Genomic DNA, 57,032 nt, shown 5'->3' on the forward strand with positions numbered 1-57,032 from the left:
CGGTGGCCGCGGCGGCCGCGACCGGCCGGCGGCTGGGCATGACCCGGGTCGCGGCGGGCGCGCAGGTCCTGGCCGAGGAGACCGCGGGGGTACGCGGGGGAGCAGGCGCACTGACGGCGCGGGAGACCGAGATCGCCGGGCTGGTGGCCGACGGGCTGGCCAACCGGGCGATCGCCGAGCGGCTGGTGCTCTCCGAGCGCACCGTGGAGACGCACGTCCGCAACGTGCTGGCCAAGCTGGGGCTGAGCAACCGGACCCAGGTCGCGTCCTGGCTACGTACCGGATCTCAGCGGCAGTACTGAGGCCTTCGGGCGCCGGGGTGGCGAGGCTGCTGGTATGACACAGCAGCAGCGCCTCGAAGGCGACATCCGGCCCGGCACGTACGTGATCGACTCCGCCCGTTCCGGCGTCAAGCTGACGGCGACCCACACCTTCGGCCTCAAACCCGTGGACGCGACCTTCGCCGTACGGTCCGGCACCGTGATGGTGGGGGCGAGACCCGAGCTGTCCACGGTCTCGGCCGACCTGGACGCGGCCAGCTTCACCACCGACGACCCGCGCCGCGACAAGGACGTACGCGGCCAGCGCTTCCTGGCCGCCGGCGCCCACCCGGCGATCGGCTTCCGGAGCACCGGGCTGAGCCGTACGGCCGACGGCTGGCAGCTCACCGGGGTGCTGAGCATCCGCGGCGGCTCGGCCCCGCTGACCCTGTCCATCGTGGACGTCCAGCCGGTCGCGGACGGCTACCACGTGCGGGCCACGACGACGGTCGACCGGGTGGCCGCGGGCGTGGGCGCGGGCCGGGCCCTGATCGGCCGGCACGTCCGGGTGACCGTGGAGTGCCGCGTTTCAGCCGGCTGAGCGGGGTATGCAGCACGACATGCTGCGAATCGCACAGTTGACCCTGGATGTGCAGGACATCGACGTGATGACGGCCTTCTGGTCGGCGGCTCTGGGTTACCGCGTGGAGAAGGGCGACGACGGCAACTCGAAGCTGATCCCGCCGGACGACGCTCCGCCCGGCGCCCAGCACATGTGGCTGCAGGCGTCGGCCGGCCCGAAGTCGGGCAAGAACCGCGCCCACCCGGACCTGACCGCCACCGACCCCGCAGGCCGAGGTGGAACGCCTGATCGGCCTGGGCGCCCGGCACGCGGACGTGGGGCAGCGGGGCGACGAGCCGTACGTGGTGCTGGCCGACCCGGAAGGCAACGAGTTCTGCGTGCTGACCGCCTGGCGCGATCCCGCCCTGACCGGCCGGTGACAGCAGAAGGGGCGCTGAGGAATCCCTCAGCGCCCCTTGCCTGTGTCTAGTTAGCGCGCGGCCCGGCTGCGGGCCGAGAAAGCCGCCGCGCCGCCGCTGGACGACTGGCTGGTGTGCACGGCCGTCGAGCCCGTGCCGCCGCGCCGGCCGCCACGAGCGCCGCCCTGGGTGCGGGTCGCCTGCGAACGGCCACCGGAGGAACGCGTCCCCTGGGTGTGGCCGCCCTGGCCGCGAGCGCCGGAGCCGGCCGGCTGGTCGCCGCCCGCGCCACGTGCGCCGCCACCGCTGCGACCGCCGCCGCCCGTGCCCCGGCCGCCGCCCGCTGCCCGGGTGCCGCCGGTGGCCGCGCCCCGGCCGCCGCCCGACCGGCCACGCCGGGCCTGGCCGCCGCCCTGCTCCTCGACCGGCTCGGGCACCGGGGACACCGGTGCGCTGTAGGTGCGCTCACCCGGGGCGAGCTGCGCGAGCAGCGCGTCGCCCGGGCGGGCCTTGCTGGTGGTCGGCCGGATGCCGGCCTTGCGGGTGAGGTCGCGGACCTCACTCTGCTGGTCGTCGGTCATCAGCGTGATGACCGTGCCCTGCGCGCCGGCCCGGGCCGTACGCCCGGAGCGGTGCAGGTACGCCTTGTGCTCGACCGGCGGGTCCGCGTGGATCACGATCGCGACGTCGTCGACGTGGATGCCGCGGGCCGCGATGTCCGTGGCCACCAGCGTCTGCGCGCTGCCGTCGGAGAACGCCGCCATGTTGCGGTTGCGCGCGTTCTGCGCCAGGTTGCCGTGCAGCTCCACCGCGGGCACGCCGGCCTGCACGAGCTGGCGGGTCAGCGTCTTGGCGCGGCGCTTGGTGCGGGTGAACACCACCGTGCGGCCGGGGGCGGCGGTCAGGTCGACCAGCACCGGGAACCGGTCGTCGTGGCGGACGTGCAGCACGTGGTGGGTCATCTCGATCGGGGCCTCGGCCGCCGAGTCGACGTGGTGCGTGACCGGCTTGTGCATGAACCGCTTGACCAGCACGTCGACGCCGTTGTCGAGGGTCGCCGAGAACAGCATCCGCTGGCCGTTGGCCGGGGTGCCGTCCATCAGGCGCCGGACCACCGGCAGGAAGCCCAGGTCGGCCATGTGGTCGGCCTCGTCGAGCACGGTGATCTCGACCGCGTCCAGGCTGGCGTAGCCCTGCTGGATGTGGTCGGCCAGCCGGCCCGGGCAGGCGACGAGGATGTCGACGCCGGCCTTGAGGCCCTTGATCTGCGGGTTCGCGCCGACGCCGCCGAAGACGGTGAGGGTGCGCAGGCCCAGGGGCGCCGCCAGCGGGGCGATGGTCGCCTCGATCTGGGTGGCGAGCTCGCGGGTCGGGGCCAGGATCAGCGCGCGGGGCCGGGTCGGGCGCCGCGGCGACTTGCTCTCGGCCAGCCGGGCGAGCACCGGCAGGACGAACGCGTACGTCTTGCCGGAGCCGGTGCGGCCACGGCCGAGCACGTCGCGGCCGGCGAGCGAGTCCGGCAGGGTGGCGGCCTGGATCGGGAACGGGGTGGTGATGCCGAGGTCGGCGAGCGCCGCGACGAGTTTCGTGGGCACGCCGAGGTCGGTGAACGAGGACATGTAGGTGTGAACTCCGTAAGTCTGAAGGGGTCGTCCTGCCCGGCGCAGACCTCACGGGTCGCGGCGCGTGGTGGTCGATCCAAAGGCGGCCCGAGGCAGAACTGGGCGGGCCGCGAGATCAAGTGTACGCGCCGCTGCACCGCAACCCCGCCGCACCCGACTGTGACCCTCCCTGCACCCCGCGACCCGCACCGTTTCTCCTCAGTGCCGGACTCCCCCCGCCGGCCGGTATCCGAGGAGAGACCCCCCATGAGCGGTGCTGTTGTCTTCGACCGCCGTCGCGAGGACGTCGTACGGGCGCACATGCCGCTCGTCGGTCATCTGGTCCGCGAGATGCTGGCCCGGGTGCCCGCCCACGTCAACCGCGACGACCTGCTCTCCGCCGGGTACGCGGCCCTGGTGGCCGCCGCCCGCGGCTTCGACGAGGAACGTGGCGTGCCGTTCGCCCGGTTCGCGGCGGCCCGGGTACGCGGGGCCCTGCTGGACGAGCTGCGCGGGCTGGACTGGGCCAGCCGGTCGGTGCGGCAGCGGGCCCGGCGTACGGACACCGCCCGTCAGGAGCTGACCGCCGAGCTGGGCCGGACCCCGACGGCGGCCGAGGTCGCCGCGCACCTGGGCTGCACGGTGGAGGACATCGAGTCCGCGGACGACGACGTGGCCCGCGCCGTGGTGTTCAGCCTGCAGGGCTTCGCCACCGTGGGGGCCGACGACATGGTGACCGAGCCCAGCGCGGGCCCGGAGGAGCTGCTGATCCGCCGCGAGCGGCTGGGTTACCTGCGGCACGCCATCGACGTGCTGCCGGAGCGGCTGCGCGCGGTGATCACCGGCTACTTCTTCGAGGAGCGCCCGATGGCGCGGATCGCCGAGGAGCTGGGGGTCACCGAGTCGCGGGTGTCGCAACTGCGGGCCGAGGCGCTGGCCCTGCTCAAGGACGGTCTGAACACGCACCTCGATCCGGCCCTGGCGGCCCAGAGCCCGGTCAAGGACGGTTGCGTGGCACGCCGCCGGGAGGCGTACTACGACCAGATCGCGACCCGCGGCGGGCTGCGCGACCGGCTCGCGCTGACCAGCCCGGACGGTCTTCCGGTAGCGGCCTGAGGCCGGCTCCGCGCGGAGCCGGCCTCAGCCGGAGGTCACGCGTTGGCGCAGGTGCCGGCCTTCTTCTGGGCGGCGATCGCCTTGTCGGCGCCCTTGGCGTAGAGGGCCAGGCCCTCCTTGGCGGGCTCGAGCCTCCACGAGTCCTGCTCGTAGACCATCGTGTAGGACTGGGCCGCGACCAGCTGCTTGGCGATCACGACGGCCCGGTCGGCGCCCTCCATGCGGGCGCTGCTGAGCGTGATGGCCAGGCCCTTGCGCGAGCACGCGGTGTTGAGCTTGACGTAGTCGGCCTTGGTGATGGCCTTCTTGCCGGCATCGGTGTACATGTCCCAGGCGCCGGCGAAGTCACCGCCGCTGAAACGGTCGAACACGGTCTGCGCGGCGGCCTTGGCGCCCTCGATCGTCTTGGGCTGCGGCCCGCCGGCAGCCGCGGCGGCGGCGTTACCGGCCGGAGCGGCCTCCTTGTCGTCGGAGCAGGCGGTGGTGAGGGAGACGGCGGCGACGGCGATGAGCGCCAGCGCGCCGAGGCGTCGGAACGGGTGGCTGTGGTTCATGCACCGCTTAATGTCGATGGACCGTCCGGCGTAACGGGCAAGGCCCTGCCGTGACGGATTCCTTACACTTGCCGGCGCGCCCGTAACCCCGGTCACGGTCTCGCCGGGAGGCCGATGCATCGGCTATTCTGAGCGTTTCCATGGAAACGAAAAAAGCCACCTGAAAAGGTGGCTGACCTCGGAATGCTACCACAACAGGGAGTAGCTTTGTCAAGCTCCGCCGGCGGCACGGAAACACTGCGGAACGACGACATCGAGTCCGAAAAGGCCTACCTGGCCGTGCTGTACGACCGTCTCGACCTGCTGCGTGAGCAGGCCGACGAGCGGCTGCGCGCGATTCTGCTCGAGGCCGGCGGCACCCCGCAGGGCCGCTCCCAGCGCGAGGCGACCCGCAGCCATTGGGCCGAGCAGCTCGCCCAGATGAATTCCGTCGAGAACGGGCTCTGCTTCGGCCGGCTGGATTTCGCCGCCGACAATCCCCGCTACATCGGCCGGATCGGACTGTTCGCCGAGGACCGTGATCAGGATCCGTTGCTGATCGACTGGCGGGCGCCCGCGGCTCGCCCGTTCTATCTCGCCACCGCGGTGTCCCCCGAGGGGGTGACCCGCCGCCGGCACCTGCGCACCCGGGGCCGGGAGCTGACCGGGATCGACGACGAGGTGCTCGACATCGAGGCCGGCGCCACGGACGGCCGCGAGGACGTGACCGGTGAGGCCGCGCTGCTGTCCGCGCTGACCGCCAACCGCACCGGCCGGATGCGCGACATCGTCGAGACCATCCAGTCCGAACAGGACGAGGTGATCCGGGCCGGGTTGCCCGGCGTCCTGGTGGTCCAGGGTGGTCCCGGCACCGGCAAGACCGCCGTGGCGCTGCACCGCGCGGCGTATCTGCTCTACACCCACCGCGCCCAGCTGACCAAGCAGGGTGTGCTGATCCTCGGCCCGAACGCCACCTTCCTGCGCTACATCTCGCAGGTGCTGCCCTCGCTGGCCGAGACCGGCGTGCTGCTCGCCACCCTCGGCGACATGTTCCCCGGCGTGACCGCCCGGGCCACCGAGGCGCCGGCCGCCGCCGCGCTCAAGGGCCGGGTCGACATGCTCGACGTGCTCGCCGCGGCGGTCGCCGACCGGCAGACCGTGCCCGACGACTACGTGGAGGTCGACCACGACGGCTTCCCGCTGCGCATCGAGCGGGCCGTCTGCGAGGACGCGCGGGCCGAGGCCCGGCGGTCCGGCCGCCCGCACAACCTGGCCCGGTCGATCTTCGTGACCGCGGTCATCCACACCCTGTCGCTGCAGATCGCCGAGCGGATCGGCGCCGACCCGCTGGGCGGCGACAACCTGCTGGAGGAGGCCGACCTCGCCGAGACCCGGCGCGAGCTGCGCGAGGACGAGGACGTCCAGGCCGCGCTGTTCGAGCTGTGGCCGATCCTGACCCCGCGGCAGGTGCTGCGGGACCTGCTCAGCGATCCGGACCGGCTCGCCACGGCCGCGCCCGAGCTGAGCGACGAGGAGCGGGCGCTGCTGCTGCGCGAGCGCCGGGCCGGCTGGGCGCCGGCCGACGTGCCGCTGCTGGACGAGCTGGCCGAGCTGCTGGGGGTGGACGACACCCTGCGGGCCCGGGCGGTGGCCCGCGAGCGGGAGCAGGCGATCGAGTACGCGGAGGGCGTGCTGGAGATCGTCGAGGGCTCGCGGTCACTGGACTTCGAGGACCAGGAGGAGGAGATCCTGTCGGCCACCGACGTCGTCGACGCCAGCGCCTTCGTCGAGCGGCACGAGGTGATCGACACGCGTACCGCGGCCGAGCGGGCGGCCGCGGACCGCACCTGGGTCTTCGGGCACGTGATCGTCGACGAGGCGCAGGAGCTGTCGCCGATGGCCTGGCGGCTGCTCATGCGCCGCTGCCCGAGCCGGTCGATGACCGTGGTCGGGGACGTCGCGCAGACCGGCGAGCTGGCCGGGACGACGACCTGGGAGCAGGTCTTCGAGCCGTACGTGGCCCAGCGCTGGCGGCTGGCCGAGCTGACCGTCAACTACCGCACCCCGGCCGAGGTGATGGCGGTGGCCGCGGACGTGCTCGCCGCGGTCGACCCGTCGCTGCAGCCGCCGCGGTCGGTGCGGACCGCCGGCGAGGAGCCGTGGGCGGCCCGGGTGCGGCCCGCCGAGCTGGCCACGGAGCTGATCACAGCGGTACGCCGGGAAGCCGCAGCCGCCGCGGAGGGGCGCGTGGGTGTCCTGGTGCCCGCGGGGCTGGAGGACACGCTGGGCCGTGAGCTCACCGCCGCCATCCCCGAGGCGGCCGTGGGGGAGCAGCCCGACCTGCTCAACCACATCGTGCTGATGACCGTCCGGCAGGCCAAGGGGCTGGAGTTCGACAGCGTGATCGTGGTCCAGCCGGACGAGATCATCGCCGAGAGCCCGCGCGGCCTCAGCGACCTCTACGTCGCGGTGACCCGGGCGACCCGCCGGCTCGGTGTGCTGCACACGGCTGAGCTGCCCAAGGTGCTCGACGCGCTGAGCTGAACGGGAACGCGGAACGGGGCCGGTGCGCGTACGCACCGGCCCCGCTCGTCGTCGTGGATCAGGCGGCCGCGCCGTGCGGCAGCGGCGTGAAGCCGTGGGCGTTGGTCAGCGCGAGACGCGAGTGCAGGCTGGTGTTGCCGGCGATGGCGGCGTAGTAGCCGGCCCGGCGGCGGGCGATGATGCTGTCCGGGTTCTCCACCGCCGGCGCCAGCTCCGGGTCGAGGTGGGTGTTGAGGCCGTCCTTGAGCAGCGACAGCGCCTCGGCGCGCAGCTGGCTGATCCGGCTCTCGGTGACCCCCAGGTCGGCGGCGATGTCGGCCATCGGCCGCTCCTTGAGGAAGTACTCCGTGATGACGGTCTGCAGGCGCTCCGGCAGCGACTCGATCGCGTGGTGCAGGTAACCGATCTGCTCACGGCGGATCAGCATGTCCTCCGGGCCCGGGGTGCGCTCGGTGACCAGGTCGTCCGGGCTGCTGGTGGTGAAGCCCTGCAGCGACAGCACGGTGGCGCGCTGCACATCGTTGTCCGTCTGGTGCAGGTCCGTGGTGGTGGTGCCGAGCGCCTGGGCCAGCTCCTCGTTCGTCGGCGTACGGCCCAGCGTGGTGGTCAGGTTCTGCCGCGTGGTGTCGGTCGCCCGCGCCTTGGTCCGCACCGAGCGGGTCGCCCAGTCCAGCGAGCGCAGCTCGTCGAGGATGGCGCCGCGGATGCGGGTGGTGGCGAAGCGGTTGAACGGGATGCCGCGGGTCGGGTCCCAGCCGCGGGCGGCGGTCACCAGGGCGTGCAGGCCGGCGCTGGTGAGATCGTCACGGTGGATGTGGTTCGGGATCCGGCTGAGCATGTCCCGCACCAGGTGGCCGACCAGCGGCATGTTGGTGCGGATCAGGTTCTCCTGCTCGGCGGCGGACAGGGCCGGCACGGCGGTCGCGGTGTCGGCGGCAAGGTCGGCAGCGGTCGTCATGGTGCTGGTCATGTGAATCCCCCGTGTGTTGTCGGTGGCCCGCGGCGGTGGGCACCGGCTGACAAGGAGAAACTTTGGGTGACGCGGGGTACATGTTCCGGTTGCGCTCAGTTGCCGACCGGTTGCTTCGGATCCGGCGCTCAGGCGGCCCGGGCGGGCACCCGTACGGGGGCGAGATCCCAGACGAAGCGGGCCGGGGCGAAGGCTTCGGCGTACCGGACGCGGGCCTGCGCGCCGAAGTGCCGGGCGGTGCCGGTCGGCAGCTCCGGATCCACCGGCACCGGGGCCTCGGCCAGCGCGGCCAGCTTGCGGTCCAGGAACGGCGAGATGTCGACGAACAGCGCGGGGGCGAACTGCAGAGTCGACCCGCCGGCGTAGTGCAGGATCCGGCTGCTGTGCCGGGCGGCCGACAGCGTGGCCACGGCGGCGGCCCGGTGCTCGGCGTTGGCGTCCTCGGGGGCGTGCACGTAGACCACGTCGGCGTCGACGCCGGTCAGCACGTTCTCGATGGCGGCCACCGTCATCGCCGCGGACGAGATCAGCCCGGGCCACGTCTCGCCGGGCCGCTGGTGACGCGCCCGGCGGTCGTTGCTGCCGCGGGTGTGCCCCCGGCGGTCCCCGGAACGGCGCTCGGCCGCCTGCGGGCCCCAGACCAGCAGGCAGTCGAGCTCGCGGGCGGCGGCCTCGGCCTGCCGGCTGCGTACGGTGTCGGGCCCGTCGCAGGTGAGCACGAGCATGGTGACCGAGTCGCCGGCGGCGCGGTGGGCGGCCAGCGTCCCGGCACAACCGAACTCGATGTCACCGGGGTGCGTACCGACCGCCAGCACGCTGCGGGTCATTCCGGCCTCCGGGGTTCTCGTGCACCGTCGCGGGGGTTCGGCGGTGCTGAGTTGTCCATCGGTCACGGGCGGCACGGCTTGAGGGTTGTGGCGTGATTACGGCACGCTGGTCGGCATGGATCTCACCGACTCCGGCACGACCGTCAACCTGATCGCCGGCGTGGCCATGCTGGCCGGCGTGCTGGGCGTGGTGATCCCGGTCCTGCCCGGCCTGCTGCTGTGCTGGCTGGCGGTGCTGCTCTGGGTGATCCTGGGCGACGCGGACGGCGGCCGCTGGGTGGTCTTCGCCCTGGCCACGGTGGTGGCGGTGGGCGGCACGGTGGTGAAGTACCTGTGGCCCGGCAAGCGGCTCAAGAGCACCGGCGTACCCACGTCGTCGCTGCTGATCGCGGGCGTGCTGGGCATCGTCGGCTTCTTCGTGGTACCGGTGGTCGGCCTGGTGCTCGGCTTCGTCGGCGGCCTGTGGGTGGCCGAGCGCCTCCGGCTGGGCCCGGGCCAGGCATGGCCGTCGACCCGTCAGGCGCTGGGCGCGGTCGGCCTGTCCCTGCTGGTGGAGTTCGCGGCGGCGCTGGGCATCGCGGTGATCTGGGTCTTCGGCCTGCTCGCGACCTGAGCCGGCCTAACGGGGCACCGTGGTGCGGCGCCGTAACCGCCGCCGACGACGCTGGGTGAGCAGCAGGAGCAGCGGGGCGCCGGCCAGCAGCACCGCCATCGTGGCGGCGAGCCCGATGGAAACGCCCCTGTTCGTGGCGGCGCGCACCGCGGTGGCGGCGGGTGGCCCGTCCTTCGCCGCCGGGGCTGGGGCGGCGCTCGCGTCGGTGGCCGTACCGTGGGCATCCGGGCTGTCCGGCTCGACCAGCTTGCCCACCGACGCGTCCTTGGGCAGCGAGAAGCCCCAGTCCAGCAGCGCGGCGCCCTGCTGCCAGCCGCGCAGCGGAGCCGCCTCGGCACCGAGCACGGTGGCGACCAGGCGCCGGCCGTTCCGCTCGGCGCCGCCGACATAGCTGTGCCGGGCCAGCTTGGTGAAACCGGTCTTGCCGCCGAGCGCCCCCGGATAGTTGTAGATCAGCTTGTTCTCGTTCTGGATTTGGAAGCCCCCCTTCTTCAGCTTCTTCTGCGCCGGGATCTGGGCCCGCTCGGTGAGCGCATACTTCCGGAAGTCCGGCTTGGCGAAACACTGCCGGGCGATCAGCGCCAGGTCGTACGCGCTGGTGAACTGCCCCGGCCCGTCCAGCCCCGACGGCGTGGCGGCATGCGTCTGGTAGGCACCCAGCCGCTTCGCCTCGTCGTTCATGGCGGCGACGGTGGCGGGCAGGCCACCCCGGCCACCACCGAGCCGGGCCAGCGTGTTCGCCGCGTCGTTGCCGGAATTGAGAAGCAGCCCGAGCCACAACGTGCTGACCGGATACTTCCCGCCCTTGAGCAACCCGACAGCCGAGCTGTACGGCTCGATGGCCAGGTCGCCGTCGGTGATGGTGGCGACCTGCTTGGGGTCGAGCTTGTCCATGACGGTGGCCACGAGCAGCAGCTTCTGGACGCTCGCGGGGGTGCCGTACACGTGGGGGCCGCAACCGCCGAGAACCTCGCCGGTGTCCAGATCCGCGACCAGCCAGCTGGTCGCGGTCAGAGCGGGCGGGCCCGGGGCGCCGCGCGGGATGACCAGGCCGTCGGTGGCCAGGGCGTCGCCGCCGACCGCGCGCAGGACGGGATCATCCTTGGGCGGGGTGGGGCGGGGCGGGCGGCCCTTGGGCGGCTTGACCTTGGGGCGGGGGCAGGGCACGGGCGCTGTTCGGGCCTGGGCTGCCCGGGCCTGGGCTGCCTGGGCCTCTGCCGCTCGGGCCTCCGCCGGGCCCGCTTGCGCCGCGTTGGTCCGGGCGGCGTTGGTCTGGGCCGCGCCGGCGCGGGCCGCGTGGGCCGGGCCGGTCAGGGCCGCGGTGGCGAGGGTCGCGGCGGCGGTCAGGGCGGCCAGGATCCGTCGCCGGGCCGGGGCAGGGGTGTGGATGAGCCTCACGGCCACACGGCTCCCGCGTCGAGTCGGCGCTGGAGCAGTTGCTCCAGCGGCATGGTCTCACCGTCGCCGCCGCCCGCGCCGACGATCAGCCGGGCCGGGCTGGGGGACACGTCGGCGCCGGAGAACCGGGCGCGCAGTGAGGACGGGACGGACAGGACGTAGTACTGGCCGTCCTCGCCGACGGCCACCGAGCGGTTCGCCTTCAGATACCAGCCGCGCAGGCGGGTGCGATAGGTCGCCCGGCCGTCGAAGGCCCGGGCCCGCAGCACGACGGGCGGCAGGCCGCGTTCGGTCGCCCGGCGCACGAAGTCGGCCAGCAGCTGGCCGGCCTGCTCCGCCTCGGCGGCCCGGCCGGCCTCCAGCGCGGCGCCGTGCCCGGCGACTGCCTGCCGGCGCTGCTCTTCCCAGGCGGCACGGTCGTCGGCGTCCATGGCGACGACCCTAACGGCATCCGCGTGGCCCCAGCCACCCGGGTTTTCCACCCGGGCACAGCTAACCGCGCCGCCCGCCACGATTCCACGGAATAGCGCGGACGCATTAGTGAAGGCGACCGGGGCGATAATTGCCCGGGGTCTCCGTTATTCTGTGAAATTCAGGCGAACAGTTGCGCGCGGAGTGCGTCACAGGCGAGACTGGGCGCGTTCTTCGGATTACGTCAGGAGTCGTTATGGCGCGGCAGGTAATCACGACCCTCATCGACGACCTGGACGGAAAGCCGGCCGATCGGACGGTGGAGTTCAGCCTCGACGGCACGAGCTACACCATCGACCTTTCCGAGGCCAATGCCGGCAAGTTGCGCAAGGCGCTGGACCCGTTCATCGAGGCGGGCACGCGTATCGGCCGGGGCGGTTCCGGCCGTACCGCGGGCCGGCCGTCGAGTGGCACGGGCCGCACGGCGGGCAGCCGCGACGAGAACAGGCTGATTCGCGAGTGGGCGGCCGAGAACGGCCACCAGATCTCCGAGCGGGGTCGCATCCCGCAGAGTGTCAGCAATGCCTATCGGGCGGCCCACGGCCGCTGATCCCTTGTGTTGCCGGGGCCGGACGCAGATGCGTCCGGCCCCGACGCATGCCCCGGCCCGACCTGTCCGTCGCGTCCGGTTGGGCCTGGGGGAGTAACCGGGCGGCCGCCGCTGCCGCACAGATGCAATGGGCACTGCGCCTTGGCCGGCCGGCGTCGCGCCAAGAGGCGCGACCCCGGTAGGAGTGGCCATCGGCAGGGGTGGCGGAGGGCGGCCTTATGGCAGCCAGGCTGGGAGTTCGGCGGAGGACCAGCTGGTGGCCTGGTCGGGATCCTTGGCCGGTGGCCTGGCCGGGAACCCGGGCTTGGCATGGTCGGAAGTCCGGCTTGGCCTGGTGGGGAACCCGGCTTGGCCTGGACGGAAAACCGGCTTGGCTTGTCGGAAGCCCGGCTTGGCCTGGCCGGATACGCGGCTTGGCCTGGCTGAGAACGCGGCTTGGCCTAGCCGGAAACCCGACCACGGCCTGAAGGAAGCGCAGCCTGTTCGGCGCCTTCCCGGTGGCCGGTGGCCGTGGTCGGGTGGAAGGTCTGGTCGGCGGCCCAGTGGGGGTCGCTCCGCGCCTGGTTGGGAGTCCAGCCGGCGATTTGGTGAAGCCTGGTCGGTGGCCGACGGGGGCCGCTGCGCGCCTGGTCGGGAGTCCCACTGGCGGTCCGATGGGGAGACTGGTCAGTGGCCGGTGGTGAAATCCGGCCGGTGGCTGGAGGAGAACCGCTGGCCGGCTGCCTGTCGGAAGCCCGACCCTACGGTTTGGTGGGAAGCCCTGGCCGTCGGCTTATCTGGAAAGCCCGGCCAGGCGCCCGGCCCGCGCCCGGCCAGGCGCCCGGCCCGCGCCCGGCCAGGCGCCCGGCCCGCGCCCGGCCCGCGCCCGGCCGGCCGGCCGGCCGATCGGAAGCGGCCGCTCACCTAATGGAAGCCTGGCCGGTTGCTTCGGAATCCCGGCCGGTGGGCTCATCGGAAGCCCGGCCGGAAGCCTGACCCGGTGGTGCGGTCGGATGCCCTGGCCGTCGAGCTTGTGGGGAAGCCGGACCTGCGGCCCGGTGCAAACTCCGTTCCGAAGCCCGGTGCAAACTCCGGCCCGCACCCCGGCGCAAAGCCGATCGGCGGCCCGGCGGATAGCCCACCTGCACCGGCAAAGGCGCCGGTCAATGGCCCCACAGCCGCCGCGATCACCGCCGGCTCCCACCCCCGGAATAGCCCGTCCCCGAGGAAACGGCGTTCACCCGACCCTGGTGGATCGCGGCCCGCCGGCCGGAGGAATGCCCCTTGCGGCCGCCGCCGCAGCGACGCCGCCCGATCCGCCGACCATCCGCCGTGTCTCCGGTAACGGCAGTGTCTGTGGCTTCGGCCGCACCATCGTCCGAAACTGCGTCAGTCGTCCGGCCGCCCGGCAAACCGCTCCGCGGCTATCCGGCGCACTCACCGCGAAACGTCGGCCACCCGACCCCGCACCTTTGTCCCCCGGCAAGGGTGCGGTGCCCGTCCCGCACCGTGAAAGGCGGCTCGGTCATAGCGCGCACCGCCTCACGAGTACTGGACTTTGAGTCATAGGCATCGCCCTCAATGGGCGCCTGACAAGTGATCTCCGGTGGTGGCATTGAGTATGCGAGTGGTGACAGGAAGGCGAATAGCCGTCCCGGGATAGCGGCAACCGGAAAGATTGCGGTGAGTCCGGTTCAGGCGGCGCGGAGTTTCGGCAGCATCGGCGCCACCGCTTCCAGGATGCGTTCGTCACCGGCGTACCAGCTCGACTTCCGGGGCCAGTGCGTCAGCACGTCGGTGAAGCCCAGCTCCGCCGCCCGCCCCACCGCGTCCGTGAACGCTTCGACGCTGCTCAGCGACAGCACCGGCGACGAGTCGAGGTTGAGATACCTGTCCACGTCGCGGCCGGCTGCCGCGTCGGTGAACCTGGCGCTGACCTCGGCCACCGAACGCCACCAGGCCGCCTCGTCGTCCACCGCCTGCGCTCCGGTGGTCACCCAGCCGTCGCCGTACCGGGCCGCCAGGCGCAGGGCGCGGGGGCCGTTCGCCGCCACCACGAGCGGCGGGCGGGGCCGCTGGACCGGGCCGGGGATGCTGCGGGCGTCCACCGCCTTGTAATACGTACCCGTGAAGTCGGCCTTGTCGTTCTCCAGCAGCCGGGTGAGCAGCTCGAGGAACTCGGCGAAGCGGTCGACCCGTTCCCGGGGGCTCAGCTCGGCCGCGCCCAGCACCGCCGCGTCGAAGCCGGTGCCGCCCGCGCCCACGCCGAGCAGCAGCCGGCCCTGGGAGATGTCGTCCAGGGCGGTGATCTCGCGGGTGAAGTGCACCGGGTGGCGGAAGTTCGGCGAGGCCACGAAGGTGCCCAGGCGGATCCGGCGGGTCACCATCGCCGCCGCCGTCAGGGTCGGCACGGCGTCGAACCACGGACCGTCGACGAGGTCGCGCCAGCCCAGGTGATCGTAGGTCCAGGCGTGGTCGAAGCCGTACTCCTCGGCCAGGCGCCAGCGGCGGCCGGCCACGGACCAGCGTTCGTCGGGAAGGATCACGATGCCGATACGCACGCGAGGACGCTACCTCACGCCGAGCGCAGACTGTCCTCGTCGCCCGGTGCCGCAGCCGGGCCGGCCGCCGCGTCGAACGCCGCCATCGCCCGGACCAGCTCCTGGCGGCTCGTCGGGCTCATCCGTTCGAGCACCTCGGCCAGGGCGGACCGGCGGCGTTCGCGCAGGTCCTCCAGCAGGCGCTGAGCTGTCGGGGTGAGCAGCAGCCGGACCTCGCGGCGGTCCCGGGGGTCCGGCACCCGGCGCAGCAGGCCGGTGGCCTCCAGCCGGTCGCAGAGCCGGCTGGCCGAGGACGGCACCACGTCGAGGGCCTCGGCCAGGCGGCTCATGTTCGTGTGCGCCCCGCGCGAGATGATCGTCAGTACGCGCAGCTGCGCCGGGGGCACGGCCGGCGACTGCGCGAGCCGGGCGCTCTCCAGGACGCCCAGCAGCGACTCCACCGTCGACTCCAGCGCCGCTGCGACGTCCGTGACGCGATCCATGCCGGTCCTCTGTTTGCTCAAAGTCGGGGCATTTCGGCCTACCAGGTCATGGCCTCTCTCAGCCTGGACCACGTCGGTCATCGCCGCCAGTCGAGGCAGACGGTGACCGCGTCGTCGTCCGGATCGGCGCCCGCGTGATATTCGCGCAGACCCCGCATAACCGTACCCACTGCCTCGGTGGCGGGCTGCAGGCGCGTCCGGCGCAGCGCGGTCAGCAGGGCGGTCTCCCCGTACGGGGCCCGCCCGCCCGGCGTGGCGGCGTGCACCCCGTCGCTGACCACGAGCAGCCGGTCGGCCGGTTCGAGCCGGAACCGCTGGATCTCGTACCGGGTCTCGCCGAACATGCCCAGCGGCAGCTGCTGCTCCAGGACCACCGGCTGGATGTCCCGCTCCCGGGCGATGACGGCGCGGGGGGAGCCGGCGTCGACCGCGGCCACGTGCCCGCCGATCAGGTCGATCTCCAGCAGCAGGGTGGCGGCATGGGCGGCGCCGCCGTACCGGGCGTGGATGGCGTCGCCGGCCAGTTCGGCCTGTTCGACGATGTCGGCGCCGGAGCGGCGGGCGTTGCGCATCGCGTTGACCGCGACGGTGGTGAGCACCGCGGCGTCGAGGCCGTCACCGGCCCCGTTGAGCACGGTGATGGTGAGCCGGTCGTCGGACAGGGTCCAGTCGAAGTGGTCGCCGAAGACCGTGTACGCGGGCTCCAGCTGCCCGGCGACCAGGAAGCGCTCGTCGCCCAGCGAGCGCCCCGGCAGCAGTTCCCATTGCAGCTCGGCCGCCATGGTGAGGCGTTCCCGGCGGATCACCCGGCGGTAGCGGTCGGTGACCGCGTCGGCGGCCCGCAGGGCGACGGCGAGCTCGTCGGCGACCGCCGAAAGGTCGCTGGTCAGCCCGGTGCCTGAGGGCAGGGAGGTCTCGACGGCGAGCACGCCGAGGCGTTCGCCCCAGACGGTCAGCGGCAGGTAGGCCCGGTTGGCGTCCGCGGCGATGTCGACCAGCGGCCGCTGGCTGCCGAAACAGCGCACGGCCAGGGCGTTGCCGGGCGGCCCGCCGGGCTCGAGCAGCGGCCACAGGCCGGTCAGGGTCAGGTCGCCGAGCAGCACCTCGACCCGGCCGGCCGCGTACTGCCGGCGCAGGTGGTCCGCCACGGCCTCGGGAAGCCGGTCGGGCGGCGCCGCGCGCAGCAGCGCTCCGACGCGCGTCGGACGGTCGGTCAAGGTTGACCTCTTCTCCCTCAGGGCGCGGGGCAGCAACGAACAGCAATATTTGCTGTACGGCAAGGATGATAGGGGCACAGCGGAGCGGCCCGGCAGCGGGCAGTGAGGCCGGGCGGATCAAGGGATACGGCGGTGCGGCGGTACGGCGGGTCGCTCAGTGCGCGCCCGCACCGCCGGCCAGCGCGAAGGACTTCTCGAAGTGGATGAGGCTGCCGTTGCGCGGGGTCGACTGCATCCGGACGTTGTCGCTCAGTGCCTTGATGAGAAACAGCCCCCGGCCGCGCTCGCTGTTCGGACCGGGGTCGTCGACCGCGCTCGCGTCGAAGCCGGCGCCGTTGTCGGCGACGTCGATCGCGCAGCGGTCCTCGGCCACGTCCAGGCGGACCTCGATGCCGTCCGCGCCGGTGGCGTGCTTGACCACGTTGGCGCACGCCTCGGTCAGGGCCAGCTCCAGATCGTCGCCGTCCTGGCGGTCGACCTGGAACGCCGACAGGGCACACCGCAGCAGCCGGCGCACCGCGGGCACGCTGTCGACCTCACGCGGCAGATTGAGCCGTACCGAGATACGCATGCGACTCCTCCCCCCGTTGTCGACCTGGCGCCTGCCCGGTCCGCTGACAGTGGTGTTCCCGCCGGACGGCCCGGCTAATCCCGGTACGGGCGATCCGGCTTCCCAGCGGTTCGGAACCAGCCGTCCGAAGTTCTTGTTATCGCAGGCCGTTCGGGCGGTCTCCCTTCCCGTGGTCGGCGAAACGGCCGCCGCGCGCAATGATCGAGGCTCCACGGGAAGAGGTCAGGACTCTGATGGCGTTTCAACCGGACACCGCGACGGTGGTCGCCGCCCGCGCCGGCGACCCGGCCGCGGTCGACCGCCTGGTCGCCGGGTATCTGCCGCTGGTCTACACGATCGTCGGCCGGGCCCTGGACGGGCACGCGGACGTCGACGACGTCGTGCAGGACACCATGCTGCGCGTCCTGCGCAACCTCGGTGATCTGCGCGAACCCGAGGCGTTCCGGTCCTGGCTGGTAGCCATCACCGTGCGTCAGGTGCGGGAGCGCTACCGGGTGCGCCGGTCGGCGCCGGACACGCTGCTGCCCGACGACGTCCGCGACCCGGGAGCCGATTTCACCGACCTGGCGATCACCCGGCTGGAGCTGGCCGGTCAGCGCCGGGAGACCGCCGAGGCCACCCGCTGGCTCGACGAGGACAACCGGGAGCTGCTCTCGCTGTGGTGGCTGGAGGCCTCCGGCGAGCTGACCCGGGACGAGATCGTCGCCGCGACCGAGGTGACCCGCCAGCACGCGGCGGTACGCATCCAGCGGATGAAGGGCCAGCTGGAGACGGCCCGGGTGGTGGTGCGCGCGCTGGCCGCCAACCCGCCGTGCGCGGATCTGGCGCTGGTCACCGCCGAGTGGGACGGCCGGCCCGGTGCCCTGTGGCGCAAGCGCATCGCCCGTCACACCCGTGACTGCCGGCAGTGCTCACCGGCCTGGTCGGGCCTGGTGGCAGCGGAACGGCTGCTGGTCGGCATGGCCCTGGTGCCGCTGCCGCACACGCTCAGCAGCGGTGCCCTCTCCGCCTTCGGAGGGGCGCAGGCCGGTTCGCACGTCGCGCACGCGGTCTCGGGCAAGGCGCTGGCCGCCAAGATCGCCGTCAAGGGCAGCGTCGGCGTGGGCCGCCGGGTGCTCACCGCGATGCTGGCGACCGGCACGGTGGCCGGTGGAGGGGCGGCCGTGGTCGTGTACTCCAACGCCGACAAGCCGGTCGCCAACGCGGCCGTGATCTCCACCGCCGCGCCCACGCCCCGGCTGTCCCTGCCGGCCGCGCCCACGCCCAGCGCCACCTCGGTGTCGCCGTCGGCCAAGCCCTCGCCGACGAAGAAGAAGACCAAGGCGCCCGTCGTGCCGGTGCCGGCCACCGCGACCTCGGCCAAGAAGGGCGTCGGCACCTGGCAGTTCGACGGCATCAAGGGCGCGCTCGACGATGTCGGCGCCGGCTGGTACTACAACTGGTCCCCCGACAACGACTCCATGCCGGGGCCGGCCGACGTCGAGTTCGTGCCGATGATCTGGGGCAAGGCCAACGTGACGGCCGGGACCCTGGCCAAGGCGAAGCGCGAGGGTGACGTGCTGCTCGGCTTCAACGAGCCGGACATGGGCGGGCAGGCGAACATGAGCGTCGAGGACGCCCTGGCCGCGTGGCCCGAGCTGCAGGCGACCGGCCTGCGGCTGGGCAGCCCGGCCGTCGCCTACGGCGGCGACACCGCCGGCGGCTGGCTGGACCGGTTCATGAAGGGCGCGAGGGAAAAAAATCTGCGCGTCGACTTCATCACGGTGCACTGGTACGGCTCGGACTTCAGCGACGCCGCGGTCGGGCAGTTCCTCGGTTACGTCGACGCGGTGCACGCCCGCTACGACCTGCCGGTCTGGGTCACCGAGTACGGCCTGATGAACTTCACCGGTTCCCCGAAGTACCCCACGGGCGCCCAGGAGGCGGCCTTCATCAAGGGCACCACGACCGGCATGGAGAAGCGTTCCTTCGTCGAGCGGTACGCGTGGTTCGGGCTGCCCGCGGTGGGTGACAGCGTCGACTTCGGTCTCTACAAGGACGCCTCCACCCCGACCGAGGCGGGCAAGGCGTACAAGGCCGCCGGGTAGCGCCGCGGGATAGGGTCGGATCATGATTCGGTTCGGCTACAAGGCATCGGCGGAGCAGTTCGCCCCGCGCGAGTTGCTCCGCTACGGCATCCAGGCCGAGCAGCAGGGCTTCGACTCGGTGTTCGTCAGCGACCACCTGCAGCCGTGGCGGCACGACGGCGGGCACGCCCCCGCCGCGCTGCCCTGGCTCGGCGCGCTGGCCACCAGCACCGAGCGGGTCCTGCTCGGCACCAGCGTGCTCACCCCGACGTTCCGCTACCACCCCGCGGTGGTCGCCCAGGCGTTCGCCACCCTCGGCTGTCTGGCGCCCGGCCGGGTCATCCTCGGGGTGGGCTCGGGGGAGTCCCTCAACGAGGTGCCGCTCGGCCTGCAGTGGCCGGACGGCAAGGAGCGCTTCGCCCGCCTCAAGGAGGCGGTCACCCTGATCCGCCGGCTCTGGAGCGAGGACCGGGTGACCTTCGAGGGCACCTTCTACCGCACCGAGCTGGCCACCATCTACGACAAGCCGGAGCAGCCGGTGCCGATCTACATCGGCGCCTCCGGCCCGGCCGCGACCCGGCTCGCCGGGCGCATCGCCGACGGGTTCATCACCACCAGCGGCAAGGGCATCGAGCTCTACACCGACACGCTGCTGCCGGCCGTCCGCGAGGGCGCCGAGAAGGCGAACCGGTCCCTCGACGACGTCGACCTGATGATCGAGGTCAAGGTCTCCTTCGATCCGGACCTCGAGCAGGCCCGCAACGACACCGCCTACTGGGGTGCGCTGGCGCTCTCGCCGGAGGAGAAGACCGGCGTGGAGGACCCGATCGAGATGCAGCGGCGGGCGGACGCGCTGCCGGTGGACCGTACGGTCACCCGCTGGATCGTCTCGTCGGAGCCGGAGGAGCACGCGGCGAAGGTCGCCGAGTACCTCGACATGGGTTTCAAGCACCTGGTCTTCCACGCGCCGGGCCCGGACCAGGACCGCTTCCTCCGGGTGTACGGCGAGCAGATCCTGCCCCGCCTGCGCGACCGCGTGGCCCAGGGCTAGTACCCCCGGTAGTTCTCGCCCGGCACCGCCCGCAGGTGCGCCGGGCCGTCCCAGCGCTCGTCCCGGCCCTCGCCCTGGATCACGGTGAGGTCCGGGCGGCCGGGCTCGCCGCCGCGCCGCCGCACCGGCCGCCGGCCGTCGCGGGCCCGGCTCTCCCGGACGTCGCGGGGATCCCGGATGTCACGGTCCCGGCCGGGCGGGGGCACCGAGTGCCGGGCCGCGTGCCGCCCGGTCGGCTCGTCCGGGTAGGGGCCCGGCCGGGCCGCCGGCACCTCGAACGCGGCCTCCGGAGGAGCTTCGTAACGAGCCCGCCGCGGCGTCTCGAAGCGAGCTTCCCGCGGTGCCTCGAAGCGAGCCGCCCGGGAGACCTCGTAGCGCTGCGGGGCCGGGCGGCGGCCGATCCGCCACCGGCGGACGTACTCGCTCCACGCGGTCCGCAGGGCGCGCAGCGCCGCGGGCAGGACCCGGCGGGGCCGGTCGTCGCCGTGGATGCGGGGGTAGCCGACCGTGGCGACCTCCACCACCCGCAGGCCCTGGGTCGCCAGCCGCAGCGTGGTCAGGGTGTCGATCTCGGGTCCCTCGCCCCAGGCCGGCCGGCCGCGCTTGGGCCCGCGTGCGTCCGGGGCCGGCAGCTCCAGCGCCGGCAGCAGCTCGCGCCAGTAGGCGTTGTAGGCGCAGCTGAGGTCGGTGAAGCGGGTGCCGAAGAAGAGGTTGACGACCCGGCACAGCAGCGCGTGCCCGAAGCGTTCGGCCGCGCTCGCGTCCCGGTGGTCGCCGCCCGGCCGCAGCCGCGAGCCGTGGGCCGCCTCGGCCCCGGAGAGCAGGGCGTCCACGAAGCGGGGGATCTCCTGCGGGTCGGCCGAGCCGTCCGCGTTGAGCGTGACCACGATGTCGCCGGTGCTCGCGGCGAAGCCGCAGACCAGCGCGTTGCCCTTGCCCGTGCGGGTCTGGCGGACCACGACCACGTCGGGGCGGACCTCACGGGCCACCGCCACGGTGTCGTCGCGGGACCGGCCGTCGACCACGACGACCTCGTCCACCGGCGGCAGGTTCTCCAGGATCAGCGGCAGGTTGTGCTCTTCGTTGAGGGCGGGGATCACGACGGTCACGGTGGGCGACCACGAGGCGTGGTTCGCCGGCTGTCGCGGCGCGGGAGGCATGGCGGTGGCTCCTCGGCGGGTGCGGTTCGGAGGTCATCGGGGGGACCGGGCAACAACTTACCAATCGATTACGGTGCGTCAACTGGTGACGGGAGTGACTCCGGGGCCGGCGGCCGACAGTCATGAATGTGCAGCTCCGGTGCTCCTTTACCGGTTAAGCAGTCGAGAATCGTGACACATCGCCCATTGCTCTGTGTGACGAAAGGGCGGAGTGCGGCACCCCTAAAACCGGCAATACAGGCACGGGTGAATCCGTACGGTGATGGATGGGGGGATAAGGTTCGCCGACGGCCGCCGCTTCCAGGGCCGGTCGGCCACCCGAGCGTGGAGAGGAAATGTCTCAGTGAAACTGGGTCTGCACATCGCCGATTTCACCTGGCCCGAGGGTGCGCCGCGGCTGGGGCCGGTGCTGGCCGACGTGGCCACCGCGGCCGACGAGGCCGGCTTCGACCGGATCAGCGTCATGGACCACCTGTGGCAGATCTTCGGCACGCCGGAGCACGAGATGCTGGAGGCGTACACCGCGCTCGGCTTCCTGGCCGCGCACACCCGCCGCGCCAAGCTGCTCACCCTGGTGACCGGCGTCGTCTATCGCGACCCCGGCCTGCTGGTCAAGGCCGTCACCACCCTCGACGTGCTCTCCGGCGGCCGGGCCATGCTCGGCATCGGCGCCGCCTGGAACGAGGAGGAGTCCCGGGGTCTGGGCCTGTTCTTCCCGCCCACCGCGGAGCGTTTCGAGCGCCTCGAGGAAGCCCTGCAGATCTGCCTGCGGATGTTCCACGGCGACGAGGCACCCTACGACGGCAAGCACTACCAGCTCGGCCGCCTGCTCAACTCCCCGCTCCCGCTGTCGAAGCCGCACCCGCCGATCCTGATCGGTGGAAGCGGTGAGAAGAAGACGCTGCGCTTCGTGGCCAAGTACGCCGACTCGTGCAATCTCTTCGGCGTCCCGGAGATCGAGCACAAGCTCGACGTGCTGCGGCAGCACTGCGTCAACGAGGGCCGCGACTACGACACCATCGAGAAGACGGTGCTGCTCAACCTCGACCCGGGGGAGAAGGGCGAGCGTGTCGGAGAGGTCATCGCCGATCTGACCCGCTACGCCGGTCTCGGTTTCTCGGTCGGGCACGGCATGATCGCCGGCGTCACCGATCTGCGCAAGATCGAGACGCTGCGCACCGAGGTCATGCCGGCGATCGAGGCGCTGTGACGGTGCAGGCTGTGGTCTTCGACCTCGACGGCGTCATCATCGACACCGAGGAGGTCTGGGAGGAGGTGCGCCGCGGCTACGTCGCCGAGCACGGGCGCGAGTTCCTCCCCGACACCCAGACCCGGATGATGGGGATGAGCACCGGCGAGTGGTCCACCCACCTGAGCGCCGAGGTCGGCGTGCCGCGCACCCCGGAACAGGTCGCCGCGGACGTGCTGGCCCGGATGGCCGAGCGCTACCGGTCCGCGCTGCCGCTGATCCCCGGCTCGGTCGAGGCCGTCCGGCGGCTGGCCGGACGCTTCCCGGTCGCCCTGGCCAGCTCGTCCGCCCGGATCCTCATCGACCAGGTCCTGGAGACGGCCGGGCTGGCCCGCACGTTCCGGGTGACGCTGTCCACCGAGGAGGTTCCGCGCGGCAAGCCGGCGCCGGACGTCTATCTGGCCGCGGTCGAGCGCCTCGGCCTGACCCCGGAGGTCTGCGCGGCGGTCGAGGACTCCAGCAACGGCCTGCGGTCGGCGGCCGCGGCGGGGCTCGCGGTCATCGCGGTGCCGCACGGGGTCTACCCGCCCGCGGCCGACGCTCTGGCGTTGGCGAGCCTGGTCATCGACGGTCTGGACGAGCTCACGGCCGAGGCGGTCGAGAAGCTCCGCTGAGCGGTTCTCCGGGCCGGCCCGTGCGGCCGGCCCGGGACCCCGCCTCCGGGTAGGCGGGCAGGTCGATGCCGCTGCTGCGGTCGCCGGCGATCTTGTACGTCATGGTCATGAACCACGCCCGGTTGTGCAGCCAGTTGCGGATGGCCAGGCCGTGCGCCGTCTTCGGGGCCAGGAACCGGCCCGCGCCCGCACCGCCCTTCTGCGCGCGCTTGGCGAAGCGGCTGATCCGGTCTTCGTAACGGGGGAACGCCACGGTGTGGTCGCCGTCCGCCGCGGCCAGTTCACCGGCCAGCGTGTACGCCGCCACCAGCGCCGTACCGTTGCCCATGCCGCCGATGGTGGCCCCGCACGCCGCGTCGCCGACCAGGGCGATCCGCCCCCGCGACCACGGCTCGATGTCCACCCGGCAGATCTGGTCGAAGTAGAGGTCGTCGGCGGTGTCCAGGGCGGCCAGCATGCGCGGCACCTTCCAGCCGAGGTCCGCGAAACGCTCGCGCACCAGCTGCTTCTGGGCGTCGAGGTCGTGCCGGTCGTAGGCCAGCTCCGGCGATGCGAAGGTGACGAACGCGCCGGCCCGGGCCGGGTCCCGGTGATCGCCGCCGATCGAGGCCAGCCGCCCGGGGGTGTTGTAGTTCAGCGTGTCGCGGCCCAGGCCGAGGTGGTTGGGCATCGTCCAGCCGGCCACGTAGTAGCCGAGATGGGAGACGTACCGCCGTTCCGGGCCGAAGGTCAGCCGGCGGACGTTCGAGTGCACCCCGTCGGCCCCGATGACCAGGTCGAAGGTGCGCTGCCGGCCGGAGGCGAAGGTGACCTCGACGCCGTCCGGCGTCTCGTGCAGGGCCGCGATGCTGTCGCCGAAGAGGTACTCGGTGTGCTCGCCGGCCGCGCAGAGGATCCGGGACAGGTCACCGCGCAGGATCTCGACCTCACCGCCGGCGAAGTCGGCGGGCATCTCCATGGTCCGCTGCCCGTCCGCGGTGACGAAGCGCATCGCGGTGCCGCCGGTCTGCACCTCGCGCAGCGCGTCCAGCACGCCCATCCGCTCGAGCAGGCCCAGGTGGACCGGGCCGCGGAAGTCGACGGCGTTGCCGCCGGTGCGCAGGGCCGGGGCGATCTCGACGATCGTCGGCCGGAAGCCGTGGTGGCCCAGCCAGTAGGCCAGGGCGGGCCCGGCGATGCTCGCGCCCGAGATCAGGACCGTGCCGGTCATGGTGGCTCCAAACTGTGTCCATAGGTATCAGTTATTTCTGTGTACGGTAGAGACAGTTGTCGCCGGAGCGCAAGAGGGTTGTCCGATGTCAGTGGAGTTCCTGTGGGGCGGGCGGGCCCAGCCCACGCGCGGGCCCAAGCCGGCGCTGACCCTGGAGAGCATCACGGACGTCGCGATCGCGGTCGCCGACGCGGAGGGCCTGGCCGCCGTCTCCATGCAGCGCGTCGCCGCCGAGCTCGGCAAGACCAAGATGTCGCTCTACCGCTACCTGCCGGGCAAGGCGGAGCTGGTGGCCCTGATGATCGAACGGGCGATCGGGGAGCCGCCGGTGCTGTCGGCCGGCTCCTGGCGCGGCGCGCTCACGCAGTGGTCGGAGCAGCTCTTCGCGGCCTACCTGCGGCACCCGTGGTCGGTCGACGCCACGGTCGGGCGGCGTCCGCTCGGCCCGCGCGAGCTCGGCTGGATGGAGTGCGCCCTGGCCGCCCTGGGCTCAGGGTCCGGGCTCACCGGGGCGGAACGGCTGGACGCGATCGCGGTGCTGGCCGGGCACGCCCGGATGCTGGCGCAGCAGTCCGCCGCCCGGCTCGACGAGCACGGGATGAACGCCGCGATGACCGAGGTCATGACCCTGCACGGCGCGCGCTTCCCGCAGCTGACCGCGGCCATGCGCGAGACGGCCGTCGAGGGCGGCCAGGACCAGGCGTTCGCCTTCGGCCTGGACCGCATCCTCGACGGCCTCGCCGCCCTTATCGACCGGCGCTCGGCGCGCAGCTGAGCCGGGCGTCGGCCCAGTCCGCGTGGTCGAAGTTGCGGCCGTCCCCGCCGTCGGTGGCCCGCAGGGTCAGGATCCGCACGCCGGTGACATCGACGCTGAGCGCGGCGCCCGGATCGGCGCTGCGCCGGATCCCGGTCGCGGCCAGCGTCCGCGCGTCGCCGAGCACCTGGAAGTCCACGGAGCCGGACTGGGTCACCTCGTCGTCGATGCCGGCCACCGCGGTGAAGCCGGTGCAGGCACCGCCCAGCCAGACCGTGATCTCGCCGGGGGCGTGCATGCCGAGGCCCTTGGCGTACACGGTGCCGCGGATGGTCAGCGGCCGGCCGTCACCGCGGTCGGCCTCCCCGTTGGACCGGTCGCGCTCGACCGGCCCGTACCCGTTGGTCTCGCTCAGGAACGGCAGGTCGCTGACCGCCGGGGTGCCGGCCGGGTCGGCCGGCGGCACCAGGACCCGGACCGCCTGCTCGACGTGCACCGGCCGGCGGCTTCCCGGGGCGTCGGGCGAGCCCGGATCGGCCGGGAAGGTGAAGTCCGCCGCGACCGGCAGGTCGGTGAAGCCGGTGGCGAGACCGGCCGGTGCGGTGAGCCGCCAGGTGCCGCGCAGGGTGTCGCCGCCGCGCATGGTGGCATCGCGGACGGCCGCGCCGGAAACGGTCCAGCCCGCCGGCGGTACGGGCGCCAGCGTCACTCCGGTGATCGGCCCACCGGCGGGCAACGTGAACGTCGCCGACACCGACACCGTCCCCTCCGGACGGACATCCGCGCTCGCCGGGTCCACGGTCAGCGTCGTGGCGGGCACCCGCCGCACAGGCCGATCACAGGTCGCCGACCCGGTGTACGCGCACAGCACGGTGACGAACCCGCCGTTGGTGCGCTCCGGCACGGTCAGCGTGTCGCCGCGACGCACGATCCGGCTCTCCCGCACCAGCCCGCCGTCGCCGTCGCGCAGCGTCTCGGCCAGGTAGCGCCCGCTGCCCAGGAACGCGAGCGGGGTGCTGAACGTCTTGGCGGCCACCGCGGAGATGCCGCCGACGTACCAGCGGTCGTCGTGGCGCCGGGCGATGACGGCCTCCTGGCCGGGTGCACCGGCGAGCAGCTTCGTCTCGTCCCACACGGTCGGCAGCTGGCTCAGCGTCCGCAGGGCCTCGGGATGCGACTCGTACGTCTCGGGCTTGTCGGCCGGGTGCTGCCAGCCGGACTCGTAGACCACCGCGAGGGCCACCTCGTGCGCGTCGGTGGTGTCCCGGTCGGCCACCACCCAGGTCACCGGCGTGTAGTCCATGCCACCGACGACGTTGCGCGTGAACGGGAACATCGTGTTGGTGGCGGCCCGGGTCCGGAACTGCTCGGCGCCGCGGATCCCCTCCAGCGTCATGACGTGCGGCCAGGTGCGCTGGATGCCGCGCGGGATGGTCGCGCCGTGGAAGTTCACCATCAACTTGTGGGCGGCGGTGGCGGCCAGGATGTCGTCGTACCACCGGAAGCGGGCCTGGCTGTCCGAGTCCATGAAGTCCACCTTGACCCCGGCCACCCCCCACGACTTGAGCAGCGGCAGCATGGTGTCCCGCTCCTGCGCGGTGTCCAGCGCGGTCCAGTGGAACCAGAGCAGCACGTCGACGCCGCGGGCCCGGGCGTAGCGGACCACGCCGGGCACCCAGTCGGCGCTCCAGCCCTCGTCGATGAGCACGTAGGGCCAGCCGTTGCGGGCGGCGAAGTCGATGTACTGCCGTTGCCGCGCCGGGTCGCCCGGGCTGCTGTGCTCCGAGAGCCAGGACCAGGCGGTGGTGCCGGGCCGCACCCAGGAGGTGTCGGTGAGCTTCGCCGGCGGGGCCAGGTCGTCGACCAGCATCGAGCCGGTGACGGTGGCCAGATCGCCGACGATCGCCGTACGCCAGGGGGTGGCCAGCCGGCCGGTCGCCACGATCTGCGGGTCGGCGAGCTTGATCGCGTACGCGCCCGAGCCGGTGCTGTGGGTCAGCCGGGCGCCGGAGTAGCGACCGTCCACGTCGGACTCGGTGATGAGGGCGTAGTTGCCGCCGACCCGGAACAGCGACGGAAAGCCGTAGTCACCGGTGGCGGCCGCGCCCGCGGTGGTCTGCACCCGCTCGTTCTCGTAGTTGGGGGAGTACGGCAGCAGCCATGCAGGTGCGTCGGCCGGCAGCGAGAACGACGACGTCTCCCCGGTGATCGTGCCACCGGCCGGCAGCACGTACCGGTAGGCGGCGCCCTCGGCCGAGACCCGCACCACGACGTCCAGGCGGGCCCCGCCGGCGCCGGTGAAGGCGAACGTCGACTCGGTGAGCGTGACGTCGCGGACCAGCTGCTTGCCGGTGGTCTTGGTGTACCGCTCGCGGACCGTACGGTTGCCGCGCGACACGAAGCTCAGCCCCGCGCCGAGGTCGGCGGTGGTGGTGACGAGGCCGATCGGTGCCGGGGGCAGCACGGCCGTGCCGGCCCGGTCGACCCCGAAGCTGAGCCGGCCGGCCTCGTCGAGGGCGAGCCGCGCGTCGACCGCGGCGCCCGGGCCTCTCACGGACCAGGACAGCGGCTCCGCGGCGGCCGCCGGAGCGGCCAATGTGGTGGCAGCCAGGGCCGCACCGAGCACAGTGGAGGACAGTCGCCGTAGGCGCATCGAATCTCCTTCGCGTCGAAGGATGACCATATTTCACACGCGTTACGGAGATCCAGAATAATATTTGTTACCGTCGATCGGGCCCGGCGGGATACGCCGGGCCCGATGCCTGGCTACTGCGGAAGCTGCCGGCGGTCGGCCGGAGCGCGCCGTTCCGCCGGGCTGACCGGCGCGGTGCTGACGGTCGCGTCGGCCGGGGCCGGCGTGAGCGTGGCGCGGCCGGTGACCGGCAGGTTCAGGCGGCTGGCGGCCAGGTCGACCCGCACGGTGGCCCCGGTGTTCGGCGCCTCGGTGAATTCCGGGTCGCTCTGGGTCAGGACCAGGCCCAGGGTGTGCCCGGCCGCGACCGTCACGTCGTAGGCGCTGAGCGGGACCGTCACGGTGTACCAGCGGTCCGGCCGCAGCGGCGTCGTGAAGCGCAGCGACACGTGGTGCGCGGCGTCCAGCCAGCCGCGGGTCAGCACCTCGTGGTCGGAGGTCACCACCCGCTCGGCGACGTCTCGGTAGCAGGCGTCGTCGGCCGCCGTCGATGCTCCCCAGCACGACTCCGTCGCCAAGGTCCGCACACCTTCACCGCTGCCGTAGTCCACCCGGGTGCCGGTGCCGTAGTCGACCAGCTTGGCGGTGAGCTGGGTCGTCGGGCGGTCGACGCGGACCCGCAACCGGACGGACGGGGAGCCGGAGATGCGCAGCGGCGCGCGCAGCGGCCCGTAGAGCACGGCGAGCCGGCCTTCGACCTCCTCCGACGGCGACGCCACGGCCGCGTCCTCGGTCAGCGACGCGTCGGTGTACGAGGCCACCGCCGACCCCAGCGGCACACTGACCTTGCGGGTGCCCGGCAACGGCCAGTTCCGGGCCGCGGTGAAGACGCCGGGTGCCGTCTCGATCGTCGCCCGCGGCTGGGCCATGACGCCGTTGTGCAGGCCCTGCAGCCAGTAGTCGAACCACTGGTGCAGGGTGTCGACCCACTCCGCGCGGCGGACGTCGAACGGGTCCACGTGCCCGGTGCGGTGCAGCCAGATCTTGCGCGGCACGCCCTGCTCGGCCAGCTCCTGCCACCAGGCCGCGAACTGCGGCGTGGCCACGTTCAGGTCGTTGAGGCCGTGCACCACGAACACGCTCGCCCGGACCCGGCCGGCGGCCGGACGGTAGTCGCGGGCGCGCCAGAACGCGTTGTAGTCACCGGTGTCGTCCGCGCTGTCGGTGGCCAGCGAGGAGGTCACCGCCGCGCACTCGGTGAGCCGGTCGCTGACCACGGACTGCAGGTAGTTCGGGTAGCCCGAGGAGCGCAGAGAGCCGTGGTAGCGCATGTAGTCGTACCAGCTGGAGATGGCCGAGATCGGCACGATGGTCTCCAGGCCCCGCACCCCGGTGGCGGCGACGCCGTTGGCCACCGAGCCGTCCCAGGACTTGCCGATCATGCCGACCTTGCCGGTGCTCCAGGCGCGGGCCGAGACCGGGGTGCCGTCGGCGGTGAAGCCCCGGGCCCGCCCGTTGAGCCAGTCGATCGCCGCGCGGGCCCCGGCCACCTCGGCCGGGCCGCCGACGTCCTCGCAGCCCGTCGAGCGGCTGGTGCCGCTGAGGTCGACGGCGGCGAAGGCGTACCCGCGGGGCACGAAGTAGTTGTCGTAGAACAGCGGTGCCTTGCTGATCACGCCCTGGGCGTCGTACTCCTTGAGCTCGCCCTCGTTGCCGCGGCCGCAGCAGGCGTAGTAGGGCGAGGCGTCCATGATGATCGGCACCTTGACGCCGGCGGCCGTGCGCGGGCGGACCAGGTCGACCGCGACCCGGTCGGGCACGCCGTCCTGGTCGGCGTCGGTGGGGGTCTGGACCCACACGCTCTCGCGGATCGCGTCGGCGTAGTCGTAGACGGGCACGGTCTCGCCGCCGCGCACGAAGGGCGGGGTGGCCGAGGCGGGTGCGGGCCCGTTCAGGAACCCGGCGAGCACGACAAGTGCGACGAGCAGAGCTCGGGGTACGGCAACCGGCATGGCGGTCCTTCCGGGAACGATGGACATCCACGCCATTCGATCGCATGACGGGCCCCGGGTGAAGGAGGATCGGGCAATTTACCTGGATGGCACAACCAGGTGTGAAGGATCTTCATGACGGGTATCGCCGCGGGGACTGCACAGGAGGTGCCCGTGGAGACGCTCGCGGCTGAAGGGCTACGGCTCGATCTCGACGTATTCGACTACCTGATCCTCGCGATCTATTTCGCGACCGTCCTGGGCGTCGGCTTCGCCGCCCGAAGAGCGATCAAGACCAGCGCCGACTTCTTCCTGTCCGGCCGGTCGATGCCGGCCTGGGTCACCGGCCTGGCGTTCGTGTCGGCCAACCTGGGTGCCCTCGAGATCATCGGCATGGCCGCCAACGGCGCCCAGTACGGCCTGATGACCCTGCACTACTACTGGATCGGCGCCGTACCGGCCATGGTGTTCCTGGGCATCGTGATGATGCCCTTCTACTATGGCTCCAAGGTCCGCAGCGTTCCCGAGTTCCTGCGGCTGCGGTTCAACCGCCCGACCCACCTGTTCAACGCGCTGAGTTTCGCGCTCGCCCAGGTGCTGATCGCCGGCGTCAACCTCTACGCCCTCGCCCTGGTCCTGGACGCCCTGCTCGGCTGGCCGCTCTGGCTGTCGATCGTGATCGGCGCGGCCATCGTGCTGCTCTACATCGGGATCGGCGGGCTCTCCTCGGCGATCTACAACGAGGTGCTGCAGTTCTTCGTCATCCTGGCCGGGCTCATCCCGATCACCATCGTCGGCCTGGTCAAGGTCGGCGGCATCAACGGCCTCTTCGACGCGGTCCGGGACAGCAAGCTCGGCGAGGCGGCCCTGCACACCTGGCAGGGCACGGCCGGCTCGGACAACCCGCTGGGCGCGAACTGGATCGGCATCGTCTTCGGCCTGGGCTTCGTGCTCTCGTTCGGCTACTGGACGACGAACTTCGCCGAGGTGCAGCGGGCGCTCTCGGCCAAGGACATGAGCGCCGCCCGGCGCACCCCGATCATCGGCGCCTTCCCCAAGCTGCTGATCCCGGTGGTCACGGTCATCCCCGGCCTGATCGCCATCGTCACGGTCAAAGGGCTCGGCGCCGACGAGGGTGACCTGGTCTACAACAACGCCATCCCGTTGCTCATGCGCGACCTGCTGCCCAACGGTGTGCTCGGCGTCGCGGTGACCGGTCTGATCGCCTCGTTCATGGCCGGCATGGCCGCCAACGTGAGCGGCTTCAACACCGTCTTCACGTACGACATCTGGCAGACGTACATCCGCAAGGACCGTTCCGACGACTACTACCTGCGCATCGGCCGGTTCGCCACGGTCGGCGGGATCGTCGTCGGCATCGGCACCGCGTTCATCGCCGCCGGCTTCAGCAACATCATGAACTACATCCAGACGCTGTTCTCGCTCTTCAACGCCCCGTTGTTCGCGACCTTCATCGTGGGCATGTTCTGGAAGCGGATGACCGCCTGGGCCGGCTTCTGGTCGCTGCTGCTCGGCACGGCGTCCTCGCTCACGCTGTACCTGCTCTACCTGGCCGACGTGATCAAGTTCAACTCCGACCTGGAGGAGAGCTTCTGGGGCGCGGGCCTGGCCTTCGCCACGGCCGTCGTGGTCGCCGTCGCGGTGACGCTGTTCACCGAGTCCAAGCCGGAGAACGAGCTGCGTGGCCTGGTCTACGGCCTGGGTGGCCCCACCACCTCCGGCGAGGTGATCGTCGCCGGGGACAAGGTCTGGTGGCGCAACCCCGTCCTGCTCGGCGCGATCGCCGTCGGACTGGCCTTCCTGCTCTACATCCCCGTCTGGTAATCGGCGCGAGCCACGAGAGGAGTCGACATGTCGCAGGAGTCCAACCGGCCCGACGACGAGCAGCTGGCGCAGGGCGAGGATCTGGAGAAGGTGTCGGCCGCCGCGCGCCTGTTCGACGTGCGCCGGGTGATCGGCGGGTTGTTCGTGGTCTACGGCGTGATCGTCACGCTGCTCGGGATCTTCGACAGCGCGTCTGAGATCGACAAAGCACAGGGCGTCCGGATCAACCTCTGGATGGGTCTGGCCATGCTGGCGCTGGGCGGGCTGTTCCTGCTCTGGCTGCGGCTGAGCCCGACCGAGGTGCCCGCGGCGAAGGCGGATCCGGACGCCGACGTGGGCCCGCGGAAGCCTGTGGGGAACTGAACGGCAACCCGGGCCGCCCGATTGATGGAGAAGCCGGTGCGGCCCGGGTGCAAGACGGTTGCACCCCTGTCCTGAACCTTCCGATTCACCGGGGTTGCTCCCGATACTCAGGTCATGGAACCCCTCGCCTCAGTGAGCTTCGCCGGTGGTGCAGGACAACGGCCCGTCGGCTGGCAGATGCAGCTTCGCGTTGACTATGCGGTCAACAAGGTCATGCAGACGCATCGCGGCAAGTCCGAGGATGAAGTTGCGCAGGCCATTCAGGATCAGCTGCGTAGTGTCGGCGTCGTGCCGAACTACCGGCAGATCGCCCAGTACGCGGCGGCCATCTCCACTCTGCCGCTGCTTCCGCCCAACAATCGGACGTGACACCTGCGCTCCGCCGCCCGAGCCGTCACCGGGCGCGGAAGCGCAGGATCCGGTCGTCGCCATCCTGGACGTCGCCTCGGCCGTCCGTGTTCGAGGTGGTGAGCCAGAGGGCACCGTCCGGCGCGACGGCCACCGTGCGTAGCCGTCCGTACCGTCCGGAGAACTCGGCCTTCGGCTCGCCACCGGCGAGCGGTACGGTCCACAACCGCTGCCCCCGCAGCGCGGCGACGTACAGGGTGTCGCCGGCGATCGCCGCCCCGGAGGGGGAGGCCTCATCGGTGCTCCACGTGACGATCGGGTCGACGTAGTCCTCGTCGCCTCCCTTGCCCTCGACCTCGGGCCAGCCGTAGTTGCCGCCGGGCTCGATCTTGTTGACTTCGTCGAGGCGGTTCTGGCCGAACTCGATGCCGTACATCGTGCCGTCGGCCGCCCAGGCCAGGCCCTGCACGTTGCGGTGCCCCAGGCTCCAGACCGGCGAGCCGGCCTTCGGGTTGCCCGGCGCCGGCCGGCCCTCCGGGGTCAGCCGCAGGATCTTGCCGTTGGTGTCGCCGGCGTCCTGCGACGCGCGGCCGTCCCCGGCGTCCCCGGTGCCCACGTAGAGCATCTTGTCCGGGCCGAAGGCGATCCGGCCGCCGTTGTGGATGCCGGCCTTGGTGATCCCGTCGAAGATCACTTCCGGGGCGCCCCCGCCGAGCTTGAACCGTACGATCCGGTTGTCGTCCGCCGCCGTGTGGTAGGCGTAGACCCACCGGGTCCGGGCGTAGTCCGCGGCGACCGCCAGGCCGAGCAGCCCGCCCTCGCCGTCGGCCGCGACCCCCGGCACCGTGAAGACCTGCTCCGGCTTCGCGCCGCCCGTCCGCACCCGCAGCACGTGCCCGCTGTCCCGCTCGGCGACCAGCGCGCTGCCGTCGGGCAGGAAGGCCATTCCCCACGGCACCTCGAGCCCGGTCGCCACGGTCTCCGGGGCGCTCAGGTCGGGGGTGCCGCGGTCTGTGGACGGGGCGGCCGAGGCGGGTGCGGTGGCTGCCGGCGCGCTGGCACGGGGAGCGGGAGCGGCAGCCGGCTCCTCGGCGGAGCAAGCGGCCAGCAGGGCCGCGCCAGCAGCGGTAACAGCCACTTGCCAGCGCATCCTCGACCGATCGGCGGTTGACATGGCACCCACCGTGCCTCGCCCGGCTGAGAGAAACCTGAACGGGTACGGACCGTTATCATTTCTTCACCGATACAGGTATGCACATCCTTGACAGCCTCGGCAGATGGCCGGGAGGGTCCACACACGACCTTCCCATCCATGGAGGCTCACACCATGACCCCAGCCCGCCGGGCTACCGCCTGCGCGTTATCTCTTCTGACAGTGGCCGCCGCGGCCCTGTCCGGGATCGCGCCCGCCGCCGCAGTGCCACGCGAGGACGACCTCGCCGTGTACGTCGGCACCCTGGACGCCGCCCAACTCGAACGCCTCCGCGCGGTCGGCATCGACCACGACGAGAGCGCCGTGACCGCCGCCGCCGACGGCAAGGTCACCGTTCAGCCCATCCTCGGCCGGCGCCAGGCCGAGGCCCTGATCAAGGCCGGTGTGCCGCTCAGCGAGAAGCGGGCCACCCGGGCCATGCGCCAGCAGGCCGCGGCCGCGCCGACCGTCTTCCGGCAGTACAACGCCCCCGGTGGCCTGCGCGAGGAGCTGGCCCAGACCGTGGCCGCCAACCCGCGCATCGCCAAGCTGGTCACGGTGGGCAAGACCGTGCGTGGCGTACCCATCCAGGCCGTGAAGGTGACCCGCGACGCGCGGGTCGTGCCCGACGGTCGCCGGCCTGCGGCGATCTACCTCGGCGCGCAGCACGCGCGCGAGTGGATCACCCCCGAGATGACCCGGCGGCTGATGCACCACGTCATCGACGGCTACGGCACCGACCCCACGCTGACCCGGCTGATCAACACCACCGAGCTGTGGTTCCTGCCGGTCGCCAACCCGGACGGCTACGACTTCACCTTCACCGAGGGACACCGGTTGTGGCGCAAGAACCTGCGCGACAACAACGGCGACGGTGAGATCACCGCGGGCGACGGCGTCGACCTCAACCGCAACTTCGCCGAGAAGTGGGGCTACGACAACGAGGGCTCGTCGCCCGACCCGGCCAGCGAGACCTACCGCGGCCCGCGCCCGAACTCCGAGCCGGAGACCAAGGCGCTCGACGCGCTGTTCCGCCGGGTCGGCTTCGAGTTCCTGGTCAACTACCACTCGGCCGCCGAGCTGCTGCTCTACGGCATCGGCTGGCAGGTCAGCACGCCCAGCCCGGACGACCAGATCCAGATCGCGATGGCCGGTGACGACGCGCACCCGGCCGTGCCCGGCTACGACCCGGACATCTCGGCCGAGCTCTACACCACCAACGGCGACACCGACTTCCACGCCCAGGTCCGCTACGGCTCGCTCGGTTTCACCCCGGAGATGAGCACCTGCGAGACCATCTCCAACCTGTACCCGGACGACCAGTGGAAGGCCGAGGACTGCGAGAGCGGCTTCAACTTCCCGGACGACGAGAAGCTGATCCAGGACGAGTTCCTGAAGAACCTGCCGTTCGCGCTCTCGGTCGCGCAGTCGGCCAAGCAGCCGGACCGCCCCGTGTCGACGGTCGGGCGCAGCACCGCCGACCTGACCGTGGACGCGTTCGACACCTCGTACGGCTCGCGCCAGCAGGTGGCCGTCACGGCCCGGCGCAGCCTGCGCGACGTCACCCTGCACTACCGGGTCAACGGCGGGCGTGAGCGCACCGACCGCACCCGGGAGTGGCGCGGTGGCGAGCGCTACGGCGACGGTGTGGACAAGTACTTCGCCGAACGCCGCGGCACGGTCGCCAAGGCCCGCGCCAAGGACAAGGTGCAGGTCTGGTTCACCGCCCGCAACGGCCGCCGGACGATCAAGTCGGCGAGCTTCACCTACACCGTCGCCGACAAGATCGGCGGGGACGTGCTGGTGCTCGCGGCCGAGGACGTCACCGGCGTCTCACCGGCCAACACCGACGGCGCCACCACCGCCCGCTACGCCGCCGCGCACGTGGCGGCCCTCAAGCGGGCCGGCCGCTCGGCCGACGTCTACGACATCGACGCCCGTGGCCGCAAGGCTCCGCACCCGCTCGGCGTGCTCTCGCACTACAAGGCGGTGCTGTGGGAGACCGGCGACGACGTCATCCCGCGCGCGCCCGGCCAGCCGGCCGGCACGGTGGCCCGCTCGGCCCTGGAGACCGAGCTGGCCGTCCGTGACTACCTGAACGAGGGCGGCAAGCTGCTGCTCAGCGGCAAGTACGCCGGCTTCGCCCAGGGCGCCAACGGTGCGTACGTGTACCAGCCCGAAGGCCCGGCGGAGTGCCTGTCCGCGGACGACGCCACCTGTCTGCCGCTGGGCAACGACTTCGAGCAGTACTGGCTGGGCGCGTACTCGTACGTCAGCGACGGCGGCACCAGCCCGGAGGGGACGCCGTACCCGGTGGTCGGCGCCGAGGGGGCCTTCAAGGGCTTCACCGGTCACCCGGCCGGGGACCACACCGCCGCCTTCCTGTCCACGTCCAGCTTCCTGCCGAAGTCCCAGTTCCCGCAGTTCGCCAGCGCGGCCCCGCTGGACTGGCAGCAGCCCGGCGCGGCGCCGTACGACCCGTACGACGGCGACTGGTACCTGTGGAGCGGGCAGGCCGACGTCTCGTACAAGCGGCTCACCAAGACCGTCGACCTGACGGCCGCGACCGCCGCCCGGCTCAAGTTCCAGACCTCGTTCGACACCGAGGCGGGCTGGGACTTCCTGTTCGTTGAGGCGCACGTGGTGGGCACCGACGACTGGACCACGCTGCCCGACGCGGGCGGGCTGACCACCACCGAGACCGGGGACAGCTGCCAGTCGAACATCGCGACGATCCACCCGTTCATCGCCCACTACCAGGGCGAGGGCTGCACCTCGACCGGCACCACCGGCACCTGGAACGCGGCCACCGGCAACAGCGCCGGCTGGAAGCAGTTCGACGCCGACCTGAGCGCCTACGCGGGCAAGCAGGTCGAGCTCTCGATCTCCTACATGTCGGACTGGGGCACTCAGGGCTTGGGAGTCTTCCTGGACGACGTCCGGGTGGAGGTCGGCGGCGCGGTGGCGCAGCAGACCTCGTTCGAGGCGGACCTCGGTGGCTGGACCGTCGCCGGGCCGCCGCCCGGCTCCGGGGCCAACAGCAACGACTGGGCGCGCAGCCAGCTCGCCTTCGACTCCGGCGCGGGTGTCACCACCAGGGACAGCGTCTACCTGGGCTTCGGCCTGGAAGGGCTGCCCGAGGCGGAGCGCGTGGACCTGGTGCGCCGGGCCCTGCGTCACCTCAAGAGGTAGTCATCTTTCGGAGGTAAACCGCCAGAACCGCAGACCGCGCCGCGCGCTTGCTCTAGACAGGAGGCGCGCGGCGCGCCTGCCGGGCAGGGCGGAGAGACAACCGGTGCGAGCTAAGACACGGCCGATCCTGGCCGCGTTCCTCACTGTCCTGGCCGCGCTGACCTCGGCGGCGACCCCCGCGTACGCGGTACGCGGGCAAGCGCCGAAGTGGCAGCCCTGCGCGGAGGACGAGACCGCCCAGTGCGCCACCCTTGACGTGCCGGTCGACTGGGCGCAGCCGTACGGGGCGTCCGTGGCGATCGCGCTGGCCCGCCGCCCGGCCGCCGACCCGAAGCAGCGGATCGGCACGCTGGTGGTCAACCCCGGCGGCCCCGGCGGTTCGGGCGTCGACTTCACCCTCGACAGCACGTTCTTCAGCCCCGAGCTGCGCCGGCGCTTCGACATCGTGGGCTTCGACCCGCGCGGGATCTCGCGCAGCCATCCGATCGTGTGCACGACGACGGTGCTGACCGCTGCCCCGCCGCCGACGATCGAGAGTGCGAAGGCGTACGACACGTTCGTCGCCTACAACCGCCGGCTCGCCGCCGACTGCGCCCGGCGTACCGGACCGCTCTACGGGCACGTCGACACGCTGAGCGTGGTGCGGGACCTGGAGGCGGTGCGGGCCGCTCTGGGGGAGGAGCAGATCAGCTTCTACGGGGCCTCGTACGGCACCCTGCTCGGCGAGCAGTACGCCGAGCGCTACCCGCGGCGGATCCGCGCGATGGTGCTGGACAGCGTCATGGACCACACCGTCGACACCGACGGTTTCCTGGGTGGTGAGGCGATCACCGCGCAGGACTCGTTCGACGAGTTCGTGGCCTGGTGCGCGCGCAGCACCGAGTGCGCCGTGCACGGCCGGGACGTCCGCAAGCTGTGGGCCGGGCTGCTCGCCTCCGCGCGGCGCGGCACGCTGCGGGACCCGAACGACACGGCCTACAAGCTGACCCTGTACGAGCTGATCGGGGTCGCGTTCAGCTCGATGTACGACCCGCAGTGGCACTCGCTCGGGGTCTTCATCAAGGAGGCGACCGGCGGCGCGGGCACCAAGCTGGCCCGGGCCGCCGCGGTCGACGTCAGCGAGCACAACTTCCACGCCGTGTTCTGCGACGACTGGTCGATGCCCGTGGCCGGGTACGCCGACCTGCGCGCCCGCCTCGACCGGATCGCCGCCAAGTCACCGCAGATGCCGTTCTCGCCGCTCGCGCTCACCTCGCTCTACGGCTGCCTGGGCCGTACCGGTGGCACGGACAACCCGCAGCGGGCGCTGTCCCCGGCCCGGACCGGCCCGGTACTGCTGGTCAACGCGCGGCACGACCCGGCCACCCCGTACGGGTGGGCCCAGCACGTCGCCGCCCAGCTCGGCCCGAAGGCCTCGCTGCTGACCTACGAGGGCTGGGGCCACACCGTCTACGGCCGCAGCGACTGTGTGGGCGGGGCGGTGGACCGCTATCTGCTGACCGTCCGGCCGCCCGCCCCCGGGACCAGGTGCCCGGGGGTGGAACCGAAGGCGGCGGGCGTCGGCGGCATTGCGCCGCGGCGCGGGTATCCTTAGCCTGGCTAAGTATCCCGGAGGAGGCGCCGTGTCCCATCCTTCCGCCCTCGCCCCGGCTCACTGTTGAGCCGCCGCGCGCCCCGCGCGGCCATCGACCCCGACCAGCGCAAATCCTGGCTGCGTCGCGCGTGGCCGCTGGTCCGGGCCCACCGCGCGCTGCTGATCACCTCGCTCGTGCTGTCGTTCGCCGGGCTCGTCGTGCAGGTGCAGATCCCGAACCTGGTCCGGCTCGGCATCGACCGGGCCGTCGTCGAGCGCACCGCGGCCCTGCCCACCTACGTCTGGTGGATCGTCGCCCTGGCCCTGATCCAGGGCCTGATCAACTACGCCGCCCGGCTCTACCTGCTGCGCACCGCGTACGAGCTGGAGTACGACCTGCGCAACATCGTCTACGCCCACCTGGCCCGGATGCCGTTCGGCTTCTTCGACCGGGTCCAGTCCGGCGAGCTGATGTCGCGGTCCGGCTCCGACATCCGCGCCGTGCAGATGTACCTGTCCTTCGGGCCGTCGATCCTGGTGCAGTGCCTGATCGCGGTGGTCGCCTTCGGGCTCATGCTGTCGATCAACGTCCCGCTGGCCGTCGTGGCGATGGCCACCATGCCGGTCATCGGCTTCCTCGGCGTCGGCATGCGCAAGGCGGTCTTCCCGGTGTCCTGGCTCATCCAGGCCCGGCTGGCCCGGCTGGCCACCGTCGTCGACGAGAACATCCAGGGCGTGCGGATCGTCAAGGCGTTCGCCGCCGAGGGACGTCAGCTGCGCACGCTGGCCGAGGCGGCCGACCGGATCCGCTGGGCGTACCTGCAGGACGCCCGGATCCGCAGCCGGTGGAATCCCGTGCTGGACAACCTGCCGCGGCTCGGGCTGGCGCTGGTGCTGCTGGTCGGCGGCATCATGGTGATCGACGGCGGGACCACGGTGGGCACGATCGTGGCCTTCAACTCGTACGTGCTGATGCTCCAGCCGCCGTTCCGGATGCTCGGCATGATGATCATGATGGGTCAGCGGGCCTCGGCCTCGGCCGCGCGGATCTACGAGATCCTGGACACGCCCAGCGACGTGGTGGACCCGGCCGAGCCGGTGGACGTGGCGCTGCGGGGCGACGTGTGCTTCTCCGGCGTGCGGTTCGCGTACCCGAACGGCACGGTGGCCCTCGACGGCCTGGACCTGCGCATCCGGGCCGGGGAGACGGTGGCCGTGGTCGGGGCCACCGGCTCCGGCAAGTCCACCCTGGGCCGGCTGCTGGCCCGGTTCTACGACGTGACCGGCGGCCGGATCACCGTGGACGGGCACGACGTCCGCAGCCTGCGCCTGGCCCGGCTGCGTGACCAGGTCGGCATCGTGCCCGACGAGCCGTTCCTGTTCTCGCTCTCGCTGCACGACAACATCGCGTACGGCCGCCCCGAGGCCGACCGTGAGTCGGTGGTCGCGGCGGCGGTGGCGGCCGGGGCGGACGACTTCATCCGGGAGCTGCCCGAGGGGTACGACACGGTGGTCGGCGAACGCGGCTACACCCTCTCCGGCGGCCAGCGCCAGCGTGTCGCCATCGCGCGGGCCCTGCTGGTGAACCCGCCGGTGCTCGTGCTCGACGACGCCACCAGCGCCATCGACGTCACGGTCGAGCAGCGCATCCACTCCTCGCTGCGCGACCTCATGCGCGGACGGACCACGATCATCGTGGCGCACCGGCTCTCCACGATCGGCCTGGCCGACCGGGTGGTGCTGATGGCGGGCGGCCGGGTGGTCGCCGACGGCACCCACGAGTCGCTGCTGGCGACCGAGCCGCAGTACGCCCGGGTCCTCGCCTCGGCGGTGCCGGCATGAGCATCTTCGGCGGTGGCTTCGGCGGCTTCAGCAGTGGTGGGCGGCCCTCGATGGGGATGGCCGGACGCAAGGGCAACGGGCTGCCGTTCGCCGGCATCCCGGCCGACGTCGCCGAGGGCGTCGCGAAGCTGGAGGCGCGCGAGCCGGAGCACGGCGACCCGCGGGTCCCGTTCGACCCGGTGGCCGACAGCGGTGCCCGGGTCACGCTGTCCCGGCTGGTCGTCGGGCGGCCCGGCCTGCTGGTGGCGGCGCTGCTGGCCATCCTGGTCGAGACCCTGCTGCTGCAGGCCGGGCCGTACCTGGTGCAGGTCGGCATCGACCACGGCATCGCGGCCCGGGACCTGCCGGTCCTGGTCGCGGCCACGGTCGCCTTCGTCGCGGCGGTGCTGGCCACCGGGCTGGCCACCGCGGTCCGGATGCGGCAGAGCGGCCGGCTCGCCGCCTCGGCCACCCGCGACCTGCGGATCCGGATCTTCGCCCACCTGCAGCGCATGTCGCTGGACTACTACACCCGCGAGAAGGCCGGCGTCACCATGACCCGGATGACCTCCGACGTGGAGTCGCTGCAGTCCCTGCTGGCCGACGGCTTCGCCCAGTTCGTCATCCAGGCGCTCACCATGATCGTGGTCACCGGGGTGCTGTTCCACTACCACGCCGGGCTGGCCGTCATCACGCTCATGCTGGTCGTGCCGCCGTTGCTGATCGCCTCGCTGTGGTTCCGCCGGGCGGCCGACCGGGGCTACAACCGCCAGCGGGACGCGATCGCCGCGATGTTCGCCGACCTGTCGGAGAGCCTGAACGGCGTCCGGGTGGTCACCGCGCACAACCGGCAGGACCGCAACATCGTGGCGCACCGGGAGGTGGTCGGCGGCTACCGCGACGCCAACGACTTCACCGGCCGGATCAACGCGATCTACGGCCCCGGCACGTCGGTGATCGGCCTGCTCGGGATGGCGGCGCTGCTGCTGATCGGCGGCCGCATGGTGTTGCGCGGCACCCTGACCATCGGCGAGCTGACCGCCTTCGTGCTCTACCTGAACGCCTTCTTCCAGCCGGTGCAGCAACTGGTCCAGCTCTACACCCAGTACCAGCAGGGCCGGGCGGCGATCGGAAAGATCAACACCCTGCTCGGCGCGCGGCCGTCGGTGGTCCAGCACCCGGATGCGACAGAGCTCCCACCGGTACGCGGGGAGATCGTCTTCGCCGGCGTCACGTTCGGCTACCTCCCGGACCGCCCGGTGCTGGCCGGCGTGGAGCTGGTGATCCACCCGGGCGAGACGGTGGCCTGCGTGGGCCCGACCGGCGCGGGCAAGTCCACGCTGGCCAAGCTGGTCACCCGCCTCTACGACCCGACCGCGGGCAGCATCCGGATCGACGGTCACGACCTGCGCGAGGTCACCCTGGCCTCGCTGCGCCGGCAGATCGGGGTGGTCCCGCAGGAGCCGTTCCTGTTCGCCGGGACGCTGCGCGACAACATCGCCTTCGCCCGTCCGGCCGCCACCGACGCCGAGGTGTGGGCCGCGGTCGACGCAGTCGGCCTGCGGGACCTGGTGGAACGCTCGCCGGAGGGCCTCGCGACCCCGCTGCACGAGCGCGGCCAGTCGGTGTCCTCGGGCGAACGCCAGCTGCTGGCCCTGGCCCGGGCGTTCCTGGCCGAGCCCCGGGTGGTGGTGCTGGACGAGGCAACCTCGAGCCTGGACCTGCGCAGCGAGCTGCGGGTCGAGGCGGCGCTGGACCGCCTGCTGGACGGGCGTACGGCGATCCTGGTGGCGCACCGGCTGTCGACGGCCATGCGGGCGGACCGGATCATCGTGGTGGACGAGCACCGCATCGTGGAGTCCGGCAGCCACGACGAACTGGTGGCCGCTGGTGGCCGCTACGCGACCATGTTCGCGACCTGGGCGGCCCACTCGGCCCCCGCCTGATCCGCCGGGCTCGTAGGGTGGGGACCGTGCAGCAGGCGTTCTGGATCGACGAGCAGTTCGACCGCGAGCATGCGACCGGCGGACGGGGCCGCTATGCCGGCGAGGTGCGCAGCCGCATCGACGAGTTCGCTCCCGCGTGGGGCGACTTCGCGCCGGTCACCTTCGCCGTGGTGGCCTGGCGGCTGGCCACCGGCCTGGAGCCCGGCTACGTCCGCCGGCATCCCCGGATCGTCTCCGCGACGTGCTCGCGCAGCGCCTGGGACGGCAGCCTGATCGCCGACGTCACGCTGGTGTCGCCGTGGCCGGCCCAGCTCACCTGGAGCCGCCAGTGGGACCGGGACCGCGGCTGGCGCGACTGGCCCCAGCTGTTCGGCCAGTACGTCGGCCCGTCCGAGCAGGACCTGACCCGCAGCCCGCACCTTCGCGCCTCGCTGCTGGTGCAGGCCCCGGTCCGGCTCGACGACCTGCCGCCGGCCCCGGACGGCCCGGACGCGGAGGCCGAGCAGAGCGCGCACCGGGCTGTCGCCGTGCTGGTCCGCGAGCTCAACGAGCTGCTGAACCCGATTGTCGACCAGCTCGAGACCGACATCCCGGCCGACTCGTGAGCGCCGGGTGTCGTTGATCGACATCGGTCGAGGGCTACCCCGCGGTAACCCCGCTGGGTAGCGTGGCTGTCACGAGCAGCCGTACCCGGGTCAAGGGGGTAGACCGTGACCGAACCGGCCGACGTCACCGAGAAGCAGGCGCGCAAGGTGGCCGAGGAGGCCCGCCAGTCCGAGTGGCGCAAGCCCAGCTTCGGCAAGGAGCTCTTCCTCGGGCGGTTACGCCTCGACCTCATCGATCCCTGGCCCGCGGCGGAGCCCCGTCCCGACGCGGAGGAGTTCCTGGCCAAGCTGGAGGCGTACCTGGTCGCCGAGGTCGACGGCGCCCGCATCGAGCGCGAGGCCCGGATCCCCGACGAGGTGTTCCACGGCCTGGCCGCGCTCGGCGCGTTCGGTATGAAGATCGACAAGGAGTACGGCGGTCTCGGCCTGTCCAACCTGCACTACTGCCGGGCGCTGACCCTGATCGGCTCGGCCAGCCCGGCCGTCGGCGCGCTGCTGTCGGCCCACCAGTCGATCGGCGTGCCGCAGCCGCTCAAGACCTTCGGCACCCCGGAGCAGAAGAAGGCGTTCCTGCCCCGGCTGGCCGCCGGTGAGGTGTCCGCGTTCCTGCTCACCGAGCCGGACGTCGGCTCCGACCCGGCCCGCCTGGGCACCGTCGCCGAGCCCGTCGAGGGCGGCTACCGGCTCAACGGGGTCAAGCTGTGGGCCACCAACGGCACGGTGGCGACCCTGCTGGTCGTGATGGCCCGCGTGCCCGGCAAGGGCATCACCGCCTTCGTGGTGGAGGGCGACTCGCCCGGCATCACGGTGGAACGGCGCAACGAGTTCCTCGGCCTGCGCGGCCTGGAAAACAGTGTGACCCGCTTCCACGACGTGTTCGTGCCGGGGGAGAACGTCATCGGCGGTCTCGGCAAGGGTCTCAAGATCGCCCTGACCACGCTCAACACCGGCCGGCTGTCGCTGCCGGCGATGTGTGTCGGCGCCTCGAAGTGGTCGCTCGCCGTCGCGCGGGAGTGGTCGGCCGAGCGGGTGCAGTGGGGCCGGCCGGTGTCGCAGCACGAGGCCGTCGCCAAGAAGATGGCCTTCATCGCCGCGACCACGTACGCGATGGAGTCCACCCTGGACCTGTGCTGCATCCTGGCCGACGACGACCGCAACGACATCCGCATCGAAGCCGCGCTGATCAAGCTCTTCGCCAGCGAGACGGCCTGGCAGGTCGCCGACGAGCTGATCCAGATCCGCGGCGGCCGCGGCTACGAGACGGCCGCCTCGCAGGCCGCCCGCGGTGAACGCGCGGCCGAGGCCGAGCAGGTCCTGCGGGACCTGCGGATCAACCGCATCTTCGAGGGCTCCACCGAGATCATGCACCTGCTCATCGCCCGCGAGGCGGTCGACGCCCACCTCACGGTGGCCGGCGACATCATCGACCCGGAGGCCGGGATGGGCCGCAAGGCCCGCGCCGGGGCCCGGGCCGGGGCGTTCTACGCGCGATGGCTGCCGAGCCTGGCGGTCGGCCGGGGCCAGGTCCCGACCGGGTACGCGGAGTTCGGCCCGCTCGCCCGGCACCTGCGCTACGTCGAGCGGACCTCACGCAAGCTCGCCCGGTCGACGTTCTACGGGATGTCCCGCTGGCAGGGCGGGCTGGAGCACAAGCAGGCCTTCCTCGGCCGCATCGTCGACATCGGCGCCGAGCTGTTCGCCATGTCGGCGGTGTGCGTCCGGGCCCGCGCCGAACGGGAGCACCGGGCCGCGGGTCACGAACTGGCCGACCTGTTCTGCCAGCAGGCCCGGCTCCGGGTGGAGGCGCTGTTCGCCGCGCTCTGGGAGAACACCGACTCCCTGGACGTCGAGGCCACCCGGCGGGTGCTGGGCGGCCGCTATGCCTTCCTGGAGCAGGGCATCATCCCGCGGTCCACCGAGGGCGCCTGGGTGTCGGCCTGGCAGCCGGGCCCGGCCACGGTCGAGGACGTCCGCCGCCGGATCCCGCCGTTCACGGCCGCAGACTGACAGCGCCTGGCCGGTTCCCGGCCGGGTAGGTGAGCACGGACCTGGCAGGGTGCGGAGATCCGATCGGGAGCGCCAGCGACCGGATCTCCGTGCCCGGTCTCGGCGGGAGCGACGGTCAGCACCATGCAACCAGGCACGACATGATCCTGCTCTTGATCTCGATGACGGTGGGTGACGAGCGTGTCCCGGGTTGTGCACATGTCGCAGGAGCGGTAGGCAGGAGTCTGTCCACTCTGTTTTCACCGCTCCCGGAGGCATGATGCGGTTCTCGACCGCGCTGGCCCTGACGGCCACGCTCACCGCGACCACCGTCGCCCTCGTGCCCGCAGCGGCCTCCGCTCACGGCGGTGCGCCACCGCTGAGCCCCACCGCCACCGGCTACGGCGGCGCAGTCTCCACCGTCGACCCCACCGCGACCGCCGTCGGCCTCGACGTGCTGCGCCGCGGCGGTAACGCCGTCGACGCGGCCGTGGCCGCCGCCGCGACCCTCGGGGTCACCGAGCCGTTCTCCGCCGGTATCGGCGGTGGCGGCTTCTTCGTCTATTACGACGCGAAACACCGCAAGGTGCACACCATCGACGGCCGGGAGTCCGGGCCGGCCACGATGACCGAGGACATCTTCGTCGACCCGGCCGACGGCCTGCCCTACGACTTCGCCGAGGCCCGGGTCAGCGGCCTCTCCGTCGGCACCCCGGGCACCCTGGCCACCTGGGAGGCCGCGACCGGCAAGTGGGGCACCCGCTCCCTGGGCAGCCTGTTGCAGCCCGCCGCCGAGGTCGCCGACCGCGGCTTCCCCGTCGACGCCACCTTCCGGCAGCAGATCGCCGACAACGCGGCGCCCTTCGCCCAGTTCGGCTCCACCCGCGAGCTGTACCTGCCCGGCGGCGCCCCGCCCGCGGTCGGTTCCCTGCAGCGCAACCCCGACCTGGCCGACACCTACCGGCTCATCGCCAGGCGGGGCACCGGCGTCTTCTACCGCGGTCCCGTCGGGGCCGACATCGTGCGCACCGTGCAGCACCCGCCGGTCGCCGACGATCCCGCCGCACCGTGGGCGTACCCGATCCGCCCCGGCGACCTGCGGCTGTCCGACCTGGCCGACTACCGTCTGCGGTTCCCGGCGCCGACGAAGTCCGGCTACCGGGGCCTGACCGTCTACGGCATGTCGACCCCGTCCAGCGGTGGCACGGCGGTCGGCGAGGCGCTGAACATCCTGGAGCGGACCGACCTCTCCGAGGTCCCCATGACCCAGGCCCTGCACCAGTACCTCGAGGCCTCCGCCCTGTCCTTCGCGGACCGTAACCGCTACGTGGGCGCCTACACGCCGCAGCCCGTGCTGGACCGGCTGATCAGTGACCGGTGGGCGCGGCAGCGGGCTTGCCAGATCGACCCCGCGCAGGCCCTGCCCAAGCCGGTGCCGCCGGGCGACCTCACCGCCTCGGGCTGCATGCCGGCGCGCGCCGGCGGCAAGGTCGAGGACGGGCAGAGCACGACCAACCTCACCGTCGCCGACCGCTGGGGCAACGTCGTGGAATACACCCTGACGATCGAGCAGACCGGCGGCAACGCCATGGTCGTGCCGGGCCGCGGCTTCCTGCTCAACAACGAGCTGACCGACTTCAACTTCACCGGTACGCAGGGCAGCGCGCCCGACCCCAACCTGCCCGGCCCGAACAAGCGTCCCCGCAGCTCCATGTCGCCGACCATCGTGCTCAAGGACGGCCGGCCGTTCCTGGCCGTCGGCTCGCCCGGCGGCGCCACCATCATCACCACCGTGCTGCAGGTGCTGGTCAACCGGATCGACCTGGGCATGACCCTGCCGGAGGCGATGGCCGCGCCGCGGGCGTCGCAGCGCAACACCGCCGCCGTCCAGGCCGAGCCGGCGTTCATCGCGCAGTACGGCGACGCCCTGGGCGAGGTCGGGCACGCGTTCCAGCCGCCCGTGGCGGAGCTGGGCGCGGCCACCGCGATCGAGTTCGGCCGCGGCGGCAAGCTGATCGCCAGTGCCGAGCCGGTCCGGCGTGGCGGCGGCGCCGCGGGCGTGGTGCATCCCCGGCGCTGACCTGATGGCCTGTCCCGCCGCGCGGCGGGACAGGCCTCACGCCGTCAGGGCGATCGTCAGCGCGCCGGCCGCGACCATCACCGCGGCCCACAGCTTGTCCACGTTGAACCAGGCCCGGCGCAGCACGCTCAGGCCGACGAACTCGTAGACCAGCACGGCGCAGGTCGCCAGCACCGCGAACATAGCCACCGTGTGCACGCCCGCCGCCAGCAGCCCGTCGAGGGCCGCGGCGGGCGTGCCGGCCAGACCGGCCGGGGCCGCCGCGGCGAGATGCCCGGCATGCCCGCCCTGCTGCGCCGTCGTCGTCGTGGCCAGCACCGGCAGCAGCATCAGCCCGGCGCCGTGCGCCGAGGACATCAGGAACGACCAGCCGGCCAGCTGCGCCGCGGACAGCCGCATCCCGGCCCACCGGAAGTGCCGGGCCGAGAGCAGCCGCCACAGGCCGAAGCCGACCAGCACGACCCCGCCGACGATGGCCACCACGTTGCCGGCCACCACCGACTCGGTCGCCGACACCACCGCCGCCACGATCGCCACCGAGGCCAGGTGCCCGGCGGCGATCGGGGGCACCGACCACAGCAGCACGGCCCGGCTGCGTTCCTGCATGCCCCGGGCCACCGCGAAGAGCCAGCCCATGGCCGGGTTCAGCCCGTGGAAGGCGCCCAACGCGGCCAGCACCGCGAGCTGGCCACCGGTCACGGGAAGCAGTACGAGTCGGACGAGGCGTCGCCACCCTGCAGCCGTACCTGATGCACCCGCCGGCCGCGGAACTCGTCCCCGTGCGGGAAGAAGTTCGGGTCCAGGGTCATGCCGCCGCGTTCGGTGTCCACGTCGATCTTGGCCAGCCAGGCGCCCACGCCGTCCGGGTAGAACTGGTCGTCCCAGGAGCCGTACAGCGAGTTCGTGACGTAGACCCGGCGGCCGTCGCGGGAGACCTCGACCATCTGCGGGCCGCCGGCCAGGCGCTCGTCCGGGAACGACGGGTGGGCCACCCGGCCGACGACGCCGCCGAGCCGGACCGAGCCGGTCTGCACCGGGTGGAACGGGTCGCTGACGTCGAACTGCTTCAGCTCGCCGGTGCCCCAGCAGGAGACGTAGAGGAAGCGGTCGTCCACCGACAGGTCGATGTCGGTGATCAGCGGCGGGACCGCGCCGAACGGCTGCAGCGCCGGTGGCAGGGCGTCGGCGTCGGCGGGCTCGGCGGCCACGTCGATGACCTTCGTGACCGCGAACTGCCCGTCGTCCCCGCGATGCCACACCCACACCGAGGCGGACAGGTCCTCGACGCTGGTGACGACGCCGAGGAAGCCGTACTCCTTGCGCGGGTCGTGAGCGGGGCGCAGCTCCAGCGTCATCTGGTACTGGTCGCCGAGGTCGACCGTCTGCACCAGGGAACGCTTGGCCAGGTCCCAGAAGTGCAGGCGGTGGCCGTACTTGCGGCCCAGCAGCAGCTCCGGGACCAGACCGTCCTCGATCATGGACGGCGTGCCCCACTCGGAGGAGACCAGCACGTCGCGGGTCAGGTGCCACCAGAAGTCGTACGCCAGGTACTGGTCGCCGCGGTCGCTCTCCCACGCGCCGCGTACCTCGAAGGTCGTGTGGTCCAGCACCGCGATGCCGCCCGGTCCCTCGGACGAGCCGCCGCCCAGCGCGGAGACGTAGATGCCGTCCGGGCCGCAGTGGATGGTGTGCGGCCGGGAGTAGCCGGCCTTGCCGGCCAGCTCCTCGGCCGGGATCTCCTTGACCAGGACGGGGTTGCGCGGGTCGTCCTTGGTGTCCAGCACGTAGATCCGCGACGAGCGCAGCCCGGGCACGATCAGGTAGCGCCGCTCGACGTGCGGGTGCGGCGCGGTGGGGCACAGGGCGCTGCTGCACGCGTTCCACCCGAAGTGGTGCAGCTCGTCGCCGGTGTGCGGCAACTCGGTCCAGCCGACCACCGAGCCGTACGTGGCGGAGGCCGGGTCGGTGTCCACGACGGCGATGGCGTCCGGCTGCCCGGCCGACCGGTCGAACGCGGCGATGTACGCCAGCTGCTCGGCCGGCGCACCGGCGGCGTCACGCGGGGAGGGATAGAACGTCGGGTCTGGTGTCCACCTCGTCATGACCGTCATCCTCACCCGGCGGCAGCCCGGTGAACAGGGTCACAATTGTCAACGAGTTGTCAACGAGCGTCCAGCGGCAGCCGGACGCACACGGTCGTGCCCGGTCCTTCGTGCTCGCTCAGCTCGATGGTGCCGTGGTGGCGCTGCACGACCGCGCGGCTCAGCGTCAGCCCCAGCCCGGTGCCGGGAATCGCCCGGTCGCGGGCCCGGCTCGTGCGGTACAGGCCGGTGAACATCTTCTCGCGTTCCTCCTGCGAGACGCCGATCCCGGTGTCCGAGATCGACAGTTCGGCGGCCCGGCCGGTGGTCCGCAACCGCACCGCGATCCGCCCGCCGTCGGGGCTGTACTTCACGGCGTTGCCGAGCAGGTTGTCGACGACCTGGCGCAGCCGGTGCCGGTCACCGGGCAGCACCAGCTCGTCGGGCAGCTCGTCGACGATCGACACCGGCTCGTCGGTGATGGCGTCCCGGGCGGCCCGCACCGATTCCCGGACGAGCTCGGCCAGGTTGATCGGGCTGAGCTGCACCGCGGCGTGCCCGGTGTCGAGCGCGGAGAGCTCCAGCAGCTCGTTGATGATGTGCCGCAGCTGGGTGGCGTTGCGGTCGATGACCTCCAGCAGCCGCGGCCCCTCGGCCACGAGCGTCTCGGCGTCGGCGTCCCGCAGCAGCTCGGTGTAGGCGGCGATCGAGGTCAGCGGCGTCCGCAGCTCGTGACCGATCAGCGCGAGATATTCGTTCTTGGTCCGGATGAGCTGCCGCTGCAGGTCCTCGACCAGCCGCTTCTCGATGAACTGGGCGATCTGCGCGGAGATCCCGGACATGAGCGCGACCAGCTCGTCCTCGGGATCCTCGATGGTGTCGGCGAACGCGGTCAGCACACCCAGCGGCTCGAGCCCGTTGCGCACCGGGATGGCCAGCGCGGTGTGCAACCGCGAGCTCTCGGCCGTCTCGGCCGAGATCAGGCTCTGCGGCCGGCCGACGTCGCGGATCCACAGCGGCTTGCCGGCCTGCCAGGCCCGGCCGGGCAGGCCGGTGCCGTACGGCAGCTCGGCCGGCACCTCGATGTCGGACTGCCAGCTCGGCGAGTTCCAGCTGGCGGCCGACCGCACCACGCCCGCGGCCTCGTCGACCAGCCACAACTCGGCATGGGTCCAGCCCAGCGTGCCGACCACGGCCTCCAGCACCCGGGGCCCGGCCGCCTCGATCGTCGGCGCGGCGGCGAGGGCGGTGACAACGGCAAGCTCACAGGTACGGAACCGTTCGGCCCGCCGCTGCCGGGTGACGTCCTGAACGGCCTGCACAGCGCCGACAGTCTGCCCGTCCGGCCCGAGGATCGGCTGTGCGTCGATCAAGTAGTAGCGGGTACGCCGCCCTCGGCCCTGCAGCACCATCTCCTCGTTGCGGAGCCGCTCGCCGCGAAGCGCCCGGAACAGAGCGACGTCGCCGGGAGCGATGGGCCGCCCGTCTCCGTCACTCAGCCCGGCGACGGCGGCGTCGGAGAGATCGGCGGGCATCGGCGCGCCACCCCAGAGCCGCTGCATCCGGGCATTGACCAGCACGATTCGGCCCTCGGCGTCGCACGCGGTGACCCCGTCGTGCAGGTTGTCCAGCACGGCGTCGAGGAACCGCCGCTGCCGATCGACCTCCTGGCGCCCCTGCTGCTCGGTGATGAGCAAGGTCCCGAGCCGCGCGGCATCACCGACGGCGGCGACATCAGTGGCGGACCACTCATGCGGCTGGGTGTCGAGAGCGCAACAGATCCCGAGCACGGCGCCGGAAGCATCCCGGATCGGCTGCCCGAGGTAGGCGCCGCTGAGCCCCAGCCGCCGGATCGGGGAGCGGGCCGGAATCCGCGGATCGGCGGCGAAGTCGGTGATCACCAGAGGCCGGCCGTCAGCGACGATCAACCCGGCGAGACTGTCCCGCAGCGGGGTGCCGCCGAAGTCCTCCCAGCGCATCCGCAGGCCGTAGCTGCCGTAGATCCGCAACGCCTCACCGTCGACGAAGTGCACAAGCCCGCCGGGCGCATGCGCGGCGCGGGCGATGAGGGCGGCGAGCTGCTCACCGGCGGCGCTGTTGATGGTGTCGTCGTGAGCGGAGAAGATGTCCGGCCACGACCGCGGGCCACCGTCGCCCGGGGGCGCGTCCCGGTGCCCGGCCCGGTGCATGCCGTTGAGCGGGACGGCGGTCGCGGTGGCTGCCTGCGGGGTCGGCGGGTGCGCGGCGGGCATGTGCGCGGTTGTCGGCCGCGGGGTCGTGGCTTGGGCGGTCGTGACCTGCGCGCTTGCCGGCTGCCCGTTCGAGGGCTGCCCGTTGGTGGGCTGCGCGGTCGTGGGCTGCGCGGTCGTGGGCTGTGCCGCTGACGGATGCGGGTCTGAGGCGTTGGGGGCGGCCACCCGGGCGGTGGCGGGCTCCACTGGCTCGGATTGTTCGGTAGGTCCGGGGCCGAAGCCGGTGGGCGCCGGGGTGTTCGCGGCCGGCGGGGTACCGGGTCGCGTGGGCCCGTCCGGTTCGGTGCTGGCCGGCGTGGTCGCCGCCGCAGCCGTTCCGGCAGGCCGGGCGCTCGGCGCCACCGGTGCGGCGGGACGCTCGAGGCCAAGATCACTTCGCGGCATGCTTGGACCTCCGCATCTCAGGCTACGGTCCAAGCATCCATAAAACCGGCAAACCACCGGAAATGTCGAGTCGAGCGGTGTCAGATCCGGCGGTGGACGAGGTCGAAGATCTCGCGTCCGGAGCTGACCCCGCGCCGTTCGAACTTCGTCTCGGGGCGGTGTGCCGGCCGCGGTGCGAACCCGTCGTGGGCATTGGCCAGGCCCGGATCGGCGTCCAGGGTCTCGGCCATCGCCTCCGCGTAGTGGGCCCAGTCGGTCGCGCAGTGCAGCGTGCCGCCCGGCCGGAGCCGTTCTCGTAACAGGGCGACGTTCGCCGGCTGGATGAGGCGGCGTTTGTGGTGCCGGGCCTTGGGCCACGGGTCGGGGAAGAAGGCGTGCACCGCGTCCAGGCTGCCCGCCGGCAGCCGGCGAACCAGCTCCATCGCGTCGCCGTGCGCGACCCGCACGTTGGTGAGGCCGCGTTCGCCGATCAGCGCGAGCAGGTTGCCGATGCCGGGCGTGTGCACCTCCACCGCCAGGTAGTCCCGGCCCGGGTCGGCGGCCGCCATCGCCGCCGTCGTGTCGCCCATGCCGAAACCGATCTCCAGCACCTTCGGCGCGTCCCGGCCGAACAACTCCACGAGGTCGAGGGGAGTGCGGTCACCGTCGACGACCGTGAGCCCGAACGCCGGCCAGATGTCGGTCATGGCGTCGGCGTGCCGGCTGCCCATCCGGCCACGCCGGGGATGGAACGTCCGGATCGGGCGCTCTGTCGTCTCACTCATCAGGCCGTCCACGATACGCAGCGCCGGCCGCCGGTCATCCGGCGGCGTGAGCAGGCCGAGACGCCGGGGAACGACAGAACGGCCGGCACCGGGCCGGCCGTCGTCGCTACCTCGGGATCACCTCACCGGCTGGACACTCGGCTGGGAGCCCTGGTGGAACGGCGTCCGCGCCCCCGTGGCCAGGTTGACCACCATGACCCACGATCCGTTGCGGTACGTGCCCGTGGCCACTCCGCGGGTCGCGTCCACGTACGCCAGCTCGCGGTCCTGGCTGGCCCCCACCGTGCGCTTCGCCCCGGTCGCCGTGTCGTATTCCACCACGTGCAGCGGCTGGTTCTCCGCGGCCGTCTCGCCCTGCTGGTACGCCGTCCAGGCCAGCTTCGCCCCGTCGGCGCGCCAGCTCGGGATCACCGCGAAGCCCGAGGTCTGCAGGCTGCCGCCGCCGTACGCCGCGACGGTCTTCTCGCCGCCGGTCGCCACCGTGCCCACCGTCAGGCAGGCGTCGTACGTCGATTCGCAGTCGCCGCCGCGGAAGGCGACCCGGGTGCCGTCGGGGGACCAGGCCACCGCGTCGTCGGTGCGGAGCCGGTCGTTCAGCGCGCTCGGCGTCGCGGCCTTCGCGGTGGGGGCGGGCTCGGCCGGCAACGGCTCGTCGCGGCAGTACGCCGGAAAGACCACCGTGGGCGTGGCCCCGGCCGTGGTCGCCGAGATGCGGTAGACGCCCGGGCCGCCGGAGCAGGACAGCGAGGCGAACGCGATGCTGGCGCTGTCCGGCGACCAGGACGGGCCGGACGCCGCGCGGGTGGTCAGCCGGCGCCGGCCGGTGCCGTCGGCCTTCATGGTCCACAGCTGGCCGGCCTTGAGCAGGGCGATCGAGCGCCCGTCGGGGGAGAAGCGCGGACGCGACCAGCCGCCGCCGGTGGTCAGCTTCGTCTCCGTCGCGCCCTTGCTCACCCACACGTCGCCGGTGCGGACGTAGGCGACCAAGCTGGGCATGGCCGGGGTGGCCGCGGCGGCGGGCGCGGTCTGGAAGAGCGCCCCCGCCGCGGCGGCGAGCACCGTCAGCGCGATGGTGCCTGCTGTTCGCGTCATAACCCGCATGTCCGAACGCCCCCCGACGTGTCGCCGTTCACCTACACCGGAGACATCGTCGCAACCGGGCTGCTCCTAAGAAGTTCCCGCGCCGAAACCCGGAGAAATACGGACCGTTCGGGCGGGCCGGGCGGCCGATCGGTCAGGCGGCGGTCGCGGCCCACATGGCGGTGAACGCGGCCGCCTCCCCGGCCAGCCAGCTCTCCACGTCGCCCGGGCGGGCTCCGGGGTCGATCCGGTGGGTGGTGCCGCGGCGCAGGTCGACCAGCACCGGCTCGGCGTTGGGCAGGATCTGGTCCATGTGGCGGGCCATCAGGTGCAGGGTCGCGGTGACGGCCTCCGGGGTGGGCGGCTGCTCGTCGAAGTGCAGCCGGACAGCCTCCCGCCGGCCGTCCTCGTACCGCAGGCCGAAGTGGGGGTTGATCTTGACGGCCAGCGGGCCGACGGAGGCGAGCGCGTCGCGGGTCTGTGCGAGGCCCACTCCCTCCGGGTCGCCGAGGGAGTGCAGGTAGGTCGTCGCCCCGGCGCTGACCGCCTCGTAGAGCGGCTTCCACCGCGGCTTGACGAGGTCGACGACCCCGTTGAGGTAGCTGCCGCCGGTGCGGAACGCGATGTCGGCCTTGAGGGCCTTGACGAGCTGGCCGTGCGGGTTGAAGCCCGTGCGCCGCTCGCGCTGGCGGCGCAGTCCGCCGACGAAGGTGGCCTTCGCCGGTCCGGTGCGGGCGACGTAGCGGGTGAAACCGAGCATCGTTGCGTAGGGCGGGATCAAGGTGGTGGAACTGGTCGAAACGGGCGTCGTCAAGGTGATCTCCCCGCAGCTCAGCGCTTGTTTTAGTACACACATACTAATCGACGGGTACGACATTCCCCAAGCGCTGCCGTGACGGTGCGGGTGCGTTCTGTAATCACGACATACTGGAGCGATGGCCCTGCTCCGTGTTGACTTCTCGTCCGAGACTCTCGCGCTCGGCACCTCGATGACCGTCGTGCTGCCCGAGCGGGCGAGCACCCAGATCGGCATCACCGGTCACGACACCGCTGCGCCGCCGCCGGTGCTCTATCTGCTGCACGGACTGACCGACGACGACACCGCCTGGACCCGCTACACCTCGATCGAGCGGTACGCCGCCGCCCGCGGTCTCGCCGTGGTCATGCCCCAGGTGCACCGCAGCTTCTACGCCGACGAGACGCACGGGTCCCGCTTCTTCACGTTCCTGTCCGAGGAGCTGCCGGCGGTGGTGTCGTCGTTCTTCCGGGTCTCGACCCGCCGCGAGGACACCTTCGTGGCCGGTCTGTCGATGGGTGGCTACGGCGCGCTGAAGTGGGCCCTGCGCGAGCCGCAGCGCTTCGCCGCCGCGGCCAGCCTCTCCGGCGCGCTCGACGTGGCGGGCATGCAGGAGCACGACGACCGCCCGCACATCGTGGAGCTGCTCGCCCGGGTCTTCGACCGCCCGCTCGCCGGCACCGACGACGATCTGCTGCACCTGGTGGCCACCGCTGACCGCCGCGAGCTGCCCCGGCTCATGCTGCGGTGCGGCACCGAGGACCACCTGCGCGCCGGCAACGAGCGCTTCGTGGCGGCCTGCCGCGAACGCGGCGTCGACCTCGACGCCGCGTTCGGGCCGGGCGCTCACGAATGGGGCTACTGGGACGCCGAGATCCGGACCGTCCTCGACTGGCTCCCGCTGAAGAACTAGGGCTGCAGAGCGCCGGCCATCCGGGCCTGCTCCGCGAGGACCTCGTTCATCCGGGCCTGGACCGCGTCCATCTGCCCGATCGTGTCGCTGGTGGTCAGGATGCCGGCGGAGACCGTACGGGCGCTGTTCTGGATCCCGGTGATCTGCTCGGCGACCCGCTGGGTGGCCTCGGCGGTCTCCCGGGCCAGGTCCTTCACCTCGCCCGCGACCACCGCGAAGCCGCGGCCGACCTCACCGGCCCGGGCCGCCTCGATCGTCGCGTTGAGGGCGAGCAGGTTGGTCTGGTCGGCGATCGACGAAATGATCTTGATGACGTCCCCGATGGCCGTGGACGCGTTGCCGAGCGCCTCGACCTCGTGCGTCATGTCCGAGGCGCGGTTGACCGCGTCCTGGGCCACCCGGGTCGCGTCGTCGCTGGCCGCGCGCAACCGCGACACCGTGTCCAGCAGCGCCCGCGCGTTCTCCTGGGCCGCCTCCGCCGCCCGGACGACGTCGAGCCGTTGCGACACCAGCTGGGCCACGTTGCGCAGCGCGGAGGCCCGCGACTCCGACAGATCGATGAACTCGGCGGTGAAGAAGTCCATCGTGCCGATGATCCGGCCGTGGCTCACGATCGGGAAGCAGATGCCCGAGCGCACCCCGGCGCGTTGCGCGGCCGGAGCCCGGACACAGTCGGTCAGCTCGCCGATGTCGCGGACGAAGACGAGGTCCTTGGCCCGCCAGGCCCGGCCGGACAGCCCGACGCCCTCGGCGAAGGTGGCGGCCAGGGTCACCTTGCGGAACTCGTCGCCGGCCGACCCGGACTCGACCTGGAAGCGCAGCACGTGCTGTTCCTCGTCGACCTGCCAGTACGACCCGTAGGCCCAGCCGAACGACGTGCGCACCGAGTCCAGCGCGATCCGCAGGGCCGAGGACGAGTCGGTCGCATCGCCGAGGGCGGTGACCACCTTGGTCACCGCCAGCCGGTCGTCGGCGACCTGGCGCAGCTCGGCGGCGGCGACCGCGGTGAACCGGGCCTGCTCGGCGATCCGGGCGATCGACGCCCACTTCTCGCTGCGCGGTCCGTCGATGTAGAGCGGCTCGGCCGAGTAGTACTCCAGCACCGCGACCTGCTGGTTGCGGTGCATGACGGGGATCACCACCGCGGCGGCCATGCCGGCCCGGCTCGCCGCCTGGCAGCGCAGGCAGTCGGCGCAGTCGGCCATCGAACCCAGGTACACGAACTGCTTCGTGCGCCAGGCCCGGCCGACCAGGCCGGCCTCGGCCGGCATCGGCCCCGAGGGCACTGCGGCCTGCAGCTCGCGGACGATCGGGCCGGTCTCGTACTCGATCCGGACGTTTCCCTTGCCGTCGGGCAGCCAGACCGCACCGTAACTGAAGTTGTGCGACTGGACCGTGCTGTCCACGGTGATCCGCCACGTCGACGCCAGATCCTGCGCCCGCTCGAGATCGGTGATCAGCTTCTCGAGGCTCTCGACGTCACGAGGGATCGGGCGCAGAGCTGCCCGGTCCGACCGCTGCGACCGAAATGGTGCCACCTGTGTCCCCCATACCTCACCGAGTGTCCCCGCCCGATTGCTCTCATCATCGGGCAGTCCGGCCTGGTGGGGGTGCGTTTGACGAAGCCGGTGCGGGCTCAGCCCTGGTCGTTGTCGCGGCTCTGCTCGGCCAGGAAGCGCTCGAGCTCGGCGCCGAGCTCCTCGGCGGTCGGCAGCGGACCGCTCGACTCGGCCAGCAGGTTGCCCTGCCGCCCGCGCAGGAACGCGTCGTACTGCTCCTCCAGCGACAGCACCAGCCGGCTGGCCTGCTCGTCGTCGGCGACCTGCTTGTCGACCTCCTGGCGGACGACCAGCGCGGCCTCGCGGAGCCGGCCGGTGGGCAGGGCCAGCCCGGTGGTCCGGGAGACGGAGTCCAGCAGCAGCTCGGCCGCGGCCGGGTACGTGGTCTGGGCCAGGTAGTGCGGCACGTGGGCGGCGTACCCCATGGCGTCGTGGCCGGACTCGCCCAGCCGGAACTCCAGCAGGTTGCCGACGCTCGCCGGCACCTGGACGCGCTGCAGCCAGGACTCGCGGTCGCCGAGCAGGCGCTGGTCGGTGGCGTGCGCGGTGACGCTCACCGGGCGGGTGTGCGGCACGGCCATCGGGATGGCGTTGAGGCCGACGGTCAGGTTGACCCCGAAGCGCTCGATCAGGCCGGTCACGGCGGCGATGAAGCGTTCCCACTGCAGGTCCGGCTCGGGGCCCGCGAGCAGCAGGAACGGGGTGCCCAGCTGGTCGCGGACGAGGTGCAGGGCCAGGCTCGGCTCCTCGTAGCTCTCCCAGTGGTCCTCGACGAAGATCATGGAGGGCCGGCGGGACCGGTAGTCGAGCAGCTGGTCGATGTCGAAGGTCGCCAGGACCTGGGTGTCCAG

46 protein-coding genes and 1 pseudogene (1 of these 47 running past the window's edge) are annotated in these 57,032 nt (G+C 72.4%); 24 read left to right on the forward strand and 23 right to left on the reverse strand.

Going from position 1 to position 57,032, the window contains the following annotated elements:
- The 4 genes and pseudogenes from ACWEOZ_RS36205 to ACWEOZ_RS36220 all read left to right on the forward strand — a co-directional run.
- Positions 1–302 (forward strand): response regulator transcription factor (locus ACWEOZ_RS36205; protein WP_451915176.1); only part of this gene is annotated, 302 nt, incomplete at its 5' end.
- Between the two features lie 34 nt (positions 303–336).
- On the forward strand, positions 337–861 hold the full coding sequence (locus ACWEOZ_RS36210) for a YceI family protein (protein ID WP_451915177.1): 525 nt from the start codon (positions 337–339) through the stop codon (positions 859–861).
- 67 nt (positions 862–928) lie between these two features.
- Positions 929–1,042, forward strand: a pseudogene (locus ACWEOZ_RS36215) (VOC family protein); the annotation flags it as partial.
- Between the two features lie 76 nt (positions 1,043–1,118).
- Positions 1,119–1,262 (forward strand): VOC family protein, encoded by a 144-nt coding sequence (locus ACWEOZ_RS36220; RefSeq protein ID WP_451915178.1) that lies wholly within the window; start codon positions 1,119–1,121, stop codon positions 1,260–1,262.
- A gap of 50 nt (positions 1,263–1,312) precedes the next feature.
- Here ACWEOZ_RS36220 and ACWEOZ_RS36225 read toward each other — a convergent pair whose 3' ends face one another.
- The gene (locus ACWEOZ_RS36225) at positions 1,313–2,860 is read right to left on the reverse strand and encodes a DEAD/DEAH box helicase (protein WP_451915179.1); all 1,548 of its coding nucleotides are present in this window, start codon (positions 2,858–2,860) and stop codon (positions 1,313–1,315) included.
- A 249-nt stretch (positions 2,861–3,109) separates the two neighbouring features.
- On the opposite strand from ACWEOZ_RS36225, the gene ACWEOZ_RS36230 reads away from it, so the two are divergent.
- The gene (locus tag ACWEOZ_RS36230; protein ID WP_451915180.1) at positions 3,110–3,958 is read left to right on the forward strand and encodes a sigma-70 family RNA polymerase sigma factor; all 849 of its coding nucleotides are present in this window, start codon (positions 3,110–3,112) and stop codon (positions 3,956–3,958) included.
- Between the two features lie 35 nt (positions 3,959–3,993).
- On the opposite strand, the gene ACWEOZ_RS36235 is transcribed toward ACWEOZ_RS36230, so the two are convergent.
- Positions 3,994–4,512: a hypothetical protein gene (locus ACWEOZ_RS36235; RefSeq protein ID WP_451915181.1), complete on the reverse strand. Its 519-nt coding sequence runs from the start codon at positions 4,510–4,512 to the stop codon at positions 3,994–3,996.
- Between the two features lie 183 nt (positions 4,513–4,695).
- Here ACWEOZ_RS36235 and ACWEOZ_RS36240 point away from each other — a divergent pair, with 183 nt between their 5' ends.
- Positions 4,696–7,035, forward strand: a complete 2,340-nt coding sequence (locus ACWEOZ_RS36240; protein ID WP_451915182.1) for a HelD family protein — start codon at positions 4,696–4,698, stop codon at positions 7,033–7,035.
- Positions 7,036–7,093: 58 nt separating this feature from the next.
- Here the strand turns inward: ACWEOZ_RS36240 and ACWEOZ_RS36245 are convergent, their stop codons facing one another.
- Positions 7,094–8,005: a sigma-70 family RNA polymerase sigma factor gene (locus ACWEOZ_RS36245; protein WP_451915183.1), complete on the reverse strand. Its 912-nt coding sequence runs from the start codon at positions 8,003–8,005 to the stop codon at positions 7,094–7,096.
- A 128-nt stretch (positions 8,006–8,133) separates the two neighbouring features.
- A complete protein-coding gene (locus ACWEOZ_RS36250; protein ID WP_451915184.1) occupies positions 8,134–8,832 on the reverse strand; it encodes a PIG-L deacetylase family protein in 699 nt (232 codons plus the stop codon).
- A 115-nt stretch (positions 8,833–8,947) separates the two neighbouring features.
- On the opposite strand from ACWEOZ_RS36250, the gene ACWEOZ_RS36255 reads away from it, so the two are divergent.
- On the forward strand, positions 8,948–9,445 hold the full coding sequence (locus ACWEOZ_RS36255) for a DUF456 domain-containing protein (RefSeq protein WP_451915185.1): 498 nt from the start codon (positions 8,948–8,950) through the stop codon (positions 9,443–9,445).
- Positions 9,446–9,451: 6 nt separating this feature from the next.
- On the opposite strand, the gene ACWEOZ_RS36260 is transcribed toward ACWEOZ_RS36255, so the two are convergent.
- The gene (locus ACWEOZ_RS36260; protein ID WP_451915186.1) at positions 9,452–10,843 is read right to left on the reverse strand and encodes a D-alanyl-D-alanine carboxypeptidase family protein; all 1,392 of its coding nucleotides are present in this window, start codon (positions 10,841–10,843) and stop codon (positions 9,452–9,454) included.
- Positions 10,840–11,274, reverse strand: a complete 435-nt coding sequence (locus tag ACWEOZ_RS36265) for a hypothetical protein (RefSeq protein ID WP_451915187.1) — start codon at positions 11,272–11,274, stop codon at positions 10,840–10,842. The genes ACWEOZ_RS36260 and ACWEOZ_RS36265 overlap by 4 nt, the downstream gene beginning before the upstream one ends.
- Before the next feature lie 236 nt (positions 11,275–11,510).
- Here ACWEOZ_RS36265 and ACWEOZ_RS36270 point away from each other — a divergent pair, with 236 nt between their 5' ends.
- A complete protein-coding gene (locus ACWEOZ_RS36270; RefSeq protein WP_451915188.1) occupies positions 11,511–11,864 on the forward strand; it encodes a histone-like nucleoid-structuring protein Lsr2 in 354 nt (117 codons plus the stop codon).
- A gap of 1,673 nt (positions 11,865–13,537) precedes the next feature.
- On the opposite strand, the gene ACWEOZ_RS36275 is transcribed toward ACWEOZ_RS36270, so the two are convergent.
- The 4 genes from ACWEOZ_RS36275 to ACWEOZ_RS36290 form a co-directional block, all read right to left on the reverse strand.
- Positions 13,538–14,404: an LLM class flavin-dependent oxidoreductase gene (locus ACWEOZ_RS36275; RefSeq protein ID WP_451915189.1), complete on the reverse strand. Its 867-nt coding sequence runs from the start codon at positions 14,402–14,404 to the stop codon at positions 13,538–13,540.
- Between the two features lie 14 nt (positions 14,405–14,418).
- Positions 14,419–14,886 carry a MarR family winged helix-turn-helix transcriptional regulator gene (locus tag ACWEOZ_RS36280; RefSeq protein WP_451915190.1) on the reverse strand — a complete coding sequence of 156 codons (468 nt, stop codon included), beginning with the start codon at positions 14,884–14,886 and terminating at the stop codon, positions 14,419–14,421.
- A 77-nt stretch (positions 14,887–14,963) separates the two neighbouring features.
- Entirely contained in the window at positions 14,964–16,103 is a 1,140-nt protein-coding gene (locus ACWEOZ_RS36285) for a PP2C family protein-serine/threonine phosphatase (protein ID WP_451915191.1), read from the reverse strand.
- 154 nt (positions 16,104–16,257) lie between these two features.
- Positions 16,258–16,674 (reverse strand): ATP-binding protein, encoded by a 417-nt coding sequence (locus ACWEOZ_RS36290; protein ID WP_451915192.1) that lies wholly within the window; start codon positions 16,672–16,674, stop codon positions 16,258–16,260.
- A 233-nt stretch (positions 16,675–16,907) separates the two neighbouring features.
- On the opposite strand from ACWEOZ_RS36290, the gene ACWEOZ_RS36295 reads away from it, so the two are divergent.
- Together ACWEOZ_RS36295 and fgd are read left to right on the forward strand one after the other, a co-directional pair.
- On the forward strand, positions 16,908–18,761 hold the full coding sequence (locus ACWEOZ_RS36295; protein ID WP_451915193.1) for a sigma-70 family RNA polymerase sigma factor: 1,854 nt from the start codon (positions 16,908–16,910) through the stop codon (positions 18,759–18,761).
- A 22-nt stretch (positions 18,762–18,783) separates the two neighbouring features.
- Positions 18,784–19,791 (forward strand): glucose-6-phosphate dehydrogenase (coenzyme-F420), encoded by a 1,008-nt coding sequence (gene fgd, locus ACWEOZ_RS36300; RefSeq protein ID WP_451915194.1) that lies wholly within the window; start codon positions 18,784–18,786, stop codon positions 19,789–19,791.
- On the opposite strand, the gene ACWEOZ_RS36305 is transcribed toward fgd, so the two are convergent.
- Positions 19,788–20,900 (reverse strand): glycosyltransferase family 2 protein, encoded by a 1,113-nt coding sequence (locus tag ACWEOZ_RS36305; RefSeq protein WP_451915195.1) that lies wholly within the window; start codon positions 20,898–20,900, stop codon positions 19,788–19,790. The genes fgd and ACWEOZ_RS36305 overlap by 4 nt on opposite strands.
- Positions 20,901–21,294: 394 nt before the next feature.
- On the opposite strand from ACWEOZ_RS36305, the gene ACWEOZ_RS36310 reads away from it, so the two are divergent.
- Positions 21,295–22,161 carry an LLM class F420-dependent oxidoreductase gene (locus ACWEOZ_RS36310; protein WP_451915196.1) on the forward strand — a complete coding sequence of 289 codons (867 nt, stop codon included), beginning with the start codon at positions 21,295–21,297 and terminating at the stop codon, positions 22,159–22,161.
- Positions 22,158–22,814: an HAD family hydrolase gene (locus tag ACWEOZ_RS36315; RefSeq protein WP_451915197.1), complete on the forward strand. Its 657-nt coding sequence runs from the start codon at positions 22,158–22,160 to the stop codon at positions 22,812–22,814. The genes ACWEOZ_RS36310 and ACWEOZ_RS36315 overlap by 4 nt, the downstream gene beginning before the upstream one ends.
- Here ACWEOZ_RS36315 and ACWEOZ_RS36320 read toward each other — a convergent pair.
- Positions 22,783–24,024, reverse strand: coding sequence for an FAD-dependent monooxygenase (locus ACWEOZ_RS36320; RefSeq protein WP_451915198.1), 1,242 nt, complete (start codon positions 24,022–24,024; stop codon positions 22,783–22,785). The genes ACWEOZ_RS36315 and ACWEOZ_RS36320 overlap by 32 nt on opposite strands.
- Before the next feature lie 85 nt (positions 24,025–24,109).
- On the opposite strand from ACWEOZ_RS36320, the gene ACWEOZ_RS36325 reads away from it, so the two are divergent.
- On the forward strand, positions 24,110–24,799 hold the full coding sequence (locus tag ACWEOZ_RS36325; protein WP_451915199.1) for a TetR/AcrR family transcriptional regulator: 690 nt from the start codon (positions 24,110–24,112) through the stop codon (positions 24,797–24,799).
- Here the strand turns inward: ACWEOZ_RS36325 and ACWEOZ_RS36330 are convergent.
- Both ACWEOZ_RS36330 and ACWEOZ_RS36335 read right to left on the reverse strand, forming a co-directional pair.
- Positions 24,771–27,431: a glycoside hydrolase family 97 catalytic domain-containing protein gene (locus ACWEOZ_RS36330; protein WP_451915200.1), complete on the reverse strand. Its 2,661-nt coding sequence runs from the start codon at positions 27,429–27,431 to the stop codon at positions 24,771–24,773. The genes ACWEOZ_RS36325 and ACWEOZ_RS36330 overlap by 29 nt on opposite strands.
- A gap of 113 nt (positions 27,432–27,544) precedes the next feature.
- The gene (locus ACWEOZ_RS36335) at positions 27,545–29,449 is read right to left on the reverse strand and encodes a Xaa-Pro dipeptidyl-peptidase (protein ID WP_451915201.1); all 1,905 of its coding nucleotides are present in this window, start codon (positions 29,447–29,449) and stop codon (positions 27,545–27,547) included.
- Positions 29,450–29,536: 87 nt separating this feature from the next.
- Here ACWEOZ_RS36335 and ACWEOZ_RS36340 point away from each other — a divergent pair, with 87 nt between their 5' ends.
- The 3 genes from ACWEOZ_RS36340 (at position 29,537) to ACWEOZ_RS36350 (ending at position 31,978) form a co-directional block, all read left to right on the forward strand.
- Positions 29,537–31,246, forward strand: coding sequence for a sodium:solute symporter family protein (locus ACWEOZ_RS36340; RefSeq protein WP_451915202.1), 1,710 nt, complete (start codon positions 29,537–29,539; stop codon positions 31,244–31,246).
- A gap of 27 nt (positions 31,247–31,273) precedes the next feature.
- Entirely contained in the window at positions 31,274–31,609 is a 336-nt protein-coding gene (locus tag ACWEOZ_RS36345; protein ID WP_451915203.1) for a hypothetical protein, read from the forward strand.
- A gap of 114 nt (positions 31,610–31,723) precedes the next feature.
- Complete coding sequence (locus ACWEOZ_RS36350) at positions 31,724–31,978, forward strand: hypothetical protein (protein ID WP_451915204.1); 255 nt, start codon at positions 31,724–31,726, stop codon at positions 31,976–31,978.
- Between the two features lie 25 nt (positions 31,979–32,003).
- Here ACWEOZ_RS36350 and ACWEOZ_RS36355 read toward each other — a convergent pair whose 3' ends face one another.
- Entirely contained in the window at positions 32,004–33,131 is a 1,128-nt protein-coding gene (locus tag ACWEOZ_RS36355; RefSeq protein WP_451915205.1) for a PQQ-dependent sugar dehydrogenase, read from the reverse strand.
- Positions 33,132–33,284: 153 nt separating this feature from the next.
- Between ACWEOZ_RS36355 and ACWEOZ_RS36360 the strand changes: the two genes are divergently transcribed.
- The 7 genes from ACWEOZ_RS36360 (at position 33,285) to ggt (ending at position 46,352) form a co-directional block, all read left to right on the forward strand.
- Positions 33,285–36,341 carry a M14 family zinc carboxypeptidase gene (locus ACWEOZ_RS36360; RefSeq protein ID WP_451915206.1) on the forward strand — a complete coding sequence of 1,019 codons (3,057 nt, stop codon included), beginning with the start codon at positions 33,285–33,287 and terminating at the stop codon, positions 36,339–36,341.
- A 103-nt stretch (positions 36,342–36,444) separates the two neighbouring features.
- Positions 36,445–37,935, forward strand: a complete 1,491-nt coding sequence (locus ACWEOZ_RS36365) for an alpha/beta hydrolase (RefSeq protein WP_451915207.1) — start codon at positions 36,445–36,447, stop codon at positions 37,933–37,935.
- Between the two features lie 63 nt (positions 37,936–37,998).
- The gene (locus ACWEOZ_RS36370; protein ID WP_451915208.1) at positions 37,999–39,756 is read left to right on the forward strand and encodes an ABC transporter ATP-binding protein; all 1,758 of its coding nucleotides are present in this window, start codon (positions 37,999–38,001) and stop codon (positions 39,754–39,756) included.
- Positions 39,753–41,681, forward strand: coding sequence for an ABC transporter ATP-binding protein (locus ACWEOZ_RS36375; RefSeq protein WP_451915209.1), 1,929 nt, complete (start codon positions 39,753–39,755; stop codon positions 41,679–41,681). Before ACWEOZ_RS36370 ends, ACWEOZ_RS36375 begins: the two co-directional genes overlap by 4 nt.
- 26 nt (positions 41,682–41,707) lie before the next feature.
- Positions 41,708–42,286, forward strand: coding sequence for a hypothetical protein (locus ACWEOZ_RS36380; RefSeq protein WP_451915210.1), 579 nt, complete (start codon positions 41,708–41,710; stop codon positions 42,284–42,286).
- 105 nt (positions 42,287–42,391) lie between these two features.
- Positions 42,392–44,293 (forward strand): acyl-CoA dehydrogenase family protein, encoded by a 1,902-nt coding sequence (locus tag ACWEOZ_RS36385; protein WP_451915211.1) that lies wholly within the window; start codon positions 42,392–42,394, stop codon positions 44,291–44,293.
- Positions 44,294–44,549: 256 nt separating this feature from the next.
- The gene (gene ggt / locus ACWEOZ_RS36390; protein WP_451915212.1) at positions 44,550–46,352 is read left to right on the forward strand and encodes a gamma-glutamyltransferase; all 1,803 of its coding nucleotides are present in this window, start codon (positions 44,550–44,552) and stop codon (positions 46,350–46,352) included.
- A 36-nt stretch (positions 46,353–46,388) separates the two neighbouring features.
- Here ggt and ACWEOZ_RS36395 read toward each other — a convergent pair whose 3' ends face one another.
- The 6 genes from ACWEOZ_RS36395 to ACWEOZ_RS36420 all read right to left on the reverse strand — a co-directional run bounded on the left by ACWEOZ_RS36395 (position 46,389) and on the right by ACWEOZ_RS36420 (position 53,673).
- On the reverse strand, positions 46,389–47,051 hold the full coding sequence (locus ACWEOZ_RS36395) for a hypothetical protein (protein ID WP_451915213.1): 663 nt from the start codon (positions 47,049–47,051) through the stop codon (positions 46,389–46,391).
- Positions 47,048–48,454 (reverse strand): selenium-binding protein SBP56-related protein, encoded by a 1,407-nt coding sequence (locus tag ACWEOZ_RS36400; RefSeq protein WP_451915214.1) that lies wholly within the window; start codon positions 48,452–48,454, stop codon positions 47,048–47,050. Before ACWEOZ_RS36400 ends, ACWEOZ_RS36395 begins: the two co-directional genes overlap by 4 nt.
- 59 nt (positions 48,455–48,513) lie before the next feature.
- Positions 48,514–50,871 (reverse strand): ATP-binding protein, encoded by a 2,358-nt coding sequence (locus ACWEOZ_RS36405; RefSeq protein WP_451915215.1) that lies wholly within the window; start codon positions 50,869–50,871, stop codon positions 48,514–48,516.
- Positions 50,872–51,149: 278 nt separating this feature from the next.
- Positions 51,150–51,833, reverse strand: a complete 684-nt coding sequence (gene trmB / locus ACWEOZ_RS36410) for a tRNA (guanosine(46)-N7)-methyltransferase TrmB (RefSeq protein WP_451915216.1) — start codon at positions 51,831–51,833, stop codon at positions 51,150–51,152.
- 117 nt (positions 51,834–51,950) lie between these two features.
- On the reverse strand, positions 51,951–52,925 hold the full coding sequence (locus ACWEOZ_RS36415; RefSeq protein WP_451915217.1) for a hypothetical protein: 975 nt from the start codon (positions 52,923–52,925) through the stop codon (positions 51,951–51,953).
- Positions 52,926–53,067: 142 nt separating this feature from the next.
- The gene (locus ACWEOZ_RS36420; protein ID WP_433732182.1) at positions 53,068–53,673 is read right to left on the reverse strand and encodes a hypothetical protein; all 606 of its coding nucleotides are present in this window, start codon (positions 53,671–53,673) and stop codon (positions 53,068–53,070) included.
- Positions 53,674–53,848: 175 nt separating this feature from the next.
- On the opposite strand from ACWEOZ_RS36420, the gene ACWEOZ_RS36425 reads away from it, so the two are divergent.
- Complete coding sequence (locus tag ACWEOZ_RS36425; RefSeq protein ID WP_451915218.1) at positions 53,849–54,622, forward strand: alpha/beta hydrolase; 774 nt, start codon at positions 53,849–53,851, stop codon at positions 54,620–54,622.
- Here ACWEOZ_RS36425 and ACWEOZ_RS36430 read toward each other — a convergent pair.
- Both ACWEOZ_RS36430 and ACWEOZ_RS36435 read right to left on the reverse strand, forming a co-directional pair.
- On the reverse strand, positions 54,619–56,160 hold the full coding sequence (locus ACWEOZ_RS36430; protein ID WP_451915219.1) for a GAF domain-containing protein: 1,542 nt from the start codon (positions 56,158–56,160) through the stop codon (positions 54,619–54,621). The genes ACWEOZ_RS36425 and ACWEOZ_RS36430 overlap by 4 nt on opposite strands.
- Before the next feature lie 98 nt (positions 56,161–56,258).
- On the reverse strand, positions 56,259–57,032 hold the 3' portion of the coding sequence (locus ACWEOZ_RS36435; RefSeq protein WP_360553253.1) for a proteasome assembly chaperone family protein. The gene runs 138 nt beyond the window's last position; the window shows 774 of its 912 coding nt (coding positions 139–912); the start codon falls outside the window, past its right edge — the gene reads right to left on this strand; its stop codon occupies positions 56,259–56,261.

It is taken from the genome of Actinoplanes sp. NPDC004185, from assembly GCF_053603475.1.

What these genes read in the sequence shown, in the direction of transcription:
- ACWEOZ_RS36255 (WP_451915185.1), top strand. Translation starts at nt 8,948, where the DNA reads ATGGATCTCACCGACTCCGGCACGACCGTCAACCTGATCGCCGGCGTG.
- ACWEOZ_RS36225 (WP_451915179.1), bottom strand. Translation starts at nt 2,860, where the DNA reads ATGTCCTCGTTCACCGACCTCGGCGTGCCCACGAAACTCGTCGCGGCG.
- ACWEOZ_RS36400 (WP_451915214.1), bottom strand. Translation starts at nt 48,454, where the DNA reads ATGACGAGGTGGACACCAGACCCGACGTTCTATCCCTCCCCGCGTGAC.
- ACWEOZ_RS36210 (WP_451915177.1), top strand. Translation starts at nt 337, where the DNA reads ATGACACAGCAGCAGCGCCTCGAAGGCGACATCCGGCCCGGCACGTAC.
- ACWEOZ_RS36230 (WP_451915180.1), top strand. Translation starts at nt 3,110, where the DNA reads ATGAGCGGTGCTGTTGTCTTCGACCGCCGTCGCGAGGACGTCGTACGG.
- ACWEOZ_RS36335 (WP_451915201.1), bottom strand. Translation starts at nt 29,449, where the DNA reads ATGTCCATCGTTCCCGGAAGGACCGCCATGCCGGTTGCCGTACCCCGA.
- ACWEOZ_RS36330 (WP_451915200.1), bottom strand. Translation starts at nt 27,431, where the DNA reads ATGCGCCTACGGCGACTGTCCTCCACTGTGCTCGGTGCGGCCCTGGCT.
- ACWEOZ_RS36245 (WP_451915183.1), bottom strand. Translation starts at nt 8,005, where the DNA reads ATGACCAGCACCATGACGACCGCTGCCGACCTTGCCGCCGACACCGCG.
- fgd (WP_451915194.1), top strand. Translation starts at nt 18,784, where the DNA reads ATGATTCGGTTCGGCTACAAGGCATCGGCGGAGCAGTTCGCCCCGCGC.
- ACWEOZ_RS36415 (WP_451915217.1), bottom strand. Translation starts at nt 52,925, where the DNA reads ATGACGCGAACAGCAGGCACCATCGCGCTGACGGTGCTCGCCGCCGCG.
- ACWEOZ_RS36355 (WP_451915205.1), bottom strand. Translation starts at nt 33,131, where the DNA reads ATGTCAACCGCCGATCGGTCGAGGATGCGCTGGCAAGTGGCTGTTACC.
- ACWEOZ_RS36295 (WP_451915193.1), top strand. Translation starts at nt 16,908, where the DNA reads ATGGCGTTTCAACCGGACACCGCGACGGTGGTCGCCGCCCGCGCCGGC.
- ACWEOZ_RS36280 (WP_451915190.1), bottom strand. Translation starts at nt 14,886, where the DNA reads ATGGATCGCGTCACGGACGTCGCAGCGGCGCTGGAGTCGACGGTGGAG.
- ACWEOZ_RS36250 (WP_451915184.1), bottom strand. Translation starts at nt 8,832, where the DNA reads ATGACCCGCAGCGTGCTGGCGGTCGGTACGCACCCCGGTGACATCGAG.
- ACWEOZ_RS36360 (WP_451915206.1), top strand. Translation starts at nt 33,285, where the DNA reads ATGACCCCAGCCCGCCGGGCTACCGCCTGCGCGTTATCTCTTCTGACA.
- ACWEOZ_RS36270 (WP_451915188.1), top strand. Translation starts at nt 11,511, where the DNA reads ATGGCGCGGCAGGTAATCACGACCCTCATCGACGACCTGGACGGAAAG.
- ACWEOZ_RS36340 (WP_451915202.1), top strand. Translation starts at nt 29,537, where the DNA reads ATGACGGGTATCGCCGCGGGGACTGCACAGGAGGTGCCCGTGGAGACG.
- ACWEOZ_RS36290 (WP_451915192.1), bottom strand. Translation starts at nt 16,674, where the DNA reads ATGCGTATCTCGGTACGGCTCAATCTGCCGCGTGAGGTCGACAGCGTG.
- ACWEOZ_RS36425 (WP_451915218.1), top strand. Translation starts at nt 53,849, where the DNA reads ATGGCCCTGCTCCGTGTTGACTTCTCGTCCGAGACTCTCGCGCTCGGC.
- ACWEOZ_RS36320 (WP_451915198.1), bottom strand. Translation starts at nt 24,024, where the DNA reads ATGACCGGCACGGTCCTGATCTCGGGCGCGAGCATCGCCGGGCCCGCC.
- ggt (WP_451915212.1), top strand. Translation starts at nt 44,550, where the DNA reads ATGATGCGGTTCTCGACCGCGCTGGCCCTGACGGCCACGCTCACCGCG.
- ACWEOZ_RS36375 (WP_451915209.1), top strand. Translation starts at nt 39,753, where the DNA reads ATGAGCATCTTCGGCGGTGGCTTCGGCGGCTTCAGCAGTGGTGGGCGG.
- ACWEOZ_RS36350 (WP_451915204.1), top strand. Translation starts at nt 31,724, where the DNA reads ATGGAACCCCTCGCCTCAGTGAGCTTCGCCGGTGGTGCAGGACAACGG.
- ACWEOZ_RS36325 (WP_451915199.1), top strand. Translation starts at nt 24,110, where the DNA reads ATGTCAGTGGAGTTCCTGTGGGGCGGGCGGGCCCAGCCCACGCGCGGG.
- ACWEOZ_RS36345 (WP_451915203.1), top strand. Translation starts at nt 31,274, where the DNA reads ATGTCGCAGGAGTCCAACCGGCCCGACGACGAGCAGCTGGCGCAGGGC.
- trmB (WP_451915216.1), bottom strand. Translation starts at nt 51,833, where the DNA reads ATGAGTGAGACGACAGAGCGCCCGATCCGGACGTTCCATCCCCGGCGT.
- ACWEOZ_RS36265 (WP_451915187.1), bottom strand. Translation starts at nt 11,274, where the DNA reads ATGGACGCCGACGACCGTGCCGCCTGGGAAGAGCAGCGCCGGCAGGCA.
- ACWEOZ_RS36235 (WP_451915181.1), bottom strand. Translation starts at nt 4,512, where the DNA reads ATGAACCACAGCCACCCGTTCCGACGCCTCGGCGCGCTGGCGCTCATC.
- ACWEOZ_RS36420 (WP_433732182.1), bottom strand. Translation starts at nt 53,673, where the DNA reads ATGCTCGGTTTCACCCGCTACGTCGCCCGCACCGGACCGGCGAAGGCC.
- ACWEOZ_RS36240 (WP_451915182.1), top strand. Translation starts at nt 4,696, where the DNA reads ATGCTACCACAACAGGGAGTAGCTTTGTCAAGCTCCGCCGGCGGCACG.